The sequence below is a fragment of the Candidatus Neomarinimicrobiota bacterium genome, assembly GCA_022560655.1.
Lineage (GTDB): Bacteria > Fidelibacterota > Marinisomatia > SCGC-AAA003-L08 > TS1B11 > JADFSS01.
The window spans coordinates 1-49636 of record JADFSS010000010.1 but is presented as its reverse complement, the minus strand read 5'-3'; the positions used below and the strand labels follow the sequence as shown (position 1 = coordinate 49636).

General features: G+C 59.6%; 43 protein-coding genes. 18 read left to right on the top strand and 25 right to left on the bottom strand.

Annotated features, from left to right (window positions below; all coding sequences use genetic code 11):
- Positions 1-127: 127 nt before the first annotated feature.
- A complete protein-coding gene (locus IH971_03110; protein ID MCH7496825.1) occupies positions 128-2353 on the top strand; it encodes an ATP-binding protein in 2226 nt (741 codons plus the stop codon).
- A 46-nt stretch (positions 2354-2399) separates the two neighbouring features.
- On the opposite strand, the gene hemL is transcribed toward IH971_03110, so the two are convergent.
- From hemL to IH971_03060, 10 genes are all read right to left on the bottom strand, one after another.
- Entirely contained in the window at positions 2400-3677 is a 1278-nt protein-coding gene (hemL, locus tag IH971_03105) for a glutamate-1-semialdehyde 2,1-aminomutase (protein MCH7496824.1), read from the bottom strand.
- A gap of 2 nt (positions 3678-3679) precedes the next feature.
- A complete protein-coding gene (gene hemB, locus IH971_03100; protein ID MCH7496823.1) occupies positions 3680-4681 on the bottom strand; it encodes a porphobilinogen synthase in 1002 nt (333 codons plus the stop codon).
- Complete coding sequence (gene hemG / locus IH971_03095; protein MCH7496822.1) at positions 4671-6044, bottom strand: protoporphyrinogen oxidase; 1374 nt, start codon at positions 6042-6044, stop codon at positions 4671-4673. The genes hemB and hemG overlap by 11 nt, the downstream gene beginning before the upstream one ends.
- Positions 6041-6991: a ferrochelatase gene (gene hemH / locus IH971_03090; GenBank protein MCH7496821.1), complete on the bottom strand. Its 951-nt coding sequence runs from the start codon at positions 6989-6991 to the stop codon at positions 6041-6043. The genes hemG and hemH overlap by 4 nt, the downstream gene beginning before the upstream one ends.
- The gene (gene hemN, locus IH971_03085; protein ID MCH7496820.1) at positions 6988-8385 is read right to left on the bottom strand and encodes an oxygen-independent coproporphyrinogen III oxidase; all 1398 of its coding nucleotides are present in this window, start codon (positions 8383-8385) and stop codon (positions 6988-6990) included. The genes hemH and hemN overlap by 4 nt, the downstream gene beginning before the upstream one ends.
- Positions 8382-9413, bottom strand: coding sequence for a uroporphyrinogen decarboxylase (gene hemE / locus IH971_03080; GenBank protein ID MCH7496819.1), 1032 nt, complete (start codon positions 9411-9413; stop codon positions 8382-8384). Before hemE ends, hemN begins: the two co-directional genes overlap by 4 nt.
- Positions 9410-10120, bottom strand: a complete 711-nt coding sequence (locus IH971_03075; protein ID MCH7496818.1) for a uroporphyrinogen-III synthase — start codon at positions 10118-10120, stop codon at positions 9410-9412. The genes hemE and IH971_03075 overlap by 4 nt, the downstream gene beginning before the upstream one ends.
- Entirely contained in the window at positions 10117-11061 is a 945-nt protein-coding gene (gene hemC / locus IH971_03070; GenBank protein ID MCH7496817.1) for a hydroxymethylbilane synthase, read from the bottom strand. The genes IH971_03075 and hemC overlap by 4 nt, the downstream gene beginning before the upstream one ends.
- Positions 11036-12307 (bottom strand): glutamyl-tRNA reductase, encoded by a 1272-nt coding sequence (gene hemA, locus IH971_03065; protein MCH7496816.1) that lies wholly within the window; start codon positions 12305-12307, stop codon positions 11036-11038. The genes hemC and hemA overlap by 26 nt, the downstream gene beginning before the upstream one ends.
- Before the next feature lie 104 nt (positions 12308-12411).
- Complete coding sequence (locus IH971_03060) at positions 12412-12912, bottom strand: hypothetical protein (GenBank protein MCH7496815.1); 501 nt, start codon at positions 12910-12912, stop codon at positions 12412-12414.
- Between the two features lie 113 nt (positions 12913-13025).
- Here IH971_03060 and rpiA point away from each other — a divergent pair, with 113 nt between their 5' ends.
- Positions 13026-13682, top strand: coding sequence for a ribose-5-phosphate isomerase RpiA (gene rpiA / locus IH971_03055; GenBank protein MCH7496814.1), 657 nt, complete (start codon positions 13026-13028; stop codon positions 13680-13682).
- A 38-nt stretch (positions 13683-13720) separates the two neighbouring features.
- Here the strand turns inward: rpiA and IH971_03050 are convergent, their stop codons facing one another.
- On the bottom strand, positions 13721-14497 hold the full coding sequence (locus IH971_03050; protein ID MCH7496813.1) for a dimethylargininase: 777 nt from the start codon (positions 14495-14497) through the stop codon (positions 13721-13723).
- Positions 14494-14793: a TfoX/Sxy family DNA transformation protein gene (locus IH971_03045; GenBank protein MCH7496812.1), complete on the bottom strand. Its 300-nt coding sequence runs from the start codon at positions 14791-14793 to the stop codon at positions 14494-14496. Before IH971_03045 ends, IH971_03050 begins: the two co-directional genes overlap by 4 nt.
- A gap of 138 nt (positions 14794-14931) precedes the next feature.
- Here IH971_03045 and IH971_03040 point away from each other — a divergent pair, with 138 nt between their 5' ends.
- Positions 14932-15966 carry an ATP-dependent 6-phosphofructokinase gene (locus tag IH971_03040; protein MCH7496811.1) on the top strand — a complete coding sequence of 345 codons (1035 nt, stop codon included), beginning with the start codon at positions 14932-14934 and terminating at the stop codon, positions 15964-15966.
- 19 nt (positions 15967-15985) lie between these two features.
- On the opposite strand, the gene IH971_03035 is transcribed toward IH971_03040, so the two are convergent.
- Genes IH971_03035 through IH971_03025 form a run of 3 tightly spaced genes read right to left on the bottom strand, consistent with a single transcriptional unit; the run spans position 15986 to position 19737 of the window.
- On the bottom strand, positions 15986-17254 hold the full coding sequence (locus tag IH971_03035; GenBank protein MCH7496810.1) for a tetratricopeptide repeat protein: 1269 nt from the start codon (positions 17252-17254) through the stop codon (positions 15986-15988).
- Positions 17255-17298: 44 nt separating this feature from the next.
- Positions 17299-18504, bottom strand: coding sequence for a glycosyltransferase (locus IH971_03030; protein MCH7496809.1), 1206 nt, complete (start codon positions 18502-18504; stop codon positions 17299-17301).
- Between the two features lie 57 nt (positions 18505-18561).
- Positions 18562-19737 carry a glycosyltransferase gene (locus IH971_03025; GenBank protein ID MCH7496808.1) on the bottom strand — a complete coding sequence of 392 codons (1176 nt, stop codon included), beginning with the start codon at positions 19735-19737 and terminating at the stop codon, positions 18562-18564.
- Between the two features lie 278 nt (positions 19738-20015).
- Between IH971_03025 and IH971_03020 the strand changes: the two genes are divergently transcribed.
- The 7 genes from IH971_03020 (at position 20016) to IH971_02990 (ending at position 24999) form a co-directional block, all read left to right on the top strand.
- Entirely contained in the window at positions 20016-20837 is an 822-nt protein-coding gene (locus IH971_03020) for a flagellin (protein ID MCH7496807.1), read from the top strand.
- Positions 20838-21030: 193 nt separating this feature from the next.
- The gene (locus tag IH971_03015) at positions 21031-21357 is read left to right on the top strand and encodes a flagellar protein FliS (protein MCH7496806.1); all 327 of its coding nucleotides are present in this window, start codon (positions 21031-21033) and stop codon (positions 21355-21357) included.
- 10 nt (positions 21358-21367) lie between these two features.
- On the top strand, positions 21368-22816 hold the full coding sequence (fliD, locus tag IH971_03010; protein ID MCH7496805.1) for a flagellar filament capping protein FliD: 1449 nt from the start codon (positions 21368-21370) through the stop codon (positions 22814-22816).
- A 36-nt stretch (positions 22817-22852) separates the two neighbouring features.
- On the top strand, positions 22853-23245 hold the full coding sequence (locus tag IH971_03005; protein MCH7496804.1) for a flagellar protein FlaG: 393 nt from the start codon (positions 22853-22855) through the stop codon (positions 23243-23245).
- Positions 23246-23692 (top strand): hypothetical protein, encoded by a 447-nt coding sequence (locus IH971_03000; protein MCH7496803.1) that lies wholly within the window; start codon positions 23246-23248, stop codon positions 23690-23692.
- 3 nt (positions 23693-23695) lie between these two features.
- On the top strand, positions 23696-24190 hold the full coding sequence (locus IH971_02995) for a hypothetical protein (protein MCH7496802.1): 495 nt from the start codon (positions 23696-23698) through the stop codon (positions 24188-24190).
- A 374-nt stretch (positions 24191-24564) separates the two neighbouring features.
- Positions 24565-24999 (top strand): DUF3788 family protein, encoded by a 435-nt coding sequence (locus tag IH971_02990; protein MCH7496801.1) that lies wholly within the window; start codon positions 24565-24567, stop codon positions 24997-24999.
- A gap of 120 nt (positions 25000-25119) precedes the next feature.
- On the opposite strand, the gene IH971_02985 is transcribed toward IH971_02990, so the two are convergent.
- Positions 25120-25710 (bottom strand): GNAT family N-acetyltransferase, encoded by a 591-nt coding sequence (locus tag IH971_02985; GenBank protein MCH7496800.1) that lies wholly within the window; start codon positions 25708-25710, stop codon positions 25120-25122.
- A gap of 234 nt (positions 25711-25944) precedes the next feature.
- On the opposite strand from IH971_02985, the gene IH971_02980 reads away from it, so the two are divergent.
- The 8 genes from IH971_02980 (at position 25945) to hemW (ending at position 34943) form a co-directional block, all read left to right on the top strand.
- On the top strand, positions 25945-26523 hold the full coding sequence (locus tag IH971_02980; protein MCH7496799.1) for a biotin transporter BioY: 579 nt from the start codon (positions 25945-25947) through the stop codon (positions 26521-26523).
- Between the two features lie 102 nt (positions 26524-26625).
- The gene (locus IH971_02975) at positions 26626-27783 is read left to right on the top strand and encodes an aminotransferase class V-fold PLP-dependent enzyme (GenBank protein ID MCH7496798.1); all 1158 of its coding nucleotides are present in this window, start codon (positions 26626-26628) and stop codon (positions 27781-27783) included.
- A 72-nt stretch (positions 27784-27855) separates the two neighbouring features.
- Entirely contained in the window at positions 27856-28197 is a 342-nt protein-coding gene (locus IH971_02970; protein ID MCH7496797.1) for a histidine triad nucleotide-binding protein, read from the top strand.
- 13 nt (positions 28198-28210) lie between these two features.
- Positions 28211-29131 carry a hypothetical protein gene (locus tag IH971_02965; protein MCH7496796.1) on the top strand — a complete coding sequence of 307 codons (921 nt, stop codon included), beginning with the start codon at positions 28211-28213 and terminating at the stop codon, positions 29129-29131.
- A 96-nt stretch (positions 29132-29227) separates the two neighbouring features.
- On the top strand, positions 29228-31111 hold the full coding sequence (locus IH971_02960; GenBank protein MCH7496795.1) for a M61 family metallopeptidase: 1884 nt from the start codon (positions 29228-29230) through the stop codon (positions 31109-31111).
- A gap of 6 nt (positions 31112-31117) precedes the next feature.
- Complete coding sequence (locus IH971_02955) at positions 31118-31750, top strand: thiamine diphosphokinase (protein MCH7496794.1); 633 nt, start codon at positions 31118-31120, stop codon at positions 31748-31750.
- A gap of 13 nt (positions 31751-31763) precedes the next feature.
- Positions 31764-33188: a sodium:solute symporter family protein gene (locus IH971_02950; protein ID MCH7496793.1), complete on the top strand. Its 1425-nt coding sequence runs from the start codon at positions 31764-31766 to the stop codon at positions 33186-33188.
- Positions 33189-33692: 504 nt separating this feature from the next.
- On the top strand, positions 33693-34943 hold the full coding sequence (hemW, locus tag IH971_02945) for a radical SAM family heme chaperone HemW (GenBank protein ID MCH7496792.1): 1251 nt from the start codon (positions 33693-33695) through the stop codon (positions 34941-34943).
- On the opposite strand, the gene IH971_02940 is transcribed toward hemW, so the two are convergent.
- The 9 genes from IH971_02940 to IH971_02900 all read right to left on the bottom strand — a co-directional run bounded on the left by IH971_02940 (position 34921) and on the right by IH971_02900 (position 49386).
- Positions 34921-37905, bottom strand: coding sequence for a BamA/TamA family outer membrane protein (locus tag IH971_02940; GenBank protein MCH7496791.1), 2985 nt, complete (start codon positions 37903-37905; stop codon positions 34921-34923). The genes hemW and IH971_02940 overlap by 23 nt on opposite strands.
- A gap of 182 nt (positions 37906-38087) precedes the next feature.
- Positions 38088-38618: a redoxin domain-containing protein gene (locus IH971_02935; protein ID MCH7496790.1), complete on the bottom strand. Its 531-nt coding sequence runs from the start codon at positions 38616-38618 to the stop codon at positions 38088-38090.
- A gap of 69 nt (positions 38619-38687) precedes the next feature.
- Positions 38688-40589 carry a thioredoxin family protein gene (locus IH971_02930; GenBank protein MCH7496789.1) on the bottom strand — a complete coding sequence of 634 codons (1902 nt, stop codon included), beginning with the start codon at positions 40587-40589 and terminating at the stop codon, positions 38688-38690.
- 186 nt (positions 40590-40775) lie between these two features.
- Positions 40776-41378 (bottom strand): peptidylprolyl isomerase, encoded by a 603-nt coding sequence (locus tag IH971_02925; GenBank protein MCH7496788.1) that lies wholly within the window; start codon positions 41376-41378, stop codon positions 40776-40778.
- A 483-nt stretch (positions 41379-41861) separates the two neighbouring features.
- Entirely contained in the window at positions 41862-42428 is a 567-nt protein-coding gene (locus IH971_02920; protein ID MCH7496787.1) for an orotate phosphoribosyltransferase, read from the bottom strand.
- Positions 42429-42438: 10 nt separating this feature from the next.
- Positions 42439-43251, bottom strand: coding sequence for an orotidine-5'-phosphate decarboxylase (gene pyrF / locus IH971_02915; GenBank protein MCH7496786.1), 813 nt, complete (start codon positions 43249-43251; stop codon positions 42439-42441).
- A gap of 135 nt (positions 43252-43386) precedes the next feature.
- Positions 43387-44991: a hypothetical protein gene (locus IH971_02910; protein ID MCH7496785.1), complete on the bottom strand. Its 1605-nt coding sequence runs from the start codon at positions 44989-44991 to the stop codon at positions 43387-43389.
- A gap of 34 nt (positions 44992-45025) precedes the next feature.
- Entirely contained in the window at positions 45026-45673 is a 648-nt protein-coding gene (locus IH971_02905; GenBank protein MCH7496784.1) for a hypothetical protein, read from the bottom strand.
- Positions 45670-49386, bottom strand: coding sequence for a T9SS type A sorting domain-containing protein (locus IH971_02900; protein MCH7496783.1), 3717 nt, complete (start codon positions 49384-49386; stop codon positions 45670-45672). Before IH971_02900 ends, IH971_02905 begins: the two co-directional genes overlap by 4 nt.
- Positions 49387-49636: the final 250 nt, after the last annotated feature.

Genomic DNA, 49636 nt, shown 5'->3' with positions numbered 1-49636 from the left:
TCCCGTGTTCCCGGTTGTTCTGGAAGACTCATAGGAGGGATTCATGCGCTGCGCAATTTAGGTCCGTGTCTCGTCGGAGAAGCAGGTAAATAAAGGCCTCTCCCTGGAAGCACAGAAGAAGACTGGCATGGAGTTGACGCAGAGTAAGGGTTGGACCCATGAGGTCTTTGAGGATGCTGGTATATCTGCTGAGCCTGAAGGGATAGCCCACAGGCCGGCTCTTGTTCGAATGCTCGATTCAATAGAGGAAGGAAATATTCAAAGAGTCTTCGTTACAGAGATCGACAGATTAGCACGAAACCCGGCAACATTATCATTTATTAAAAAGGTATTACAAGATAACCAAGTTAAGGTTGTCACTCAAAATCAGGTTTTTGATTTTGAAGACGATGAGGATGACTTTATCTCTGACCTGCTTGGACTGTTGGCAAAGAGAGAGAATCGGATTAGGGTGAGGAGGAGCAAGCGAGCTCGTTTAGAGGGTGTTCTCAAAGGGAAATGGAGAGGTGGCATTCTACCATATGGTTACGCTGCGATTAGAGATCCCGATGACAGGGCAAGGGACAAGATCCTTGTCCCTGATGAAGATGAAGCCAAGGTATTCGAGCAGATGGTCGAATGGTGCCTGCAAGGACTTAGTACGAGGGATATAGCACTCAGGTTAAATGCCCTCGGAATACCAACAAAAGGATCGAAGATATACAAGAAGGAGATTAAGGTTGCTGTTAAGGGTAGAAGTGAATTTGTGATGAGGAAAACGAAGGACCTGAAATGGAAACCAGGTACCGTGTACGGAATACTTAAGAATCCAATCTACAAGGGTGAGATGAGATATTTGGACCACACAATTAGAGTTCCGCACCTAATTGGAAGAGAAAAATGGGAGACTGTACAAAAACAACTGCGCTCAAACTATAATAGTTCGACGAGAAACATCAAACATTTCTACCTACTGAGAGGCTTGCTTTTTTGCCGAAGTTGCGGTAGGAGGCTGTATGGGTGGATTAGACCATCAAGAGGTATGAGAGTATATTGTTGCTTGAGCAAAAGGCCCGATCCTGAACCCAGGTTCTGTGGGCTGAAGAATATCCACCTTGATCGTTTGAATCTTCTGGTCTGGAATATTGTTCGCGAACTCTTATCAAACTCAGAAAAACTCAAGCAGGCAATTATTCAACAGCAATCTGAATACTTTGCTGATGAGATAATATTGGAAGATGAGATTGAAAGACTCACTAGTCTCAAAGCAGAGAGAGAAAGGGAATTATATCGGATCTTAGATCTGTATGGGAAATCACAGATTCTTTCTGTTCAGGAGTTGGATAAGCAGGTTAGAAAGGTAAAAGATGAAATCCATGTGATAGAGGGTGAGACTGCAAAGCTTGAACAGAAACAACAGCAAAGAGTCAACATAGAGGAGAATCTTTCGGAGATTGAGTCATGGTCACGCCAGCTTAGTGAGAGGATTGACCATCTGTCGGATCAGGAGAAGTATGAGCTCTTGCATCTTGTGATTGACAAAATCATTGTTGATTACCATGAAGGTAAGGGTCACTCCATCGAGGTAAGAGGCGCGATACCTCTCTTCGAGCAGGAAGGCTCCAAGCAAAAATATACAGGCATTGAAGTGTCCAATTACAACAGAGCCGTAGACGCGGGACTCATCGGCGGCGGTTCCGTGCCCCGGCCCGGAGAGGTGAGTCTGGCCCACCACGGCGTGCTGTTCCTGGACGAGCTGCCCGAGTTCAGCAAGAGCGTACTGGAGGTGCTCAGGCAGCCGCTGGAGGCGGGCGAGGTGACCATCGCCCGGGCCAGGGTATCGGTTACCTATCCAGCCAACGTCATGCTGGTGGCGGCCATGAACCCCTGTCCCTGCGGCTATGCCACCGACCCCCGCAATACCTGCAGCTGCTCACAGACCGCCATCCAGCGCTACATGAGCCGCATCTCCGGCCCCCTGCTGGACCGCATCGACATTCACATTGAGGTGCCCGCGGTGAAGGTGGAGGAACTGGCCCAGAAGCAGGATGGGGAGCAGTCGGAGGCGATCCGTGAGCGGGTGGAGGCGGCCCGGGAACGTCAACGCCGCCGCTTCGAGGGCGAAAGCCGCATATTTGCCAACGCCCACATGGGCAGCAAGGCCCTGCGCCGATTCTGCCCCCTGCCGACCGAGGGCGAGGAACTCCTTACGTCGGCCATAACCCGGCTGGGCCTTTCGGCCCGGGCCTACGACCGCATCATCAAGGTCTCGCGCACCATCGCCGACCTGGCCGGGAGCGACGGCATCCAGACGTCCCACCTGGCGGAGGCGATCCAGTACCGGAGCCTGGATAGGCAGCTGTGGCTAGGATAAGGCTGGGCCCAGCTACCCAATGGTAGGGTCTCCCCGATGGTCAGGCTCAGGCTGTGGCCAGAAAGCGCTCCAGGGCTGTCACCAATTTCTCGCCATCACTGTCGGTGTGCGCGCCGGAGATGAACGCCGCCTCAAACTGCGAGGGCGGCAGGTAAATGCCCCGCTCCAGGGCCAGGTGGAAGAACCGTCCAAAGGCGGGCAGGTCGCACTGCATCACGTCGGCGTAAGTCCTTACCGGGCCATCGGTAAAGAACAGGGTAAACATGGAGCCTACCCGGTTCACCGTCACCTTTCCGTAGCGCTCGATCACGGCCTGTAGCCCCGTCTCCAGGACCTGGCCCAGCTGCTCCAGCCGGAGGTAGAGCGCCTCGTCGCAGCGCTCCAGGGTGGCGATGCCGGCAGCCATGGCCAAGGGGTTGCCCGACAGCGTCCCCGCCTGGTAGACCGGCCCCTCCGGCGCCACCTGCGCCATCAGATCGCGCCGCCCGCCGTAGGCCCCCACCGGCAGCCCCCCGCCAATCACCTTGCCCAAAGTTGTGAGATCGGGTTTTGTGTCGTAGAGGCCCTGCGCCCCCTGGGGATGGACCCGAAAGCCGGTCATCACTTCGTCAAAAATCAGGATTGCCCCCTGAGCGGTGCACAGTTCTCTCAGCCCCGTGAGGAAGCCCGGCTCACCGGGAACGCAGCCCATGTTGCCGGCCACCGGCTCCACGATGACCGTGGCGATGTCGTCCCGATGGGCCTCGAACAGTGCCTCCACCGAGGAGAGCTCGTTGAACTGGGCCACCAGTGTCTCACCGGCAATGGACGGGGGCACGCCGCTGCTGCTGGGGACCCCGGTGGTGAGCGCCCCGGAACCCGCCTTGATAAGGAAGCTGTCGCCGTGGCCGTGATAGCAGCCTTCGAACTTGATGAGCTTGCTGCGGCCGGTGGCGCCACGGGCCAACCGCACCGCGCTCATGGTGGCCTCGGTGCCGCTGTTGACGAACCTGACCATTTCCACGGAGGGAATGCGCCCGACAATCAGGCGCGCCAGCTCGGTTTCGGCGGCGGTAGGGGTGCCAAATGAGGTGCCCCGCCCGGCGGCAGCCTGGATGGCGGCCACCACTTCCGGTTGGGTGTGCCCCAGGATCATGGGGCCCCACGACCCGACGAAGTCGATGTAGGTGTTGCCGTCAACGTCGGTGAGCTGCGCGCCGGAAGCCGCCGCCATGAAAAGCGGTTCGCCCCCCACGGCTCCGAACGCCCGCACCGGCGAGTTCACCCCCCCGGGCAGCACCCGGCGGGCCGCTGCAAACAGGGCCTTGCTCCGGGCAGTGCCCATGCTCAATTCGCTGGGCTTTTAAGCAGCCGGGCCAGGTCCTTGGCAAAATAGGTAATAACAGCGTTGGCGCCAGCCCGGAAGATCGCGATGATGCTCTCGACCATGGCCCGCTCCCCGTCGATCCACCCGTTGGCGCTGGCGGCCTTGAGCATGGCGTACTCACCGCTCACCTGGTAGCCAACCAGCGGCAGCGGCAGCGCAGCCTTCAGCTGGGCGATGACATCCAGGTACATCCCCGCCGGTTTGACCATGAGCATATCGGCGCCCTCGGCCGAGTCCAACTCGGCCTCTAAAAGCGCCTCGGTGGCATTGCGCACGTCCATCTGGTAGCCGTGGCGGTCGCCCAGGGACGGGGTTGCCTCCGCCGCCTCCCGAAAAGGGCCATAAAGGGCCGAGGCGTACTTGACCGCATAGCTGAGGATACCAACCTCGCTGTAGCCGTCCTCGTCCAGCGCCTCGCGTACGGCGCCCACCATGCCGTCGATCATACCGGAAGGGGCGACGGTATGAACACCGGCCCGCGCCAGAGCCAGGGCCTGCTTCTGCAGGTTGACCAGTGTGGCATCGTTATCCACCTCGCCGTCGCGCAAGGGGCCACAGTGGCCGTGATCGGTATATTCGCAGAAGCACAAGTCAGCGATGAAATGGGCCTCGGGATAGGCTGCCAGCAGAGTATTGAGGCCACGCTGAATGATGCCGTCATCCTGCCAGGCGGCTGAGCCTTCCGAGTCCTTGTAATCGGGAATGCCGAACAACATGAAATTGACGAGGCCCACTTTTGCACAGTCGGACAGCTCCTGCTCGGCTTCGTCAACGCTGAGCTGGAAAACGCCCGGCATGGAGCTCACTTCCCGCCGCACTTTCTTGCCAGGCACCAGAAACAAAGGCATGATGAGCTGCTCGGTGGTGTAGCGCGTTTCGGCTACCAGATTACGAATGACCGCTGTACGGCGGTTGCGGCGGGGTCGCTGGACGGGGACAGTCAGTGCCGGGTCATTCGGCATGGCTCACCTCCTGATGATGTTGGACGTCTTCCTTCAGCCGATGCACGAGCCGCCGGGCGGCATCAACCCCTGATTCAAAGGACTGCCCCACCGATATCCCCTGACGATAGTTGCCCGCAAAGGCCCACGTGGGATGGGCGCGCTCAACCCGGTCCAGGTTACGGACAAAAGCGCCATGCCCGAAACCGTATTGCGGGATGGCCGCAGCCCACAGGTGCAGGTGGCTGAACAAGGGGGCGGTAGCTGTCTTGATCTGCATGATGTCGCCAACCTCTTCGCAGGCAATACGCAACAGATCTGCTCTACTCTCCCTGCTGATCCACCGGTTACGCTCGCCGCCCAAAAAGACGGTAAACAGGTGCTCTCCATCGGGAGCGCGATAAGGAAACAGCGAGCTGTCGAAAAGAATGCCCAATATCCGGCGCTGCTCCACGGCAGGGATCAGCAGCCCAAAGCCGTCGGTGCGGCTGCCCACGTCTGTCTGCGGGTAGCTGAGGTGCGCCACGGCCACCGGTGTGTACACCGGCGGCGAAGCAGGCCGCAGATTGCCGGGCAACGCCGTCCAGGCATGGGCGGGGCTGGTGGCTATGACAGCGTCGAAACGCTCGCCATTGATCCGCCAGGCGTCATGGCTTTGGACCACGTCGTCCACCGGTGCACCGAGACGCAGCAGGCCTTCCAGCGCGCCGGCCAGCGCGTCCGGGATTTCCTGCAGGCCGTCCCGGAAGGCATACATGCCGCGCCTGCGTGGGACCCGTTTGCCGGTCTGCTCCTTGCGGGCCTGCCTCCGGCTGATCAACGCACCACGGACAATGCTGCCGCCCAGCCGCTCCAACTCTTTGAGGCGGGGCAAAGCGGCCGCGATGGACAGCTGCCCGGGGTCGCCTGCATAGACCCCTGAAATGAAGGGATCGACAAGGCGGGTGACCACCTCCGGTCCCAACCGGCGCGTGAAGAAATCCGCCACGCTCTCGTCCTCCGCGCGCCCGGCGATGAACGGTTCCTTCAGCAGCCGCCACTTGGCACGGCCCGACAGCAGCGGCGTTCGGATTAGCGCTGCCGGACCCAGTGGAATGGGTTCCAGGTTGCCCCGCTGGTAAACGAACCGATTCTGCGCCTCGGGTCCTGCTTCCAACAGCGTGGATTTCAGCCCCAGATCGCCAATGGCTTCATATAGCGCTGTATGGGAGGCCTGAAGCGAGTGGGGTCCCAGTTCCAGCAGGTAGCCGTCCACCCGCAGCGACTGGATCTTGCCGCCGACACGGTCGGAAGGGTCGAACACGGTCACCCCCTGACCGAGCCGCTGCAGGGTCCAGCCGGCAGCCAGACCCGCAATCCCGGCGCCCAGGACGGCGACCTTCATGCCAAACGGTAGTTCTCTGCGTTGACCACGATGTCAGCCAGGGCAGCGATGAACCGGGGATGCACGCCAGGCGCCGGAACCCGCAGGTATTCCGTGATGCCCGCTGCTTCCGCAACGCCCTTAACCAGGATATCCAGTTCGTAGAGTGTCTCCAGGTGCTCGCAGACAAAGGCGATGGGCACGATGGCAATGCTGGCGACGCCCTGCGCGCCCAGCTGCTGCACGTGGTCGAGGGTGGCGGGAGCCAACCACTTTACCGGTCCCACCTTGCTTTGATAAGCGATGCTGCTGGGATTGGGCAGGCCAGCCATGACAAGGGCCACCGTTTCCTCTATGTGGTCGCGATAGGGGTCGCCATGGCGAACGTAGCTCAGGGGTATGCTGTGGGCACTGAAAACAACGTGGACAGCATTGGGTAGATCGCTTGCGGTCAGAGTTTGCCTCAAAAGTTCCTGTTGGGCGGCAATATAGTCCGGGTGTCGGTGGAAGGCGCCCACAAAAGTGGACCGTCCGCCTGGCGTGGCCGACTTCCAGTCCAACCAGCAGGTGCGGATCGTGGCAAAACTGTACTGCGGAAACAACGGTAGCGCCACCAGGCGATCCCACGCGTCCGGTTCCGCCTCCAGCGTCAGTCGAACGGACTGAATGGAGGGTGGACTATAACGCATGGCGACGGTGACCGTGTAGTCCGACCCCAGCACCTTCTGTAGAGCGCCGGCCTGGGCTTCCGTCTCCTTGAGTATAGGGGAGCCGCCACCAATCTGACGATACAGCCCCTGGGCGTGCTCCCGGCGTCTGCGGGCGATAAAGCGTCCCAGAATGCCGGTGCCCAGCGAGCCCCAGGGAAACCGGATCACGTCGCTGAACAGGTTGGCCAGAAACGGTTCCACCTCCGCCTGGGAGGCAGGTCCGCCCAAGTTCATCAGCACGACGGCGGTGCGGCTCATACGGTATTGGAGTAGCGGGGGGCAGCGGCTTCGTCGGCAGGGACGGCGTCCCCGTTGCTGGGCAGGTAGGCATCGAACACCATGGCGATGTTACGGATAAACATGCGGCCCTTCTCCGTTATGCTGAGCCGGTGGGCCCCGGCTTGGAGCAGACGGTCATCCTCAAAGGGCTTGAGTGCCGCCAGCTCAGCGTCGAAATAGCGCCCAAACTCGATGTTGAACTCCGCCTCAATGGCGGGTACATCCAGCTCGAAACGGCACATGATATCCTGTATGACCCGTTGCCGCAAGTGGTCGTCGGAAGTAAGCAGGAGGCCCCGCTGGGTGGGCAACCGGCTGTCTTCAACCAGTTTCTTGTACGTACTGAGCTGCTTGTGATTCTGCAGATAGTAGTTGTGCGTTTTGCCGATACCCGTGATTCCCAGGGCATACATATCCAGCCCCGCCTGAGTGCTGTAGCCCTGAAAATTCCGGTGTAGGCTGCCATTTTCCAGCGCCACTGCCAGCTCATCACCAGGCTGGGCGAAATGGTCCATGCCAATGAACACCATGTTGCCATCCGTGGTCAGATAGTCGATGATGTGGGCCAGCAGTTCCAGTTTCAAATCCGGTCCCGGCAGCCATTCATCCTTAATGAGTTTCTGGTGCTTCTTGAGCCACGGCACATGGGCATAATTATAGACTGCCAGGCGCCTGGGGTTCAGGGTCAGGACCTGCTCCAGAGTGTGGGCAAAGCTAGCCAGGCTCTGATGGGGCAGCCCGTAGATCAGGTCAAGATTGATATCATCGAATCCGACCTGGCGTAGCATGTCCAGAACGTCGCTGGTGAGCTGGTAGGGCTGTATGCGGTTGATGGTCTGCTGCACGCGCTCGTCGAAGTCCTGCAGGCCGCAGCTCACCCGGTTGAAACCGGCGTCGGCCAGCGCCATGGCCCGGTCCTCCGTCATTTCACGGGGATCGATTTCGACCGACACCTCGGCCTCGGGACTGAACTCGAAGCGCCGTCGAATGTGTGCCATGAGGGATCGAATCTCATCGGCCGTGAGATAGGTAGGGGTGCCACCGCCCCAGTGGAGCTGGCCAACCCTTCTTTCCGAGCCCAAGTAGGAGGCCAGCAAATCGACCTCCAGTTTTAGCACGCGCAAATAATCGGCTATGGAATCCCGCCGGCTGGTGATGATCACGCTACAGGCGCAGAACGTGCACAGCGAGGGGCAGAAGGGCAGATGGAAGTAGAGCGATAGCTCAGGGGTTACAGGCACATCGGGATCGGTGAGCTCCTGCCGGTAGTGATCCGCGCCCACTGCTTCGCTGAATTGCGGCGCCGTGGGGTAACTGGTGTAGCGCGGCCCCGGACGGCTGTATTTGCGCGCCAGGTCCAGGTCCAATTTCATGTGACTGGCACCAGATCGTAGTCCCGGACGCTGTCCAGCATGACCTGTACATGCCTTGGCGGGACGTCGGGCGTGATGCCGTGGCCGAGGTTGAAAATGTGTCCGGCTCCCGGTCCGTGGCTCTCCAGCACAGCCCGGGTGGCGCGTTGAATTGTGACGGCGTCGGTAGTGAGTATGCCCGGTGCCAGATTGCCCTGGAGCACGACCTGGTCACCCAGCACCTGGCGATAGCGGGCCAACGGCTGCTGCCAATCCACGCTGAGTATCCGGAAGGGCGCAGCCTCGTCCGCCGTGAGCCACTGGGCGGCCCCTTTCAGATAGAAAATGGCCCGCTGACCCTGCAATTCCGCGGCCATGCGGTGCAGGTAGGGGAGGCTAAACTCGCGGAACTGTTGCTCAGTGAGGTTCCCGGCCCACGAGTCGAATATTTGGACCGCATCCGCACCGGCGGCCAACTGGGCTTGCAGGTGCTCAAGGGCGGCGGCCGTCAAACGCTCCAACATGGTGTGCAGCAGGGCGGGGTCTGTCTCCAGCAGGGACTTGATGGCGGCAAAGCCATTGCTTGAGCTGCCCCCCGCCACCAGATAACAGGCCAGTGTCCAGGGGGCGCCGGCAAAGCCCAACAGCGCAACCTCGGGAGACAGTTCCCGGCGCAGCAGGCCAAGTGCAGCATAAACGTAATCCAGCCGGTCGGGGACCGCGGCCGAGGAAAGCCGCTCCAGCTCCGTCGCTGAGCCTACGGCCCGCTCAAGCACCGGGCCGTGGCCCTCCACAATCTTGTAGCTCACCCCCAGCGCTTCCAGCACGACCAGGATATCGGAGAAAACAATCGCCGCGTCCAGGCCGTAGCGCCGGATGGGTTGCAGACTCAGCTCCACGCAGAGCTCGGGATTGGTCACCATTTCCTTGAAGGAATGTCGCTGTCTAACTGCTTGGTATTCAGGCAGATAGCGTCCCGCCTGCCGCATGATCCAGACCGGTCTGCGCGGCGTCGGCTGTAGGTCACACGTCTGCAGGAAGAGGTTCACGCCGCCCGGCCTGCCGGCTGGAAGTGGTGGGTCAACCGGCGTATCAAGTCGTGTACGGAGCCGCTCTCGGCCTGCAGCCAGACCTGGAGCCCGTGCTCATAGCAGGCCGCAGAAGTTGTGGGTCCAATGGTACAGAGGCGCATCTCCGACACCTGCGGTGCAACCTCGCGCCACACATCTGCCGCCGAGGGGCTGCCCAGCACCACCGCGGAAAGGTTGTTATGCGGCAGTTCGGCGGTGATTTCGCCTGCAGAGCGCGGTTCACTGCGATATACGACCGGGCTGTAGTACGACAGCCCGGCTCCGTCCAAATAGTCGAGTACGGGCTCGCCGCCACGGGTGCCGCGGGGGAATAGTACGTCGGGGGCCGGGGGCTCGGCGCGTAGCAGCTGTACCAGCGACCGCCCAGTAGCTTCCGGTGGTGTCGTGACGGACGCGGCACCCACCGTGCGCAGCGCCGTGGCCGCAGCCGCGCCAACCGCATAAAACGGCAGGCGGGCAAGACGCTGAATGTGAGGCGCCAGCCCGGGGATAGCGTTCGCGCTGGTGACGATCACGCTGCCGCAGCGTTCCAGCCGCCCCGGGTCCACTGCGTTCCGCAGGTGCTCGATGCGCAGAAAAGGGACGTGCACAAGGCGGAGCCCTGGATGGGGTAGCTCGGGTGGCGGCGAGCTGAGGGTCCACAGAATTGTGGGCGGGTGCGTCATGCACGTGTTCCTATGTTCTTGAAGCGGTTCGCCATCATCGCCGCCGCCTCGATGGGATCATCGCCAGCGGATACTTCCATCCGTTGGTAGACCGGCAGCGCGTCGCTGTCCGGGCCCAGGGAGGCGAGAAAAACCATAGCGCCCCCGCCGGAATCGACCCAGGCGTGGGCGCCCAGCGGCAGCGAGCAGCCCCCCTCCAGCAGGTAAGCGAAATGGCGCTCCATATCGGTTGCGCGGCGGGCAGCGGGCGATTCCAGCGGGTTGAGCAGGGCGGTCAGATCAACGCGGTCCGCCAACGTCTCCAGGGCGATGGCGCCTTGACCCGGCGCGGGAATCATCTTATCCAGGGGCAGGGCTACCGTCGTGTAACCAGTAATGCCGAGCCGGTCCAGGGCCGCAGCGGCCATGACCAGTGCGTCGACCTGCTGCTCGCCAAGTTTGCGCAGACGGGTGTGGATGTTGCCCCTTACCGGGAGCACCTGGCAGCCGGGGTAAAGCGTTCTCAACTGCTGGGCGCGGCGCACCGACCCGGTGAGGATCGCAGGTTTTGGGGGCAAGGCCTGTTCATCGGCGTGGCGGGGATGCAATACCAGCACGTCCCCGGCCGGTCCTCGGGGGAGAATGGCCGCCACCTGGAACGGCTCGCCCACCTTAGCCGCCATGTCCTTGAGGGAGTGCACAGCTACGTCGATCGCTCCGGCAAGTAGGCTCGCTTCCAGTTCTTTGGTAAAGTACCCGGGGTGGGGCAAATGGTCCAGGGGGGTCGACTGATCGCGGTCACCGCTGGTCTTGACGACCACGGTGGCTATGTTCAGTTCAGGGTAGTGCGCCTGCAGGGCGTCGGCGGCTTGGCCGGCCTGCCAGAGCGCCAGGGGGCTGCCACGGCTGCCGAGACGAACATCCCCCTGCGAGGGGTCACGCGTTGGATTCGGGGTCCCCATCAAGCGACCGGGTGCTGGCCTCCACCTGCTGCCGGAATATTTCCAGCGGCCGTACCGCCAGACGCTTCACCAGGCGCTGGCTAAAGGTCTCCAGCATGGCGCGCAGATGTTCCTCACCGTTGAGGTTGAAGCGCTGCAACTCCTCCTGCCGGATCGTTTCGTATTCCGAGTGCAGCTGGGCAATGGCCGGGGAGGCGATGTCCAGTATCTGCCGGTAATGGAAGTTCAGCAGTTCCTCCGCGACTAGGGCCTCGGCCACCGGTACCTCCTCCTCCCGGGTCACCATGAGGGAATCGATGTGCGCCTGGATATAGTCCAGGTCGATGCGCCGGACGCCGGGCCGGTTGGCCAGCGCTGGTTCAATGTTGGGCGGGACGGAGAGATCAAGGTAGAGCTGCTGGCGGGTCGAGTCAGGCGGCAGCATGGCATCAGTGATGATGGTCTTTCCTGCCGACGTACAGGCGATGATGATGTCCCGCCCGGCAAGGGCGGCGCCCAATTGCTCCCACGGAATCAGCGTGCCGTTCACCTCGCGCGCAAAGTCCTCTGCGGACTGTCGGGTACGGTTGGTTACGGCCACATCGGCCAGCCCCTTTTCCCGCAGGTTATGTACCACGCTGCGGCCCATGCTGCCGGTGCCCACCACCAGCGCCGAGCGTTCCCTCAGCGAGCCAAGATAGTCCCGGGCCATGATGAGTGCCGTGTGAGATACGGAGGCCGACCCGTTAGACAGAGCGGTCTGGCGGCGGACCCGTTTGCCGGCCTTGAAGGCGCCCTGGTAGACTTTTGCCAGCAGGGGTGAGAGGCTGCCGGCACCTTCGCTGATTTTCACCGATGATTTGATCTGGCTGACAATCTGCGTTTCGCCCAGGACCAACGATTCCAGCCCGCTGGCCAGCCGGAAGATGTGCTTGACCACGCTCCATCCGGTGGCTACCCGAAGGTGCTGCTCCAGCTCGGCGCGATCCAGCGAATAATACTCGCTCAGCAGCGCCTTGATCCCATCGATGTCGCCACCATCAAGGATGAACTCGGTCCGGTTACAGGTAGAGAGGACCAGGCAGCCTTGCACCCCGGTTACCTCTCGCAGGCTGGAGTGGAGCTCTTCAATCTGCCCAGCGGTGAGAGCATACCGGCTACGGACATCTACATTGAATTCACGATGGCTGATCCCCAGAAAACGTAGCGCTGAGAGCAGCGATTTGCCGCTGGGGGTAGGTTCCAAATCTGTGGGGATGGGCTGCATTGGCTCCTGAGAGCGAAGTTGGCCCCAAAGTGTGATTAGTTTATGAAGGCAGGGTGAAGTTTTGGCAAGAAATAAGACGGGCACTGCCCGGGCTTCGCCGGCTGCTAGATATCCTCCAGGGAGTCCTCAATCACCGCGCGCAGTGTATAGCGCAGCACGGTGAAGCCCACGGGTACGCTTTGAAAGCAGCCGGTATCGGTGAGACTGTGCATGGACGTATCCGGCATGGCGCGGTAGGCGATAACGGTTGCGCCGCCATCAACGAGGCAGAATGAGGAGCTGTCCGGCTCAACGGTAAGAGTAAGGAAGCGCTGGGCACTGAACAGGCTGTCCAACCGGGCTATGCCATCCGCGCCCAGCTCGCCCAGCTTTACCACGGTTACCTCGCCCGAACTGAAGCGCTCATCATAGGTTGCCCGACCATCAAAAGCGATGCGCAGATGATTGGCCAGCGGCCCGTCAGAAAGGCGGAGGCCGCCTACAACGGCATATTCGATGGCCAGGTCGGCGTTGGACACAGGCTGGATGCCGGGTTCCGTGGGTGCCTGGCAGGCGGCGGCCAGGAGGGTGGCGAATAATGCGTAGGTGCGTAGAACGGTCTTCATCCTGCAGAAACGGCGGCGCTAAATTAGGTCGCTGGGAGTAAGGTACGATGATGACGAGTTCCCGGCAAGTAGCTGCGCGACATTTGCGGTGCAGTTGCGGTCTGGCTGAAACCATGGCTCAAGATGACCTCAAACGGCTCGCCGCCCTAGCCGCCCTGGACTATCTGGGGGCAGGCGCTATTATCGGCGTGGGGAGCGGCACCACCAGCGACCATTTCATCGCGGCGCTGGGCACCAGCGGAATCCCTATAGCTGGGGCGGTCGCCAGTTCAGAAGCTACCGCCCAGCGCCTGAAGGAGCATGGCCTGCCCGTCGTGGCCTTGGGCGCTGCAGGTCAGCCCTCAGTCTACGTGGACGGCGCCGATGAGGCCGACGGCCGGCGGCGTCTCATTAAGGGTGGCGGTGGCGCGCTGACCCGCGAGAAGGTGCTGGCCGCAGCCAGTGACCGGTTTGTCTGCATTGTGGATGAAACCAAACTGGTGGATCGGCTGGGCGCTTTTCCCCTGCCCGTTGAAGTTATCCCGTTTGCCCGGGCTTACGTGGTTGTAGCGCTCACGGAGTTGGGTGGCGACCCCGTCCTACGTGAAGGCTATGTCACCGACAATGGCAATGAGATTCTCGATGTGCGGGGTCTGGTTTTGGACGATCCCGCCAGCTTGGAAGCCCAGCTCAATCAGATCGCCGGTGTGGTGAGCAACGGCCTGTTTGCCCGCCGTCCCGCCGACATCCTGCTGGTGGGGACACCAGGCGGTGTCAAGACTATCTTATAGGGCCATACCCCGCGAGGACGACCGGCCTGTGGGTTGGTTCAGGGCTGCTGCTCGAAGATGATGCTCAAGCAACTCAGCGACCCTTCGGCCTTCTCGAACTCCCGAATGTCAACCGGTTCTACAGCGTAGCCCAGACGCACCAGTTTTTCTGACGTGTATGGGTTGCCCGCGCCCAGCAGCACCCGGCCGTTAACGGGTAGGACGTTCGCGGCCCAGTTCTCACCGTGGGCCACCTCCACGATTTGAAAACCCGCCTCCACAAGGGGAAGGGTATCCAGCCAAATGGGATTCACCAGGACCGTCTCGTTGTCCAGTGCGGTGCAGGTGGTTTTCAGGTGCAGCACATCGTGAATCTCCACGGGCACCACGTGATACCCCAAGGGGTGCAGCACTTGCCCGAGACCGCGAATACCTTCCTCATTGGTCCGGGCTGACCGGCCCACAAACAGCCGCTTGCCGATCCGCAGGACGTCACCCCCATCCAACGTCGCGGGAGGTTGGAGGTGAGTTATTTTGCGGTACTTCGCCAGCTCTGTTTCCCATGCGGCCAGTTCGCCGCGCCGGGATTTGGCACCCGGCAGCGTCATTATGGCCATTTCGTCCACGACCACGGCAGCATCCTCAACAAATACCGCATCAGGGAAATCCTTGTTGATGCTTAGGTTTACAACCTCCACTCCCAGTTCCGATAAAGTTTTGCGGTAGTTCAGATGCTGCTGCTCCGCCAGCGCCACATCGATTGGACGCCGCTCAATATAAGTCAGTTCGCATGCATTGATATCGGCAGGGACGCTATGGGTGAGGGCAAGCGTCAAAGTTGATCGAGCCCCAAGTTTGTCAATCTAACGGAAACTTTGAGTACATTCTTTATCTCAACCGCAAAGGCCGTCCAGTGGATACCCATGCTGGCGGCACGGATGGCATGAACCAGATTCAGACTGGCGGGGTAGCCCCTCTGCTTCAAAGTGGCATACAGTTCCACTGGATCGTGCGATTTAAGGTCATCGAGGTTCGAGATGCCAACGGCTTTAAGCCAACCCGCTGAGGCGGGACCCAGGTTTATCAGGCGGCTGAGTCCCTCGGCTGGCACGGTGCTGGAGCGCTGGGTCACAGAGCTAATTTACAGTTGCAGGGACAATAGATTTACGACTCGCACATCCAGGTTGAGCGCAGCTATGATCCCCGCAGCAAAATGTGGCTAAATTAGCCGCCGTCACCAGTTGGCTGTCAACGAGATAGGAATCATATGATGCGCATTGGGATTCTCACGGGCGGGGGCGATGGCCCCGGCCTGAATGCAGTCATCCGCGGGCTGGTTCTCACCGGGGTGAAGCAGTACGGCTACGAATTTATCGGCTTTCGCGACGGCTGGGCCGGCCCGGTCAAGAATCTCACCCTGCCCCTATCCCGGGATGCTGTGCGTGGAGGCCACGCGGCGGGTGGCACCATGCTGGGCACCAGCCGCACCAATCCTCTTAAAGAAGCCGGCGCAATCGATAAAATCAGGGCCAACCTGGATGTCAACGGCGTAGACGTCCTTGTGGCTATTGGTGGCGACGACACATTGGGTGTGGCGGCCAAGCTGGTTGAAGCTGGCATTCATATCATCGGTGTGCCCAAAACCATCGACAACGACCTGAGCGCCACCGATTACACCTTCGGGTTCGACACTGCCGTGGCCAACGCAACCGCGGCCATTGACGCGCTACGCACCACCGCGGACAGTCACCATCGTGTCTTTGTGGTAGAGGTCATGGGCCGCCATGCCGGCTGGATTGCACTCCACTCAGGCATTGCCGGTGGCGCCGACTATACCATGTTGCCGGAGCGGGAGACAGATCTGCTCCAGTTGTGTGCTGCCATACAGCGTGAATACGGCGATGGGCGCAAGAACTATGCGCTGGTGGTGGTTTCAGAAGGTGCTCGCCTGGCAAACATGGAGGAATTCGCACTCCAGGACGAATCCCGGGATGCATTCGGTAATGTGAGGCTGGGGGGCATCGGCAAGCTGGTGGCCAGACTGATCGAAAGAGAGACCGGACGGGAGACCCGGGTCGTGGTATTGGGCCACACCCAGCGCGGTGGTTCTCCCACGGCTCACGACCGGGTGCTCTCCACCCGCTACGGCAACTTCGCTGCCCGCATGATCCATGATGGGGCGTTTGGCCAGATGGCGGCCCTCCAGGGTGATGCTATTGTGGCCGTCCCGCTGGCTGCGGCGACCCTCGAGACCAAAGTGGTGGGGCAGGATTGGATCGAGCTCCTGGAAGTCCTGCAGGCCTGAGCGCCCCGGCTCCGGCTACCTAGTTCAGCGCCGTCAATCCAGCCCGGGCGCCGCTATGCTCCGGCTGCAGGTCCAGGACCCGTGCAAATAGCTTGGCAGCCTGCTCCGTCTGGCCCAATTCCGCGCAGGCTGTACCCAGCCAGTACAGCGCCTCCACATCACGGGGGTGCTGGTGAACGATATCCAGGAAGGTCTGGATAGCGTCCTCGGTGCGGCCCACTTTTTGGTAGGCACCGGCCAGGTTTTTTAAGACATCGGCGTTGTCGGGGTCCAGCTGCACGGCGATTCCCAGGTGGTTCACGGCTTGCTCGTAGTCGTCCATGGTCAGGTGCAGCACCCCCAGATCGTTCTGGGCCCGAGCGTGAAACGGATGCCTGGCCACCGCCGCCGCCAGCAGCCGAGCCGCTTCCTCGGGTTGGCCCTGTTCGACAAGCAGCTGCGCTGATTCAAAAGCCGCCTCGGCCTCCTTTTGCTGCGCTGGGGAGCTCGTATCGGTATCCGGAAGCCGAAACTCAGCGGCAATCCTGTCGCTGAGAGCCGGTATGAGACCGTTATCCCTGGCCTCCTCCAACGCCGGCCCCCCCTGGCCGCAAAGGGCTCCATAAGTCTCCGCAACGGTCTGCGGCACCCGGACAGCTGCCAGATCGGTTCTCGTGAGGCGGTGCTTGCGCAGGGACCCTGAGATGGTCTGGCAGGCTCGGTTAATCTGCTCGTCGGACACCTGCCAACCCAGCCATGCTACGACTCGCCTCAGTTCGCCGGCTGGGTCTGCAAAGTACATATCATAGTGCGTTAAGATTCGCTCATCCGCATCGGTGTCGGCCTGGATCTGCTGGTGGTAATGGAGCCACAGGTTGTAGTTGAATGCGTCACTGCTGCCCACCTGCTTGGCGAGGGAGCGGGATGCTTCCACCGGATTGCGCAGGCATACAACCACTTTCAGCCCCGGCAGCTCGGATTTCCAGAACGGCAGGGTGAGGCTGCAACGGGGGTCTTTCCAGCCCCACGGTTCGGCCATGGACCTGGCCTCCAGCAGCGCCCTGGCCCGCTTTCGGTACGGCGCCAGATCGGCTTGTTGCTCCCACCCCTTGGGCAGGGGCGGCAGAAGAAAGTCCCAGCCACCTGCCAGGTGGGCCAGAACGTCTTCCGTAAGCTGGTCCATGTCCAGGTTCTGCCAGTACCCGGCAGGATTGCCCTCGTCGGCCGGCATGAGGCGCTCATCCGGTCCCAGGTTCAGGCCGCAGATATTCAGGAGTCGGGCCACCATGGAGGTACCGGACCGGTGCATTCCAGTTATGCATACCGCCATCTAGGCCGATCCCGTGCTGACGATCAACCCCTGCATACGCGCTCTACCTCCGTCAGCAGGGCCGCTACCCGGTGCTCGATGAGGTGGTCTTTCAGGACACGCTCACGGCCCCGCAAAGCGATGGCCTGCCGCTCGTCAGGGTGGTTACGATAGTACCGCGCCTTATCCACCAGCTCATCCCGATCGCGAAAGCTGACCGCCTCCACCCCCGGTTCGAACTGTTCCGGCAGTGATGTCTGCCACTCGCCCAGTAGAAAGCCACCGCATAGCGGTACATCGTAGTAGCGCTGGTTGAGGGCCGTTTCGTGCTGCAGCGTCGTGAGGCTCAGGTTGACGGCGCTGTGGCGGTAGATGAGGGGTGTCTCATTCCAATACCCGGCCGCGGGCCGCACAATTTCTTCTGGAAGGTGCTCTTTCCAGTCGGCCGGACCGAAGACCACAAGATCGTCTTCCGCCAGGCTGCTCAGCTGTGCGGCACGGTAGTGGAGGGTCTCCTTCGCTACCACATAGGCCATGAAACGATGGAACGACTCCCGCGTCGTGAACCGCTCCCGGAAAGGCGCAAACAGTCCGGCCAGGTCGATGCGGCCCAACGCCTCCTTCTGAGCGCCGAAATCTGGTCTCCAGTCGGCATATTGGGCTTCGAAGCGGTCTTCATGGAACTCCCCAGCGGCACGGGCAAAGGTATCACCTACGTATGAGACCTTGTCGTTGAGGGCGTGGAAGCGTCCTTGATCATGGGCAGCAGCCAGGGCCGGGTCGCTGGCCAGCGGAAGATAGAACACGTGCCGGAACCCTGCCGCCCGCAGGCTGACCTCAAGCTGGCGCTCGTAGGTGAAGGCAATGGCCCACTCCGGCGGCGAATCCTCAAATGTGGCTCCCGTGAACAGGTGGTTGTCCAGGTACCAGGTGATGACCGGCAGGCCCAGCTCCGACAACACCGTGGTCGTTCGCCCCTGATTATCCAGACCCAAATCATTCAGCGTCAGCACGCCATCGGGGCGTACCTCTGCCGCCGCCCGCAGCATGGCACTCAGCGCTTCCTCCGGAGCCAAGCCATGCTGAAACGGCTGCTCCACAACCTCGTGCCCCCTGCGGCGCAGCTCTGCCAGCAGCATGCGCTGAACATTGAGCTCATTGTCCGGAATATGGGGGAACAGGATGCGGTACGGCGGGGAGGCGAATTTCGGGTAACCGAAGTGCGCTTTCAGGTTCGGTGGGGGTGGCATCAGGGCTGCGGCGCCAAATAAATTGCGAACGGCACGGCCGATTGCATGTGTCGCAAGCTATGCAAAGATTCCGGCCGCCAGATCAAGCATGGTCGTCACCCGGTGCTCCATGAGGTGCTCCCGTAGTATCCGGTCCCGCGCCTTCTGGACTACCCGCTCCCGGGCTTCCGGGTGCCCCAGATAGTAACGTACTTTGTCCCGTAACTCATCATCATCGTGAAAAACGATCAGCTCTTCGCCGGGCTCGAAGTGCTCTGCCAGCGATTCCTGCCAGTCCGAGAGTATGAACCCGTTACAGAGCGGCACGTCAAACAGCCGCTGGTTCAGGGCCGCCTCCTGCTGAAAGGTCGTCAGGCTGAGATTCACCGCGCTGTTCCGATAGACATTGGGCGTTTCCAAGTGGTAAGCCACCGGTTTGTGCACAACGTCCTCAGGAAGGAATTCGAGCCAGTCATCCGTACCGAATACCGTGAGGGGCTCCTCCAGCAGGCCTTTCAGCCGCCCGGCGCGGTAGCGTCGGGTCTCCTGAAAAACTACGTATGCCATGAAGCTGTGGTATGCGTCCCGGTCAGGGAATCGCTGGCGGTAGGGGGCGAAGGTGGCCTCCAAATCAAGGCTGCCCCGGGCCGCTTTCTCGGCCGCAAAATCGGGCCGCCACTGCCGGTAAAGGCGGTCGTGGTCCGCACTGTGAAAATTGGCCACCATCTTGCTGAAGGTCCCGCCCACGTAGGAAACCCTGTCCCGCAGAAAGGTGTAGCGCTCATCGAAGCGTATGGCTGTGAAGCCGATATCAGCAGCCAGCGGCAGGTAGTCTACATGGGGGAAACCCGCAGCACCCAGCACGGGCACCAGGCGCCGGTCAGTGGACAGCGCCAGCACCAGCTCAGGGGTATCACCCGCGAAGTGGGGCCCAGTGAACCGGTAGTTATCCACAAACCATTGGATGGTGGGCAGGCCAAGCCGGGACAGTTCCGTGGTCATCACCCCGAGATCGTCCAAGCCCATATTGTTCATCGTGATCAGCGCATCGGCCTGATGTTCAGCCGCTTGCTTGAGAATCTGGTCAAGGCTTGCCTCTGCGGTGGCTGGATGGGGTGGCGGCAGCTCGGTCACGCCGTGCCCCTGGCGGCGCAGCGCATTCACCAGGTGGACCTGCCCGAAGTAGTCGTACTTCAAGAACAGGAACCGAAAGGGTGGGGACGCAAATTTGCGGTAGCCGAGCCGCTGCCTCACATGGAGTTGATCTGCCTGCACCGGCGGAAGGATACCACCGCCGCAGGCCCATTGTCAACCAGAGAAATGGCCGCCTCCCGGGCCCAAGCCCGTGCAGGGCGCAGCTCACCTGTGAGCATGGGTTGGCCACGATTTTTCTAAAGTTTCCCACCACTGCGCCGATAGGGTAGGGGAGAGCAGTTCAATGGTACCGCCAGTCAGGCGATGCTGCTGGTTACCGAACGGATAGTCGCTGGTGGGCAAGGAAGCCCACATTCAATGAGCACAAGGAGGTAATAATGAGTTTCACCCGAATTAACGCTAACATAGCCGCGTTGAATTCATTCAATGCGTTGCTTTCTGTCAACAAGCGCGTTGCACAAGGTTTGCTGCGCCTGTCGACAGGCAAGCGCATCAACAGCGTGGGCGACGATCCGGCCGGTTTCTCGCTGGCTCGTTCCATCGAGTCGCGCGTACGGGGACTTACGCAAGCGCTAGCGAACGTGGGTACTGCCAAGAGTGTACTCTCCATCGCGGAGGGCGCCTACCTGGCCATCGCCGACCTGCTCCAGATCATCAAGGAGAAGGCGGTGCAGGCAGCTGACGATAGCTTCAACGCCACCCAAAAATCCGCCATTCAGCAGCAGATTGATGCCTTGATCGCAGAAATCGACGACATCGTCGGCGAAACCGAGTTCCAGGGCACCAAACTGGTGGATGGATCCTTCAGCTCCGCCGTCTTCCAGACGGGCCCTTCGGCGGGTGACGTGTTTAATGTCGCCCTCGAAGATGCCGATTCGGCCGCGCTGTCGATTAACGCACTGGCGGTGTCGGATGCAGCTGCCGCTTCAACGGCTATCAGTCTTATTGATGCTGCCATCGATACGCTTAACGGCGTGGCACAGGACGTTGGCGAGTTCATGATCCGACTGGACTCCAAGGAGACTACCTTGGGTGTAGCGATAACCAACAACGAAGCGACGCGAAGCCGGATCGAAGATGCGGACTTCGCGCAGGAGCAGATGGATTTGATCCGCGCTCAGATTGTCCAGCAAACGGCGTTCGCCTCATTCGCCCAGGCTAATGCGGCACCCCAGCTGGTCTTATCGCTCTTCCGGTAAACCAGCGCAGCCAGTTGGGCTTTCGCAAGCAAGAGCCCGGGTTTGACCCGGGCTCTTTTTTTGGCGCTGATCGTGCCCAGTTTTACCAAGGGAATTGATTAAAGAAATGAGCCCTTCACCCGATAAAGAGTATAGGGCTGAGAGCACTCAGCGGTAGAGATTGTAAATAGTTGATATTTAAGGAGTAACGGTTTTGTTTCAATCCCTAGTTTCGAAGCATGGTCCTGAAAAGGATCCTTATCTGAAGCAAAAAGTGCTCTCTGCCAGTCCGGAACAGCTCGTTTCTTACATCTATGACGTTGTTCTGGTGGCCTGTGAGCGCAAGGACCAGGAACGGGCGCTCCGCGGACTATCGGGACTGATCCGGGCACTAAATTTTGATTACAAGGACATTGCCGTACCCATGTACCAACTGTACCAGTACTGTGTGGAAAAGGCCCGCAATAAAGAGTTCGACGAGGTCGAGTCCCTTATCCGGGGTCTGAAGATGGCCTGGGTTGAAGCGATGAAGGTCAACTGAGAGGCTCAACGTGGCAGCGATTTCAAACTCATTTTTTGGCGGGCTGGACATTGAAAGCCTGGTAGATCAGTTCAGGCAGATCGAATTGGGGCCTCGCAGCAGAATTGAGTTCAAGCAGAGCGGCCTGGAGAGCCGCAAGCAGGCCTTGAACGACCTGGATTCCAAGCTTTCGACGCTGTTCACTCTGGGCCAGCGGTTTGAAGACATCATATTGAATGTATTCAATTCAAAAACGGCGGAATCCAGCGATTCGGCGCTATTTACGGTGACCGCCGGGACGGACGCCCAACTGGGCGCCCACAGCCTGACGGTGAGCCGGCTGGCGTCCATCGACACCCGCGTCTCCAAACAGTATGTGTCCACCGACAGCGATTTTGGGGCCATTGTCACCGATCAGTCCTTCGGGATTGTGGTGGCCCACCCCACGGACGCCGATCCCGATAACACCGTGGAGATCACCGTCACCATCTCGGCGGCCACCTTCAGTCAGACCAACAGCGAGGTCTTGGCGGATGTCGCCTCGGCGATCAACGAGGCCATGAGCGTGGCCGCTACCGCCGAGACCATCGACTCAGACGAAGCGGCCGTGGCCACGGTCGTGACCGAGGCCAGCGGCCAGAGCCGCCTGGTGCTCAGAAGCGGGCAGTCGGGTGAGACCAACGCCCTGACGTTCAACGACACCGATGGTCTGCTGGCAACGCTGGAAACGAATGCCAACGTCCAGTCGTCCGGGACCAGCGGTGGATTCATCACGGTAGCCAGCGACTTGAGTGCGCTATTCACACTGGACGGACTGACATTTACGCGGGACAACAATTTCGTTGAGGATGCCCTGGAGGGGGTCGGTCTACAGTTGTTGGACACCACCTCCACGACGGAATCCTTAACGATTACCGCCGATACCGAGGCGGTGAAAGCCGAACTGCAGTCCTTCATTGACGCGTACAATGAAGTCGCGAAACTCCTCAAGACGGAATCCGCCTCCGGGGGGGAGTTCAGGGGCGACACAACCTACAGTACCATGAGGTTCAAGCTGCGCAGTCTCGTCAGCTCGCTGGTGTCCAGCGCCGAATCCACGGCCTTTGATCAGCTGATCGAGATCGGCATCGGCATCAACCGGGACGGAACGCTGTTTTTTGATGACGAGTCAGCGTTTGAAAGTGCCGTCTCGACAAACCCGCAGCTCATCAAGGACATTTTTACCAGTACCGACGGAATTACGGTCACACTTAACGATTTTATCATCAATTTCACAAAATCGTCTGGGATAATCAATAGTTCCACCGATTCAATTGAAGCATCCCTTAGACGACAAACCACCCGTCTCGAAGCTTTCGATGACAGGTTGGAAAATAGAGTACAGAAGTTCAGAAATGATCTGATACGGCTGCAGGCTGTGATGGTGGAAGTGCAGTCGCAGTCAGGGTTCCTCAGCAACTTCGGCAGCTTCTCCTTTTAGTATGAGGGCAGGTACTCTGGTTAGTAGAGGGTTATCATGGTTGATGCAGTTCAAAACATAGCAGGCGCAGCGTCGGAGCAGGTAGCAGCCGCTTCGAGAGCCAGCCAGGCAGAGCGGGGTCGGGGACCCGCCGCTGAAAAGGTACGGCACGATTCAAGCCCCACCCCCGCTAAAGGGGTCGGGCCACAACCCATCCTTGGGGGCGCGGGGGAAATCTCCGAGGTCGTTAAGGAAATCAATCACCTAGTCCATCAGGTCGCCTCGACCAAGATCTCTTTCGATGTGGATGAGGCAACGGGTCGGACAGTCGTCCGGGTCGTGGACAAAGAGACGGGCGAGATCATTCGGCAGGTTCCCACCGAGGAGCTGCTGACCCTGGTGGCAAGGATGGAACAGCTGTCCGGGCTCATTTTTAACCAGGAGGTCTAAATGCTACTGCCGGAGAATGTTGGCCAGGGTGATACGATGAGTCATCTCCGTCAGATTCTGCTGGATCAGCGCGCTGCGCTCGAAGATATTCTGCGCCGCTCTCAGGCATTACTCGATGACCCCGACGATGTCTTCCTCGACAGGCTCGAAGACCTGATGACTCATCGGGCTCAGCAGGTAAACCGTATTAAAAAGCTTGAATCCAGACGCTCACGGCTAGCAGACAAGCGGAGCATGTTGGACCCCTCCCTGAGCCCTATTTATCGGGATATTCAGGCATCATTGGCGACCTTGGCCGGGATGGATTCCAGACTACAGAGCCTGATTTTCGACGCCCAGCTGGAGCTGATAAATAATATGGCATTTACACCCAGGTTTGTTAACTTGGATGGAGATGCAACGGAAGAGTACCACACGAAAAGCCGCGTGGTAAATGTGACGAGGTAGAGTATGGCACCCATCAAGAACATCGGCCACGACGTTGCAGCTTCGGAGCGATTGAGACAGCAGGAGCGTCTCTCATCGACGCGTTCCGAAAAAGCCCAAAAGCAGGGTCAGGCGCAGGAAAGCACCAAAACCGGGTCCCCCCAGGATACGGTAGACATATCCTCTACCGCGAGACAGTTGGCAGAGACGCGGACCAGTGATACGGCCCGATATCAGGAGCTATTGGCGAATCTAGAGGCAAATGGCGAAAAGACCCGGAGCATCAGAGCTCGCATCGACCAAGGGGATTTCAACCGGCCAGAAGTGTTGGAAAGCGTTGCCGAATCGATCAGCAATTTGCCGAGCTTCAGAAATCTGGCCGCCAGCCCTGCGGCATCACCTGACAGCAGAGGGATTTTGGGAGCCATTGCCCGGCGCATTCGTTCTGGAGATTACAATTCCGATGAAGTTCTTGATAAGGTTGCCATCAATATTCTCAGGGACATAGGCACCGCCTAGGTCCCCCTCGTTTTAGACTCCGCATATTGATTCTCATATGAAACCTGCCCTCGGGGCCAGGCGCGAGGCCGGTTACGGTCTTGGTCAGGTGCGCGGGCAATTGGCTTGTGTTCAACTGATTTGGTTTGCGAGAAGGATGGTCCAGGGACGGAGACTTGTGATTACCTCAGCAGGCTTCAGATTTAGGGTTGGCCCGTCAGTAGTGGCGTCCCCAGCGGACAGCCAAGACTGTACCGTGCGGGCGGCTGGTGCTCCGGCCACCTATCGCCGCCGATAACACCTACGCGCATAGTGCTCGCGCCATTGCTCCGGCCGGTAGCGATACCTTGTTGGGAACCTCGTTACCTGATTTACCATGAGGAGGCGCCGATCCGATGGTAGCTCGCAACAGCATGGCCAACCCTAAGCGAATTCCTGCGAAGGAGGACATAGAGGAATACCTGGGCGTTAGTCGCTTCCGCCGCTTTGATCTTATCTATAAAGAGCTGATCGAGCTGGGGCTGGTGCCGAAAATGGAATGGCATGTTCAGGACCAGCTCTGGTACCTCGCGTTCCAACGGAGCAAGAAATCTCTGTTCAGCATATATTGGGGCATCGATTTTTTTTATGCTCATCTCATTCTGAGCACAGATAACTATAAGCTGGTGGCCCGGGACAAGGCGATCACCCCTGACGCCTTAGCCGTTCTTCAGAAGAACCCGCCCAATCAGACGCAACAGAATGTCAGGATTGAAGCGAATCTGGAAAATATGCGGGCACTGGAAGGATTTCTTGAGCTGTTGCCGGTGATGATTCGACTGCTTACCTAGCTTCCCTTTTAGCAGGACTGTCGACTCCCACAATCATGTTTGATCTAGCAGAATTGCCATTGCGACTGACGGCCAGCGATTGGTGATTCCGGCCGCGGGCCAGCCTGGAAGGCTCGCCTGCTAGTGCGCTACGCCCGTGGCTGCTGAGACCAGAGGGCGGCGGTAGTACTCAAATGTCTGGCCTGATCCGTGCCAGTTGGTGAAGCGCTTCACAATGGTCGTTTCGGCGGAAAACTGGCGAGCGATACCCTCCAGCACATGGCCGGAGACGAACCGGTAGTTGTGCTTCCTGGCCCAATTGAGATAGACCCGCTTGAGGGTCTGGGCAAATCCGTTGCCCTGATAGCGGCTGAGGATCACGTAGGCGTAGGTGTAGAGGGTATTGCCCTGCCCCAGGTTCGAGTCGAACTTGGCCCAGGCATCACGTGCAAAATATTCCAGCGGCACCCCGATGATGTACCCCACGATCACACCCCGGAAGCGGGCGACAAAGGGAAGCGTCTTGGGGTAGTTGAAGTATTTCCGGATCGTTGTTTTGGTCAGCCGGGCCGAGCTGCCATACTCACTAGCCAGTGATTCCGAGACCTCCATCAAGACGGGAATATCCTCGACGCCCACATATTCCATCAGCTCAATCCTGAACTCGTCAGGCGAAAAGGCAATGACCCTAGTGCGCGACTTCTCGCTAATATTAAATGTGAGTTGCTCCACCTTGATATGCCGCCGTAGCTAACGGGCAAATCAATTTAGGTTCGCCTTGTGCATCCAGCCAGCGAAAACTTTCGGTTACCGGATTGGCTGCCAGGGGGATGATTCATGGCGGTGGCGATAAATCTTGTTACATTCCGCCCGGCAACCCGACGGTCCACCATTGCCGCACAGCAAAAGTATTTATCGTACCGGCTTGGTGCAGCGGAGTTTTACCATTTTGAGGAGGAACATTGCATGACCTACGCGACCTACGCCGCGACCCTGCGTCCTCAGGCCCGGCCCTTGGGTCTGGCCTTTGACTTGACCCTCGTGCTGGGCGGCGCCCTGCTGGTCGCCCTCGGCGCCCAGTTCGCATTTCCCTCGCCGTTCGGTCCCGTGCCCATCACGGCCCAGACCTTGGCCGTACTCCTGGTGGGGGCGCTGCTGGGCAGCGTGCGCGGGGGACTGAGCATGCTGGTTTACCTGGGTCAGGGGTTAGTGGGTTTCCCCGTTTTCGCAGCCGGCGGCGCAGGGGTGGCCTATTTTCTGGGTCCCACCGGGGGCTACCTGCTGGGATTCGTGGCTGGTGCGACCCTCGTTGGCTGGCTTGCCGAGCAGGGCTGGGACCGGCATATCGCCACCACCCTCATGGCCATGCTGTTGGGTAATGCCGCCATCTTCGCTTTTGGCCTGGCCTGGCTGGGAACGATAACCGGGACGGAGCAGGTGCTCGCCGTTGGGCTGTACCCCTTTCTTCCCGGTCTCGTTGTCAAGAGTGTGGCAGCGGCGTTGTTGTTGCCCTTGGGCTGGCGGGTTTTGCGGCTGGATTCATAGCAAGCAGTGCGGCACTGAATCAGGCGTCGTAGCCTTCGCGCATCAGGCACCCACCCGCTTCGCTGTTACCTGGCTTGAGGCAGCTTAGTGATCGGCACGTCAATGTCCAGCAACACCCACCTCCGCCAGCAGTTTCTCCTTGATCCCGATGTGATTTATCTCAACCACGGCTCCTTCGGGGCCTGCCCGCGACCGGTTTTCGAGGTCTATCAGGCCTGGCAGCGCCAACTGGAGCGCCAGCCAACAGAGTTTCTTTGGCGCCGGCTAGAGGAACATCTGGCTCCTTCAAGGGTGGCCCTGGGCGAGCTGCTCCACACTGATCCCCAGAATTTGGTATTTGTACCCAACGCCACCACCGGGGTCAATATTGTGGCGCGCAGCCTCGATCTCTCGCCCGGTGACGAAGTGCTGACGACGAACCATGAGTATGGCGCCATTGATCGCACCTGGCGCTTTCTGGCGGGTAAATGCGGCCTGCGCTACCGTAATCTGGAGCTGCACGATCCCGTCACGACTCACGAGGCGTTTGTGGATGAGTTTTGGGGCGGGGTGACGGCCGATACCAGGGTCATCAGCTTGTCCCATATTACGTCACCCACGGCGCTGATCTTTCCGGTGGCGGAAGTCTGCCGCCGCGCCCGAGAGGCGGACATCGTCACCATCATCGATGGAGCCCATGCGCCGGGACAAATCGACCTGGATCTGGAGGCCATTGGGGCCGACTTCTATACCGGCAACTGCCACAAGTGGCTTTGTGCCCCCAAAGGGGCGGCCTTCCTGTATGCCCGCCCGGAACTTCAGGATATGCTTGAGCCGCTGGTGGTGAGTTGGGGTTACGAGAGCGAGCACCCCTCCGGCTCGACCTTTCAGGACTACCTGGGCTGGGTGGGGACGCGTGACATTTCGGCCTATCTCTCCATTGCAGCAGCGATCCAATTTCAAAGCGAACACAACTGGACTGGGGTTCGCGCCGAGTGCCATCAGCTGGTGCTCCAGGCCCGTGCACGGCTGTTGGAGCTGATCGGGGAGCCAGCCCTCCTGACCAGCGAACCCGGACCCTGGCTGGCTCAGATGGTCTCCGCGCGCCTGCCGAAGCGGGTGGACGCGGACCATTTCTGGAAGCGCCTCAGGGAAGATTATCGGATCGAAGCACCGGTGCGGAATTGGAACGGTCAGCCACTGCTGCGCGTTTCCGTACAGGGGTATAATACGGCAGATGATATTGATCAGTTGCTAAGCGCTCTAAAGCACTTATTGTGAGCGACTCTCCGGCCATCGAACTTGTGCGCGGAGGAAACTTCAGGATGGGACAGTGGAAAAGATGAGGGTTCCATGAGCGACACAATTTTTGCCAAGATCATCAACAAAGAAATCCCCGCCGACATCATATTCGAGGACCAGCACTGTGTTGCGTTCAGGGATGCCAATCCCCAGGCGCCGGTTCATTTTCTGGTGGTGCCGCGCAAGCCGATCGCCAAGCATCAGGACCTGTCGCCCGCTGACGAGTCGCTGGTGGGTCACCTGCATGGCGTCATAACCCGTCTCGTAGTGCAGGAGGGCATCGCCGATGGCTACCGCATCGTGGTCAACTCCGGGGCTACCGCGGGTCAGTCTGTCTACCATCTGCATTTCCATGTGCTGGGGGGCCGCACCATGCGATGGCCACCTGGCTAGCCCGTCGTATTCCATGCTATTTCAGCATTTGTGGTATGGCCGTAAGTTTGCCCGCGTCGCCCGGCGGATGCGAAACTACCCTCGCGGGCGTTCATCGCAGCGCGGCGGATGGGATGTCACCGCCGATCTTACCAGTGGCAGCAGCAGCAACCTGTTTCTGGGCGTCTATGGCGATGTGGCCATCATGGATTTGCTGCGAGCATTTGGGCTGCTGGATGCGCTGGCGCGACAGGGTATCGACCGCCCGGTACTTGATCTCGATCTGAGCGATCCCCACAAGCATATCCTGCGCATGTACCAGCAGGAGATCGGCGAGGACAGCCTCGTTACGGAGTTTGTGGTTCGCTACACCAGTTTTTCGCCCGTGCAGAAGCCTGCACCTGCAGAGGCGCAGGATCAGCACCCGTGCCTATACCTGGAATGGCTGCTATTGCAGAATCCCACCCGGAGCTTCGACGCTGAGCATGCTGCCATGCCCGATCAGGAGTATCCCCCGCTGGCTCTGGGAGACATGGCTTTAAGCCTCATGGCCCGCATGGCGCGGTATATTGGCGTAAGCGGCATCGTCACCGTACCGGCCAATCTGCACGCGGCACTCTATTTTGCCACTCGCTATCAGGCCTTGACGCAACGGGTTCAGGTGGCATTAGCGGCCCTCGACCAGGCTGCAAGTCATTTTGGCCGCCTCGAAATTGCCTGGGCCGAACGGTGGGGAGATCTGCTGGAATCCAGGACTGGTCACCCATATCGTTGGACTCCCGAGACACTGGTGCTCCCGCTAACGGGCGCTCTAAACTCGGCTGTCAAGTTGGCCCGACGCCGAGATTCGACCACGCCAGAGCCTAAGCTGAGCTTCACGATTCGGCAGGGAGTGCGCTTCTTGCGTCGTCCCAACGGCACCGTGGCCAGGGAGTACGTAAATGGAGGGAATTAAGGTGGGCGCCCGGAAGATTTTCAAACTTGCGGGTCGCGCTGCGCCAGCTTTTGGCGCTGGATTTGGCCCGGCATTCAGCGTATTTTTGCACTCCATGTGGATCAAATTGTCCAAACGGACCATCGATTCGCCGATGACATGTTGGTGATGGGCGATCCTGTCCCTCGCCGGGGTCGCTCCAGGGGACCCTTGTTCTACCTGCTGGTGGGTTTATGCCTGCAGGTGCACCTGTCAGGACGGATCACGTATACGCTGAGCTTTGAAGATCGCGCTGAGCACTATGTTTCGGTCGAACTGGAAGTGGATGGTCTGCGGCAGAAGCAGTTCCTCGACTTGAAAATGGCCACCTGGATTCCCGGCAGCTATCTGATCCGGGAACTGGCCCGCAATGTTGTGGGCGTCACCGCCCGTAGTGGCTTCCGGGAGTTGCCGGTGGTCAAGGTGGATAAGAACACCTGGCGCGTTACCACTAAAGGCCAGCGCCGAATTTTCGTGCGTTACAAGCTCTACGCCTTTGAGCCAACCCATCGCACCAGCTATGTAGACAACGACATGGCAATGCTCAATGGCGCGAGTCTTTTCATGTACCCGGTGGGCATGCAGGATAGGGAAAGCGTCGTGGTGATCAATAAGCCGCGTAGCTGGAAAAAGGTCAATACGGCGCTGCCAGGGGTGGGGAGTAGCAGCCCGGTCTATCGGGCAGCCAATTTCGACATGCTGGTCGATTCGCCCATCATTCTGGGTAACCACACGGTGCTCGAATTCAACCTATCGGGTGTGCCACACCGTTATGCCATATCCGGGCGAGGAAATTACGACGCCGAACAGCTGGTTACCGATTCCAAGAAAATCTTCAGCGAGATCCACGCCCTTTTTGGCTCCATACCGTACCAGGATTATACGGTGTTCCTCAATCTGCGGGACGTGCACGGGAAACGGAATGGGCTGGAGCATCTCAACAGCACCCACTTGGTCGCCTCAAGGTGGACCTTCAGCCCGGAAGAGGAGTATCGCAAATACCTGGAACTCCTGTCACACGAGGTCTTCCACGCCTACAACGTCAAGCGTATCCGACCCGCAGCCCTGGGGCCGTTCGACTATGATCGCGAGAATTACACCACCCTGCTCTGGGTTGCTGAGGGGCTGACCTCGTACTATGACCGCTTGTTTCTACGCCGGGCAAACCTGCTCAGTGTCGACGACTATCTGGACCTGATTGCCGCAGACATCCTGGACATCGAATCCACGCCTGGGCGCCTCGAACAGTCCCTACAGGCCGCTTCCTTCGATACATGGATCGAATACTACCGCCAGGACGAAAACACCCCCAACACGGCAATTTCCTATTATACAAAGGGCAGTCTGGTGGGGCTGGCGTTGGATCTGGCCATCAGGTCCAGCACTGAGGGAGAGCGTACGCTGGATGATGTCTTCCGGGCGCTCTGGCAAGATTTCCAAAACACGGGCGCGGGCTACACGCATGAAATTTTCCGCGCCTGGTGCGATTCCATTGCTGGACGTCCCCTTGATGATGTCTTCCAGTATGTCACAACCACCTCGGAAATAGATTGGGCGCCCATTCTTGAGCCGTTTGGCCTGATGCTGATTCGTGGCTACAGCAGCCCGGCCGACTCCGCCAAGGCCTTCTATGGGCTTGAGACCAATATGACGGGTGGCCGGCTGGAAATTAGCCGCGTTGATCATGCCTCACCTGCAGCCCGGGCCGGGCTTAGCGTTCATGATGAATTGATTGCTATCGATGGTTATCGTCTCCTGGGCAAATCAGCTGACCAGATATTGAACTCCATGACGACAGGGCGCGAAGTCGAGGTCATCGTTAATCGTAATGGCCAGATCAAGCGGCTGACCGTGCGCCCGGAGGCGCAGCCATATGATCAGCTTTCTATCGTAAAGCTGGCCCCGCCCACCGATGAACAGGAGCGACTGTATACCGGCTGGCTCCAGGCCCCCTGGGAGTAATCCTCCATGCCCATCGTCCCGCCGGTGGTGATTCTGGCCGACGGCGCTTTTCCCACCCATGCCTACCCGCTTAGTGCTCTTGACCAAGCCATGACCATCATCTGCTGTGATGGGGCCGCTGACCAACTCTTGCGGCGCTCGATTACGCCCCACGTTGTGATCGGCGATTTGGACTCCCTCAGCCCCCAGGCGAAAAATGCCTTCGGCGACCGGCTGGTGCCCTTACCCTCGCAGCAATTCAGCGATCTGGAAAAAGCCCTGCGTTGGGCCGCCGATGAAGGCGCCAGCCAGGTGACCATTCTTGGCGCCACGGGCCAGCGGGACGACCACAGTCTGGGCAATCTGCTCATGCTGTTTGTCGACCTGGGCCTGGAGGTGGGTCTGCTCACCGACACGGGCGCATTCAGTGTGGTTCGCGGTAGCCGATCATTTGCGAGCTTCCCGGGTCAGGTGGTGTCACTGTTCCCCGAGTCGGCGCTGGTGCAGCTGACCACCACCGGACTGGCGTTCGCACTCCAGCACGAGCCGTTGCCCGCGCTGCATCGGGGGACCTCCAATCACAGCACCGGAGCCGAATTTTCGGTGATGAGCACGAATGGGGCGGCGGTAGTCTACCAGGAATACGCCCAGGAGCACTGACCGGCGCGCGGCCATGACCTCGCCCTGGGCGCCCATTCAACTAGCTCCCCTTGATGTGGGGATTATCGGCCTGTATTTGGCTGGGCTGCTGTACCTGGGACTGCGCCACCGCGCGTCACCGGAGGTTCGCCTGCGGCGCTACCTGCTGGGCGGACGACGCCTCACGCTGGTGCCCTTCGTGGCTACGCTGGTGACCACTTGGTACGGCGGCATATTGGGTGTGGGGGAGTTCACCTACGCTTACGGTCTGGTGAATCTGCTCATCTTCGGTGTGCCTTACTATCTGTTTGCCGTGCTCTACGCCCTCTTCATGGCACGCTGCGTCCACAGGGAATCGGCTCTCACCATCCCGGAACGCTTCGGTGTCCATTACGGCCCGCGCTCGGCCCGGCTGGGTGCAGTCCTCGTCTTTGCCCTCACCACCCCCGCGCCTTACCTGTTGATGCTGGGGGTTATGCTCAGCCAGCTGCTGGGGATTCCGCTCTGGCTGGCCATTCTGCTGGGGACGGTGTTTAGCACGGTTTACCTCTGGCGGGGCGGCTTTCAGTCGGTGGTGCGAACCGATGTACTCCAGTTTGCCCTCATGTTCACCGGCTTTGCGGTGCTGGTGGGTGTGCTGATAGCACATCAGCCACTCGAAGCGATGTGGGCGCAGCTCCCGGCGGGCCACCAGCACTGGCGCGGAGCGGGCATGCTCAGCTGGCAGACGATCCTCGTCTGGTTTCTCATCGGCAGCTGGACATTTGTGGACCCCGGTATTTACCAGCGCTGCGTGGCCGCTGACACTGGCCGCACGGCAGCCAGGGGCATCCTCATCAGCGTTGGTTTCTGGTTCGCCTTTGATCTGCTCACCACCGCTGCGGGGCTCTATGCCGTTGTTCTGCTCCCTGAGCTGGCCGCCGATGCAGGCGGACCGGTGGCTGCCTACCCGCTCTTGGCCGCCGCCGTACTACCCCCAGGGCTGTTGGGAATATTCATGGTTGCCTTGCTGGCGGTTATCATGAGCACCATCGATTCATTCACTTTCATCGGCGCCACCACCCTGGGACGCGACTTTGTCCCCCGCACCGGCAACGGTCTGGCAGACGAGCGTCAGAGGATTCGCTGGGGTATTATAGCCAGCGCTGTATTGGGCTTTACCTTGGCCGTGAGCATCCCCTCAGTCGTCTCGCTGTGGTACACGCTTGGCATGGTGTTGGTGCCAGGCCTGCTGCTACCGGTGCTGGTCACGTTTCACCCCCGCCTCGTTTTGTCCGACGGGGCCACGTTGACCATCAGCCTGGCTGGTGTGCTCACCGCAGGCGCCTGGTTGCTGACCCCGACCCTAGGGGCAGCGTGGGCTGGGGACACATATCCCCTGGGTCTGCAGCCCATGCTTCCCGGGCTGCTGGTGACCCTGGCCCTGGTGCTGGTTATGGGGCGGAGAGTGAGTCGTTAGGTAGGAGCGGGCGGCCACGGACAGTCGGGTCATCACTTCGAAGGGCCCCTCCACGTATCCTGAAACGATGGAAACCTGAAGAAAAAAAGACGAGGCAGCGATTGGGCAATCACTGCCTCGTACAGCCTCGGTAGATTGTGCCAGTGCAGGAAGGACACTCCCTCTACCGGAAGAGCATCCTGGGAGGAATTTGAGACTGAAGTCACAACTCTCAGAGACCCTCCAAGAACAAACAGTCTCTGAGATTTAAAAGACCGACGACAGGAAAATGTTCCCGTAAATTGCCGGCCAACAGTCGTAGGCCGGACAGTTTAGATGACAGTTCATGAGCTTGGCAAACAGCTTTCATTAGCCCTGGCACTCACAGCACAGTGGAGCCCCGTTGCGTGTCCCGCTGCGGTGGTAGTACCGGAGTGGAAAGCATGACTGCCCCTGTTATGGGGCGCGCCTCAGGGCGTTCGTGGAGGGTGGCGAGATTTGTCCTGGACGTCGAGGAGTGGCTGATTGTCTGCACCACGCCCTGACCTACCCCGGCAGGGGGACAACAACCCAGTTGCGAATCCTGTGCCCAGCGCCGGTATCTACATCCACATACCCTTTTGCAAGGTGAAATGCCCCTACTGCGATTTTTACTCCCTCGCCGATCGGGATGAGGCCATGGATCGCCTGGTCAATTGTCTCGTAAATGAAATTCGGAGCGTGCGTGGTTCGGGGCTGGACTTGCGCTTTGACACCCTGTTCATTGGCGGAGGTACTCCCAGTTTGCTGTCGCCTGCGCATTTGGAACAGATATTGACCGCCCTTCAAACTGCTATCGGGCTGGACAACGTTGAGGAGTTCACACTGGAGGCGAACCCCGGCGAGGCACCTGAGGATAAGCTCCGCGATTTCAGAAGTCTGGGCGTGAACCGCCTGTCCATGGGCTTTCAGTCGTTTGACACCGCTCTGTTGCAGTTTTTGGGGCGACTCCACGGTCCCCAGGCCTGCATCGACACCTTCGAAGCCGCGCGTCGGGCTGGTTTTGAGAACATCAATGCCGACCTCATGTTTAACATCCCCGGCCAATCGCTGAGCCGTTGGCAGGCAGATCTAAAAACCCTGGCAAACTTGGAACCGGAGCACATTTCCGCCTATTCGCTCACCGTTGAGACCGGCACCCCCTTACATGATTGGGTAGCGGCGGGTGAGGTCACCATGCCTCCCGAGGACACGGACGTGAGCATGTTCAGTTGGGTGCGTGATTATCTCCCGCGGCAGGGCTACAAGGCCTATGAAGTCAGCAATTACGCCCGGGGCGATCGGACCTGCCGCCATAATCTGCACTACTGGCGCATCGAACCCTACCTGGGCCTGGGTCCGTCGGCCCACGGCTTCGACGGCAGCCGCCGCACCTGGAACATCCGTAGCCTGGATGGCTATATGGAGGCGGTTGAGGCGGGGCGGTCTTCCGTGGCCGGAGGTGAGCAGCTCAGTGAGCGGCAGCTGCACAACGAGCGGCTGGCCTTTGGGCTGCGGTTGTCAGAGGGGTTATCGGTGACAGAGGATCTCGGCTACAGCGAGCCACGAGATTTTGTCACCCGCTTTCAGGCCCAGCTGGAGCGTTATGAGGGCCAGCTGGTGCTCTCCGGTGACCGGCTGGCGTTGACTGCTCGCGGCCTGATGCTGGCTGATGCAATTGCGGCCGATCTCATGTTAGCGGCTGGCCCGGTGCCTGAGCTCGGTTTTGAGAGGATTAGAGTCCGCGCTGGAAGCTGAACACCCAGCGGCTGAAGTCCACGTCCAGCTGGGAAGTCCCATCTGCCACCTCGCCGGACGCATCAGCTAGCCTCACGAACGGGAAGTCCACGCGGAAGTATAGGGATTGCCCCAGGAACTGCCGGGTCCAGTCAAGGCCGAGTCCGGCATCCGCCAGCAGGTCGCCATCGAATCCGCGATCGCTCGGCGCACTGCTGAACCGGTGCCCCCATAACTGACCAGCGTCCAGAAACAGGCGGCCGCCAAACTCACCCAGGCCCTTGAACTGCAGCGAGCGGCTCACTTCCAGTGTGGACGTAAGCAGACTGTGAACCCCAAAATAGCCCGCATCGTAATAACCCCGCAGATTGGCATCGCCAGGCAGGTGGTAGCGCCCCTGAATGTCGCTACCTAGGCCGGCCAGTGCCCCTTCAGCGCTGAGATAGGTGCGGTTGTAGGTGTCCATACTCCCGGCGGCGGCGATGGTGAACCGCTCCTGGTTTGGGATGTCGCCACTGGACCAGCTGCTGCCGGCGAGAAATCTGAACTTGATCTGCCAGCCCGACAGGGCACGAGCAGCATGCAGCTCGAACGTGGCCCGGCTGAAGTCGAAGTCTCCCACGGTTGGGGCACCAGCCGCTGCGGTAAAGGCGTAGTCGTAATGCCAGTCCATGGTCTGTCGGCGGACGGCCAGGGTGGTGGTGGCCGATGTAACCCGACCCTTATCGAAAAGACTAGGTGCGTAATTGGTGTTATGAGCATTCACTGTGGCAAGATTGAAGCGCATCGTGTAAATGGGCTTCACGTTGTAGACCCGGCTCCAGTTGCGCTCCAACGTGACGCCGCCGCCAGTCAGGCCATCCCGTCGAAACGCCTCCAGTTGATAGGCCGTCCGTGTGTCATGTTTGAATACCGGCGCTGCGTGGCGGAAGTACCAGTCCCAGTGCCCCGATCCCAGCCCATACCCCACGTCCAGCCGCATGGTTGACGCCAGGCTGCCGAAACCGTAGCGGCGCTCCAGCCTGATCACTGGTGTGAGCTGGTCGATAGTGTTGTAGCGCAGCACCGGCAGATAGGACAGGGTGTAGCGGTTTCTCGGATGGTAGCCTGCCAATCGTGGTTTGAAGGCCACCACGGTGGGCAACATCCCGCTGTAGTTATTGCGGCGGTCGACGTCCATGAGCATGTCATCGGGGTCGAGAATAACGTGGCGGACCTTCTCAGGTGAGTGCAGGGTAAGCGTGCCGGTGGTCTGATGCCGGAACTCCGTCCAGGTCTCCCGCACATGTTGTCCTGACCGCGTGACCACCTCCACCACCACCGGTGCCTCCCAGTTCCCCTTGCGCTTCAGCGTCACGTCTACCTCATAGCCTCCGTTGCTGGACGGCCGCTGCCGCCACTTCGTGAGCGCGTAGTCCAGATAACCGGAGGTGTGCAACCATTGGTCAAAGAACCAGTCCAGCTCCCGTCCGGTGGCCAGCTCCATTTCGCGGCGGAACCGGAACTCCGTCGGATGTTTCAGGGCCCATTGGCGATAATAGTTTTGCATCCCCAGCTCAAAATCTGCCTCCCCCACCAGGTATTTGAGGCTTTCCAGCATCAGGGACGCTTTCCGATAGGCATTGACTCTATACGCATTTTCGCTTTCTGAGCGGTATGCAGCGGTAGCAACGGGTTCGTTATGCCCACCCGTTTGGAACGCCGCCGCCAGCCACTGGTCTCGAGCCAGAATGGGTGTCTGAAGGTGATTCCGTTGCCAGGCTTCCTCCGCCCGATCCTCGACGGGCAGGCCCACAGGGCCGTAACGATCAGTAAGATGCCAACGTTCCTGAAACTCGGCGAACCCTTCGTCCAGCCAGGCAGCTTCCAGTTCGTTGTTGCCTAGAATACCATAGAACCACACGTGGGCGATCTCGTGAATGATTACCCCGGCAGAGGCGTGACCGTTCATGGCCAGCATGGGATACTCCATTCCTCCTTTCAGGAGACCGTGGGCAACCGTGATCTGCGGATAGGCATAGGGCCCGACTTTCAACGTCAGCCACTCCAGGGCCAGTTTGCTGCGCCGGAGCACCTTCTTGGTCCAGGCCCTGCCGACGCCCCGGTCATAGAGCACGTGCACAGTTGTTCCGCCCCAGTCGCCCCCTTCGTAGACAAATTCGGGGGACGCCAGCCAGGCGAAATCGTGGACCTGCTCGGCGTGAAAGGTCACCACCCGCCGCTGATCATCTTTGCCGGCCAAAAGGGAGTCCCGCTCCATGAGGTGACGACCTATCCAGGTGTCAAACGACAGGCTGGTATCCACCGCGACCTGCGACCAACCGGGATCGCCGCCCGTGACGACGCCAGTGGCCGCCACTATGTACGCGTAGGGCACATCAACGGTTACATCGAAGGTGCCAAAATTTCCGTAGAACTCGCCGATCCGGTGGAATGGTTCTATGTGCCAGCCGCTTTCATCGTAGACCGCCACCTTGGGGTACCACTGCGCCAGATCGTAATGGGTACCCCGCCAGCCGGCGCGACCCGTATGTTTTCTCAAAGTATGCACCCAGGTCATTACCACCGTAGTCTGTGAGCCAGGCGCAAGGGGGCTCGGCAATGCCACTTCCAGGATGGTGTCGTCCACCTTGAACGCGGTGGCGACAGGGCTACCGGAGGTGGTAAGCGCAAGGCTGGTGATGTTAATGCCGCTGGGGTTGTCGGCCGTTATGCCGGCCGTGCCATAGACTTGCCGGGCCTCGTTGTGCCTTACCGATCCAACCTTGAAGGCATTGGGGTACAGGTGCAGATAAATGACCCTGAGGCTGTCGGGAGAATTATTGGTATAGACGATGTGCGAACTCCCGGCTACCTGGTGGGCGTCCGTATCCAGGCGCACCTGCATGGTGTAGTGCACACCCTGTTGCCAATATGCTTGGGAGCCGCCAGCCGTACCTGCTGAAAGCAGCAGCAGGCCTACACATGCCCGGAAAGATGTCATCGTGTCTCTGCAATTCCGCTGATGCGGAAAGTTACATCCCGGCTCGAGAATGCAAAAGGCGTGCCCAGTATCGGCCTGTCGGCAGCTACGAATATATGAATACGGTGGCTGGCGCCGAGTTCCCGGCTACTGAATCGCAGCGCTGTAAAGGGCGCGCTACGCTCTCTACCACGAAGGGGGGTCTATAGCAGCGATTCGAGGATCTTCATGAAAAACTTTTCACTCCGGGCGCCTACGAGTACTTCCCTGATAAAACCCCCCCGATCAATGATATAGCTCGTCGGCAGATACCCCTCCCACTGATAGGCCATGCCCACTTCAGTGAGCTCCGATTGAGTTCCGTGCAGTACCGGATAGGTGACCTTGTAGTTGTCGGCAAACTTCCTGATCTTGTCCTTGTCCAGATCATCCCAGGAAACACCCAGAATGACCAGCCCAGCATCCTTGTGGGCTGTGTAGATGCGGCTCAAATCGGGGATTTCCTTTCGGCAGGGAGCGCACCAGGTCGCCCAGAAATTCAGAATAACCACGTTGCCCCGCAGTTCGCTCAGGGTATACCGCTCGCCCTCCAGGCTGCTCAGTGTAAAATCGGGTGCCGGGACCAGCTGCTGTTCAGGCTCACCGCCCGCACGATCGCCCAGCGCACGCACCGTTCCCCCAATGGCCAGAGTAGCGGCCAATATGGATACCAGTGCCCAAGTCCGTCGTGTCATGATGTCTCTCCTAATGCCTTGCAACTCTGGTGGGGAGCTTGCTGGCGGTGTCTAACTGAATCTGCAGCATTACCTCACCAGGGTCATTTGAAGCGGAGCACGCAGCCCGCTGTCCAGGAAATCTGAAAATTTATCTGCATCTCTGGTCATGCCGGGGAAGCGCGCGATCTCGGAGCCGTCAGGCGCCAGAATGGCATAGAAGGGCAGGGCCGCGGTTCCAAAGCGTTCCACGACAAAGCGCTGCTTCGCCTTGAAATTGTCGCCACCGTCCGTGTACAGGCGCAGCAGTACAAATTCGCCCAACCGTTCCGCTACCTTCGGCCTGGTAAATATATTGGCCTCCATCCAACGGCAGTTGGTGCAGGTGTAGCCGGTTACATCCAGAAAGATGGGTTGATTGGTAAGCCGGGCCTGAGCGAGTGCCTGATCGTACTCGCCATACCAGGTCAGCTGCTCGAGCTGTCTGCCCAGCACCACGCCGGAGGTCTCATGATCCATACGCGGCGGGAGATAGGCCGCCACCAATCCGGGTACCTTCTGTCCTACCAGGCCGGCTCCCAGCATGAGGCCGAAGATAAGAAACCCGCTACTGGCAAGGAGCCGGGGTATGCTTACCCGCTCCATGGGCGAGTCGTGGGGCAGCCGAATCTTTCCCAGTAGATAGAAGCCGGTCATGAGCAGGATCACCGTCCAGGAGGCCAGTACCATTTGGTGGTTAAAGAAATCCCAGCCCCATACAAGATCGGTATTGCTCACAAACTTGAATGCTGCCGCCAGTTCCAAAAAGCCCATCACCACCTTCACCGAATTGAGCCAACTCCCGCTCTTGGGTAGCTGGGCCATATATTGGGGGAATAGCGCCAGAAAAAAGAACGGCAATGCAAAGGTGAGTGAGAATGCGACCATACCGACGGCGGGCCACAGGTAATGCCCCTGGGCCGCGGCCACCAGCAGCAGCCCCACAAACTGTACGGTGCAGGTAAAGGAGGTGATGGTAAAGGTGAACGCCATGAAAAAGATGCCCAGCAGTCCAGCACGAGATTCCTGTGCAACGCTGAACTGGCGCAGCTTTGCGGGCAGCTGAATTTCGTACATACCCAGCAGGCTCAGCGCGAAATAGACGAAGAGCCCCCCCAGAAGCAGGTTGATGACCGGGTTGGCGGCCATCTGGTTGGCGCCGGTTGCTCCCAGAGTCAATGCCAGCAGGATCCCCAACAGCGAATAGATGACCACGATACCGGCTCCATAGAGCCCTGCCGCCTTCAGAGGTTGCATCCCGCCGGACTCTCCCTGCTTCAGGAAGTACGACACCGTGATGGGAATCATGGGGAAGACACAGGGGGTGAGCAGTGCCAAAAGCCCCATGCCCATGGCCAGCATGAGGAAAGAGCCGAGCCCCTCCTTGATGGCGCGCTGCAGATCGGTTCCTTCCAGTCCGGTTACCGACGCCAGGGATGGTTTGGCGGGACGGAAGGCGTAGGCTTCCCGGATGGGGCCTTCGGCAATCTGCAGCTGAAAGTTGAAGCGCTGGTAGGTGGGGGGCAGACACATGGTTTCGGTGCACGCCATGTAAACAAACTGCCCCGCCAGGCTCATGGGGCCGGGGGCCAGGTCCCCGGACATGGCCACGGCCTGGCTCACTTGCAGCTCGCCGCTGTGCCAGCCTACTTCCATCTCGAATCCCTCGTCCCAAACCCGCTTTGGCCGGGGTTCTTGAAAGGGGCCCACCGCGACAAACAGGGCACTGTCGTCCAATTCGTAGTGGGTTGGCACGGGGCCCAGGCCCTGGAGGTCGCTGGCGTAGATGTGCCAGCCAGGCTCGATGGTGATATTGCTCTGGAGCACGATCTGCTCGCCGGGGCGGACATCCGTGCGATCGATAGATACTTCGGCCTGCACCACGTCGGAGGGGAACTGGCCCCCTAACGGCGCTACGGCCAGCAGGCCACTCACAATTAATATTTTAGGCACCAACTTGTCCATTGTGCAGAATCTAACCATATCGAAGCCCAGCGTGCTGTCTCCAGCGTGACGCTCCTGGCCCCCCTCGGGAGCCGTCCCTCATCCGTCCAGCTCTCCTCAGACTATAACTCACTACCTCAGGACTGGTTTCCCCGTGTATTCGCATAGGTGCCAAACTATCGTCGCCGCGACCCTCTAGGGTGACGGTTGCGAACCAACCCGGACGCGATAGATGCGCTGGGGATCAATTGGATTGTCTTTGGAATCCCGGGCAGCGGCAGCGATAGCGTCAACGGCTTCCAGCCCCGAGATCACTTCCCCGAAGACCGTGTAGCGGTTGTCCAGTTGGGTGAGTCGTGACAGGGCGATATAAAACTGGCTGCCGGCGCTGTTGGGGTCATTGGATCGGGCCATGGCCAGGGTTCCCCTGGCATGGATCCGAGGGTTGAATTCGGCCGGCACGGTAAAGCCGGGATTGCCCTGCCCATCGTTAGCCCGCTGCGCGTCCCGGGACAGTATATCGCCCCCCTGGATGACGAAGTTGGGGACGACCCGGTGAAAGGTCGTGCTGTCGTAAAAGCCGGCATTGGCCAGCCGCTTGAAATTGTTGCTGTGTCCCGGAGCTACATCGGTGAAGAGGCGCAAGGTAATCGTCCCCGCCGAGGTTTCCATGACCACTGTATCGCTGGCGGCGGCAGGTTCGCCGGGATAGTCGGCCAGGTCAGCGATGATGGCCTGCACTTCCTCGCCGCTGATGTACTGAACACCGTCCCTATCGTAGCTCACTTCTGCCACCATCTGTCCGTCAGAGTAGGTCCGGACAACCTTGAGATTGCGGTTGGGCCACCACGATTGGTAGGAAACGGTCTTGCGCTCGGCGTACCGCTCCTCGAAGGTCACGTCGCCGCTCTGGCTGTACCCGATTTTGGCAACCAGATGTCGCTCGCCGCCTGCGCTTACATAGCGGGCCACCTCCTGCTTCGATCCATCAGGATAACGCTTGAGAACGTCCTCATCTGGCCCTGCCTGTCCACAGGACCAACTGGCCGCCGCCAGCAGCAGCGCCAGGTAAGGCCCCCCGCGTCCTATCTCGATCACCCTTGACCTCCTGTATAAGTGCCTCATCCATGCAGGTATCGGCAGCCGCGCCTGGCCCGGACCCGCCGCCACGCCGTACCTGTCAGAATTTCATAAAATTAGGCTTTGGCGCAATCATTTGCCATATGAGAAAATTGTCTGCCACGTTCTCGACCCACGCCTGAAATTGCCGCCCAACTTGCCTCACTTGCCTGCCGGTGCCCCCCTGCCAGAGCGTCCCCGCTCCGTGAGCGGGACCCCCGCCTTGCATAACGGGCAGTTCTCTGGCGACCAGCTGGTCATCGGCAGCCGCACCAGTGCGCGCTTCGTCGCAGCTATATCGATATCACCCGCGCTACGGTCCACGATGCAGACCACGCTGTGCACCGCTGCGCCTGCCCGGTCTACTACATCCAGAAGTTCCTTGATGGACCCACCAGTGGTGACAATATCGTCCACAATCAGTACGCGCTCTCCCGGCGCAAGGGCAAATCCCCGCCGCAGGGTCATGGCCCCGTCCACCCGTTCCGTAAACATGATGCGCCGCCCCAGCAGTCGCGCCACGGCACCTGCCAACAGGATGCCGCCCACCGCCGCACCCAGGACCACGTCGATTTCATCCGGGGGTACACCGGCCACCGCGGCTGCCGCCACCCTGTCCAAGGCTGCCGGCTGTTCCAGCAGCCTGAATTTCTCCACGTAACGATCGCTGTGCCTGCCGGAGGTGAGCAGGAAGTGACCCTCCAGGAGGGCCCCGCTCTCCTTCAGCAGGTCCAGCAGGTCAGGCGCCACCGCTCGCCACCAGGTTATTGATGCGGCGATTGTAGTCAGCTACCGCTGCGGTAATAGCGTCCAAACTGCCATCACCAGCGTACAGTATCGCCCGCGCTATGGCAATGATGCTGGGTGCTTTTTCGGTACCGCTGGCAACCGCAGCCTTTAACGAACCCTCCTGTGCTCCGATTCCAGGGATCAGAAAGGGGAGCGCCGGGGCGGCCTGTCGAACCTCAGCCAGCTCCTCGGTATGGGTGGCGCCCACCACCAGTCCCAGGTTCCGGTTATGGTTCATGCCCTGAGCCCAGCGGGCCACGGCAAGGTAGAGCGGGCTGCCATTGCCGCGCTGCTGGAAGTCTGCAGCGCCCGGGTTGGAGCTGAGACACAGAATGAATGCGCCCCGTGTGGTGTCGGCAAGAAATGGTTCGACCGCGTCGCGGCCCATATATGGGTTTACTGTGGCCGCATCCAACCCCAACTGCCCAAACATGGCGCGGGCATAATGCCGCGCCGTGTTGCCGATGTCCCCGCGCTTTCCATCGCCCACTACCAGCGCCCGTCCAGCGATGGCTGCCACCAGGGTCTCCAGCCAGGCGTAACCCACCGATCCGTAGCGCTCAAAAAAAGCGAAGTTAAGCTTGTAGCCCCATACCTGATTCCAGGTGGCCTCCACGATAGCCAGGGACGCCGCGCGCAAGGACTCCAGGTTGGAACCGTGCAGTCGGCTGGACCGGTCCGGGTCCAGATCCAGACCCAGGCAGAGACACGATTTCTTCTGCTCTACTGCTGCCAGCAGACGGGCATTAAAAGGGATCGGCATCGGCTGGGAATGTACCGATGGGGAGCAAGGGCTTCAATGGATTATGGGTGGCGCATTTGGACCGCCGTTGCGAGGGCCAAAAAACAGGGGCGTCCAGTGTGTGCGTGCGGAGGGGTTGAAAGGTTGCGGCAACGCCTATTTGTTGATGACCATGTCTTCCACGAAGGAGAAGCCTCCGATGGTAACGCCCACTGAATCAATCTCGCTGATTTCCACAACCTGATGGGTGCCGTTATCGCCAATCCAGACGTGGCCGGTGGCATTATCGATGGCGAGCGTGTGGGGGGCGGCGAACATATATGAAAAAATAGGCGTGTGCTGGGTCGTGTTGTCCTCCGGGAAGAACTGCAGGCTCCGGTCCAGCCCCAACACCCACACGAGTCCATTCGGCCCCACGCCGACTTTCGCCGGTTTGGAGTTCAGCCCCAGGTCCACGGGTGCGCCACGAATGTAGCTGTCGCCCACGGAGTTGTAGAGCAGCCGCTCAACTTCGTCATCATTCATATCGGCGATGTACACCGTGGCTGTCTGCTCCTGGAGCAAGGCTATGTCGGTGGGATTGTTGTAGTTGCCCTCAAATACTGTGGTGACAGCCGGGTCCAACGTATCGGGTGGCGCCGCGATAAAATCGGTGATGTTTATCTGCACGATTCGGTCCATTTCCCCTATGTCGGCTATCCAGACCTCGTTGCGATTCTGATTAATGGTGATGGCGCTGGGGTGGCGCAATCCGCGCACACTGGCTATCACGTTTTCAGTGAACGTGTTGATCACGGTGAGGCGGGGTTCAGCATCACCGACACTGACCACCCACAGACTGCCTGTACCATAGTGGATGGCCAGATCGGACGCAGCCGGGAGATTGGCGAAAGTAGCAATTGTTTCGCCCTTGGCATCCAACTTGATCACCTGTCCGGCGTCCTGATCGGCCACGTAGCATCCAAAGAAATCAAAATTGGTGTTGTTTGTTACCGCCACCGGGTTCTGGAACTGTTGGCGGGCCGAGAGGATTTTTTCGCCCCGCGAAGTGTACTTTGTCACCTGCTGCTCAAACTTGTCCACGATCCAGATGGTCCCGAACTCGGAAAAGACCAAGATTTGCAGGGTGTCCGAGGAGAAAAAACCTTGAATGTCCGAAACCTTGACCACAAGATCGTACTCCCGCGCAAGGCTGGGGTCTGATGGCGCGATCCAGGTAGCGGTATTGATCTCCGGGGCGGCGTGGATCATGGTCCCCACACCGGTAGGGGAAGTGGAAAATTCAAAGACAAATTCCTCGCCGTCCAGTTCCTCGGCGGTACTGGTCAAGGTAATACTATTGCCCAGGGTGACGAAGTCCTCATTGGCTGTAAAGGTCACAATATGTGGCGCCTGATTGACAACCGACAAGGTGACCTGCGCCGTATCAGTCCCACCTGCCTTGCGATCATCTGCAAAGGCCATGATCACCACTTGCTGTATTTCCAAGGGCGCTGTCCACGCTACTTCCTGCCCCCGTGTTTTGGAGAACTGCCCGGAAGTCGCTGACCAGGTCACCAGGACATTATCCTCGTCCAGGTCCTCCACCACGGCGGTAAACATCTGGGTCGATCCGGTGAGCGGGGTCAGATCTTCCACGGTAATATCAATGCTGGGGCGCGAGTTAATCAGCTCGCAGCCAGCCTGCACCAGCGCGATCCCGGCCATGCCGGCAAATATTATCGTCTTGAAGCTCGGGTGCCAGCGGCCAACCAGGCTCAAACGGATACAAACTTTTGAAATCGTGCTCATAGGCCTAAATCCAACGATATTCATCCGCCAGGGCTGAAATTACCTTTGCCAGCAGCTCTTCGAACAGAGTGAACAGCTGTGTTCCGATTATCCAGGTAGTATTGTCGGCGGGATCAATGGTTTCATAGATGGTCCCGGCCGTCAGGAGCAAAAGCGCCTGCCATGACCCGGCATAGTCGGTGGCAACATAGCGGGCTTGGGCCTGAATAATCAGCAGGTCCTCCCAGGTCACCTGAGGCCGGTAAATGAACACGTAGCTCGAGTCCTCCGCAAAAACCCGTGCTGCCAGAGAGTCGGCGTCCGCGTAGCGCTGGTCGCTGAGTGCCACTGCCGACAGCCCACACCACGCGTCCAGCCGCCACTCGGCGCTGGTGGTGCCATTCTCCAGAGAAGCTACGATACTGTCGAGATCGGCGTCGCCCAGCATCAGCCGTGACCATCCCTCGCCCATAATGCCCGAGAGGTTCTGACCGTCCAGGTTCAGCCCATCAAGGAAGTTTTCCAGTGCGCGGTCAAACTCATCGAATCCGAATAGAGTCCAGCCATTGTCATTGAAGGCGTCGATGCGCTCACTCTTGGTGGGACCGGGCTTGCCGCAGGCCGACCATGTCAGGAGTAGTAACAGGATCAAGTGGGTACTGAACCGTCTCATTTGAGCAGGGTCACTTTCTGGGTTGTCAGCCGGCCACCGTCTGTCATGAGGCGCACGAAATAGAGTCCGGACGGCACGGCTGAGCCACGGCTGTCAAGACCGTGCCAGGTAAACGAATGTATGCCCGCTCGGTAGCGCTGGTGCGGCGTGGCGTAGACCTCCCTCCCCAACAGGTCATAGATGAGGATGCGGCCACGGTCCTCTCCGCGCAGCATGAAGCGCACCTGGATCGCTGCGTTAAACGGATTGGGGTAGCAATACAGCTCCTCGCCCGGCAGAGGGTCACGGCTTGCAGGCGTGTCCGAGGGCCCGAACAGGATCTCCGTTCCAGGTGTCACAACGGCTTCGAACTTTCCCTCTCGGCTGGTATAGGTATCGATCCTAACCAGCCGATCCACTTCTGCCTGATAGAATGAAAAGTATGGGTCGGCGGCCGCAGATTGTTGAAAGGTCAGCGTCACAACAGTTGATTTGGGCAGGTTGGTGTCCAGGATGTACGTGTTCGGCGATGGCCGGTTTGAACGGGAGAAAGCGCCCTGACTTTCCAGCCGCTTGATCAGTTCAGCGCTTGCGGGCTGTTCAGATACGATCATCAGTTTACCGTTTCCGCCGGGCTGTGGGGGATAGGCGACGGTCAGCAGCTGATCAGGGGAGGCTTGGCGCTGGCCGCGGGCCTTCGCGAAGGCTACGTTGAGCCGTATAAAGAGCCGGTTAACGTTGTTCACATTATCGATGAGCTCCGCAGACATATTGTAGACGCCGGGAAATTCGAAGCGGTAGGGGGCAACCCAGGTGATGGCCCCCGGCAGGCTGTCCTGTTGCGAGAATGACAGCGGCACTTCACGGGAGTTGTAGATATAGGTTGTCTTGATGCGGTCGGTCGTGCTGTCGCTCACCAGAACGAAGTTGATCCACTTATCAGCCACCGGATTAAAAAGGTAGGTCAGACCACCCTCGGGCGCATCAAAATCAGTGATCGCCCTGACGAAGACGCGCAGCTGGATCGCTGTGCTGTTGCCCTCCGCATCGGTGGCGGTGAAAGTAACCCGGCTTTCACTGGCGACCCCGGAGGCCTGAATCGTGACTTCCGTGGTGGCTGCATTGTAGGTGACAGTGATGAGCGGATTCGGGTTGACGAAGGTTATCGTCAGGCTCCCCAGCGGGGTGTCCCTGTCAGACAGGTAGTCCTGCAGGAAGAGGCCGCTGAAGGTTTCGTTGATCAACATAGCCACAGACGGCGGTTGGGTCCACACAGGAGAATAGGAGTCCCTCACTGCCACGACCATGGTGTCCGAATTGGACACCTGCCCCATATCGTCCTGCGCTGAGAAATACAGCCATACGGTGTAGTTTGGCATGGTCTGGGCGCTGGGCACCTCAATCCATGCCAGGGAGGTCGCAGGGTCGATCGTCAACGTTAACAAGCTGTTATCCACTGCCCCCGTAGCAGGGTCCAGTACGAAGCCATTTGTGACCAGCTGGTCGAACGCTGTGAAGTCATCCTTGAGCTTGGAAGCGAGGTTAAACAGATGGATAGTGTCAGGGGGCACTATTTCCGCGCTTTCCAGCGGTGACCATAGGGGCGACAGATCGAATCGGGGAATGACGCGCACGGTCAGCGTGCTGGAATCGGTGAACTGGCCGGGATTGGCGGCAATAAACCGCACCGAGTCCCAGCCGAAGAAGTTTGGGTTGGTCACCAGCGTTACCACGTGGGTGACTGGATCAATCAGCACGGCCTGGAGGCTGTCTCCCCCGAGGTAGCTCCAACTCATGTCGGCATCGTTGTAGATAGGGTCAATGACGAAATCGTCCAGGTCCAGGACCTGGGTGCTGGTGTCCCTGAATACGACGACCGTATCCAGGGGATCGATGACCGGATTGAGGGTGGCAAAGACCGTGAGCCGGGTGGAATCGATGTCGCTGTTGTTGTCATCATCGGTCACCGTGAGCTCCAGCCAGTCGGAAGCGGCGTAGTTCACGGGCGCATTGAAGATGACTGTTTGTGTCGGCTGATCGTAATTGACCGATACCATAAAATCGGCCGCTCCGGTGAGAAAATTGGTCACGGCAAAGGTCCACGTCATAGCGGCATCAGGCGTATCGTTATCCGAGACCAGGGGGTTCAGCGCCAGCGTGTCTGGCGTCCCGGCCAGCAGTTTGATTTCCGGCAGCGCACCGATCTCCGGCGGCCACGAGCGGATGCTCACCACCAGTGTGTCGCTGCCGGTGGCGGCCGAGTCATCCGTGGCTGTGATGGTGAGGTCGATGTCGCCGTAGAAAATGGGATCCGTCAGCACTGGTTCAAGGCTAAGAATATGCCCCGCCACCAGGCTTACAGACAAATGAGCCGGGTCCGGGTCATCATGGCTCCAGCTGAGGGGTGCATTTTCCACATCGATGACCAGTGAATCCAGGTCCAGGGTAGCGGTCTGCCCGTAGTGGATCACAATGGTATCCCCCAGGGCACTCACGCTGTCAAAACTCACCACCGGCGGGTCATTGATGGAGTTCACCGTGAAGTCCAGTAGCGTATCGATGCTCACTCCCAGGGCGTCTTCCACAAACAAGCGGGATTGCGCGGAACCGAACCAGTCGAGGTCCGCGCTGAAGGCGATGGTTTCGGCCACCTCGTCGTAGCGTACCCTGATGGGCGCGGCGGGCTCCAGCCGGACGGAAATATCGGGTCCCGTATCATCCAGGTCGCTGAAAATGGCCGAACCGGCCACCACCAGGCTGTCATCCTCGTCGAATTGCAGGCTAGGGAACGGCGGCGTGAAGACCGGAGGCCAATCCACAATAACTTGTAGATTCTGGGAGTCACTGTAGAGGAAATCATTGGAGGTGACCAGAAGCGTTAAGTCGGCGATGCCCTGGTCCAGGGCAGTTGTGGCCACCACCAGACTGGTATCCGACAGGTCCAGCACGGCGCTGGTGGCGCCGGGAGTGGAATTGACGGTCAGGCTCCACGTAACCTGAGCCGGCGTATAAAGCCCGCTGAGGAAATAGTCCGCTAGCCGCAAACGCAATGTTTCACCCGGATTGATGGTAGTATCGGGTAGCGCCGGCAATATTTTGAGTCCGGCAACTAGGATGTTCAGGTTTCCCAGGATGTCAAAGTCTCTCTTGGCTTCATCACCTGTCAGCGGATAAAAGCCGGTCTCCCGGGCGCCACCCGTGGGTATGATGTACTGGTTATCGAAGGTAATCGTCGCTGGCCCCGCGGGGGGAATGCCGATCACCGTCAGCCTGAAAGTCGCCGCCACGCCGCTGTGGGAGAAGGACTGCCGGCAGCCCCCGCAAGCGGGGGTATGTTGCGAATAGTCCAGCTGAAAACCGGCCAGCCGGTTCACGTCAACCAGGTAGGGAGTGGCCCACACGTCGCCCCGCGTATCGTTCTGCAACGGGCCGCTGAGGATCAGTTCCCCCGTACTGCTGAATGGGCGGAAGATGAAGGTCGTATCGCCATTGCTCACCGTGAACGTGGTATCTGTGAATATGGGTTTGAACACCTCCGGGTCAAAGGTCAGATAGATGTCATACCCGGTAAGCCGGAGCCCATGAGGGTCCATCCAGATCTCGAAGGTTACGGTATCGCCGATGGCGAGGATGGTTTGGCCTTGATCGGGCAGGATATGTACTTCTACCAGTGCTCGCAGGGGCGCGAGGCCAAGCGTCGCCCACAGAAGTATCGCCATTTCGATTGAACGCAAGGATCTCATGCGGTTGCTGGTCATCCTGACAGGTTCAGTACAAATAACGTGCCAATAACTCGGCACTAACTGCTAACGTTTCGCGATAATACCTCCTGCGCTAAATCTACGGGTTGCGGTCTCACTTCGACAGCAAAAATGGCCCCGGGGACCTGTCCCCGGGGCCATTCTCGCATGTCAGAGCTGCTGAATTATTTCAGCAGGACCATTTTGTGTGTTCCTATCACGCGGTTCTCGACAACCAGGCGGT

Bases quoted from the DNA above. Each gene is read 5' to 3' on its own strand.
- IH971_02980 (MCH7496799.1), top strand. From the start codon at position 25,945: ATGACCTACGCGACCTACGCCGCGACCCTGCGTCCTCAGGCCCGGCCC.
- IH971_02965 (MCH7496796.1), top strand. From the start codon at position 28,211: ATGCTATTTCAGCATTTGTGGTATGGCCGTAAGTTTGCCCGCGTCGCC.
- pyrF (MCH7496786.1), bottom strand. From the start codon at position 43,251: ATGCCGATCCCTTTTAATGCCCGTCTGCTGGCAGCAGTAGAGCAGAAG.
- IH971_02935 (MCH7496790.1), bottom strand. From the start codon at position 38,618: ATGACACGACGGACTTGGGCACTGGTATCCATATTGGCCGCTACTCTG.
- IH971_03000 (MCH7496803.1), top strand. From the start codon at position 23,246: ATGCTACTGCCGGAGAATGTTGGCCAGGGTGATACGATGAGTCATCTC.
- IH971_03110 (MCH7496825.1), top strand. From the start codon at position 128: ATGGAGTTGACGCAGAGTAAGGGTTGGACCCATGAGGTCTTTGAGGAT.
- IH971_02995 (MCH7496802.1), top strand. From the start codon at position 23,696: ATGGCACCCATCAAGAACATCGGCCACGACGTTGCAGCTTCGGAGCGA.
- IH971_03030 (MCH7496809.1), bottom strand. From the start codon at position 18,504: ATGCCACCCCCACCGAACCTGAAAGCGCACTTCGGTTACCCGAAATTC.
- IH971_02940 (MCH7496791.1), bottom strand. From the start codon at position 37,905: ATGACATCTTTCCGGGCATGTGTAGGCCTGCTGCTGCTTTCAGCAGGT.
- IH971_03020 (MCH7496807.1), top strand. From the start codon at position 20,016: ATGAGTTTCACCCGAATTAACGCTAACATAGCCGCGTTGAATTCATTC.
- IH971_03040 (MCH7496811.1), top strand. From the start codon at position 14,932: ATGCGCATTGGGATTCTCACGGGCGGGGGCGATGGCCCCGGCCTGAAT.
- IH971_03060 (MCH7496815.1), bottom strand. From the start codon at position 12,912: ATGAAGACCGTTCTACGCACCTACGCATTATTCGCCACCCTCCTGGCC.
- hemA (MCH7496816.1), bottom strand. From the start codon at position 12,307: ATGCAGCCCATCCCCACAGATTTGGAACCTACCCCCAGCGGCAAATCG.
- IH971_02925 (MCH7496788.1), bottom strand. From the start codon at position 41,378: ATGGTGGCAGAAGTGAGCTACGATAGGGACGGTGTTCAGTACATCAGC.
- hemC (MCH7496817.1), bottom strand. From the start codon at position 11,061: ATGGGGACCCCGAATCCAACGCGTGACCCCTCGCAGGGGGATGTTCGT.
- IH971_03005 (MCH7496804.1), top strand. From the start codon at position 22,853: ATGGTTGATGCAGTTCAAAACATAGCAGGCGCAGCGTCGGAGCAGGTA.
- IH971_02950 (MCH7496793.1), top strand. From the start codon at position 31,764: ATGACCTCGCCCTGGGCGCCCATTCAACTAGCTCCCCTTGATGTGGGG.
- hemB (MCH7496823.1), bottom strand. From the start codon at position 4,681: ATGCCGAATGACCCGGCACTGACTGTCCCCGTCCAGCGACCCCGCCGC.
- IH971_02975 (MCH7496798.1), top strand. From the start codon at position 26,626: ATGTCCAGCAACACCCACCTCCGCCAGCAGTTTCTCCTTGATCCCGAT.
- hemG (MCH7496822.1), bottom strand. From the start codon at position 6,044: ATGAAGGTCGCCGTCCTGGGCGCCGGGATTGCGGGTCTGGCTGCCGGC.
- hemL (MCH7496824.1), bottom strand. From the start codon at position 3,677: ATGGGCACTGCCCGGAGCAAGGCCCTGTTTGCAGCGGCCCGCCGGGTG.
- IH971_03075 (MCH7496818.1), bottom strand. From the start codon at position 10,120: ATGACGCACCCGCCCACAATTCTGTGGACCCTCAGCTCGCCGCCACCC.
- IH971_02990 (MCH7496801.1), top strand. From the start codon at position 24,565: ATGGTAGCTCGCAACAGCATGGCCAACCCTAAGCGAATTCCTGCGAAG.
- hemN (MCH7496820.1), bottom strand. From the start codon at position 8,385: ATGAAATTGGACCTGGACCTGGCGCGCAAATACAGCCGTCCGGGGCCG.
- IH971_03035 (MCH7496810.1), bottom strand. From the start codon at position 17,254: ATGCACCGGTCCGGTACCTCCATGGTGGCCCGACTCCTGAATATCTGC.
- rpiA (MCH7496814.1), top strand. From the start codon at position 13,026: ATGGCTCAAGATGACCTCAAACGGCTCGCCGCCCTAGCCGCCCTGGAC.
- IH971_02970 (MCH7496797.1), top strand. From the start codon at position 27,856: ATGAGCGACACAATTTTTGCCAAGATCATCAACAAAGAAATCCCCGCC.
- IH971_02905 (MCH7496784.1), bottom strand. From the start codon at position 45,673: ATGAGACGGTTCAGTACCCACTTGATCCTGTTACTACTCCTGACATGG.
- IH971_02955 (MCH7496794.1), top strand. From the start codon at position 31,118: ATGCCCATCGTCCCGCCGGTGGTGATTCTGGCCGACGGCGCTTTTCCC.
- hemH (MCH7496821.1), bottom strand. From the start codon at position 6,991: ATGAGCCGCACCGCCGTCGTGCTGATGAACTTGGGCGGACCTGCCTCC.